This is a genomic window from Pseudomonas sp. Marseille-Q7302, from assembly GCF_965111925.1.
The window spans coordinates 166,619-220,247 of sequence record NZ_CBCOPK010000001.1; the positions used below are offsets into that span (position 1 = coordinate 166,619).

55 protein-coding genes and 2 pseudogenes (1 of these 57 only partly in view) are annotated in these 53,629 nt (G+C 66.9%); 24 read left to right on the plus strand and 33 right to left on the minus strand.

Annotated elements, in window-relative coordinates:
• Positions 1-87 precede the first annotated feature (87 nt).
• The 4 genes and pseudogenes from ACWPW1_RS00815 (at position 88) to ACWPW1_RS00830 (ending at position 6,338) form a co-directional block, all read left to right on the plus strand.
• Positions 88-3,594, plus strand: coding sequence for an acyl-[ACP]--phospholipid O-acyltransferase (locus ACWPW1_RS00815; protein ID WP_434775392.1), 3,507 nt, complete (start codon positions 88-90; stop codon positions 3,592-3,594).
• 123 nt (positions 3,595-3,717) lie between these two features.
• Positions 3,718-4,377: pseudogene (locus ACWPW1_RS00820) on the plus strand (MCP four helix bundle domain-containing protein); the annotation flags it as partial.
• A 312-nt stretch (positions 4,378-4,689) separates the two neighbouring features.
• Positions 4,690-5,283: pseudogene (locus tag ACWPW1_RS00825) on the plus strand (methyl-accepting chemotaxis protein); the annotation flags it as partial.
• Positions 5,284-5,342: 59 nt separating this feature from the next.
• Entirely contained in the window at positions 5,343-6,338 is a 996-nt protein-coding gene (locus ACWPW1_RS00830; protein WP_454252283.1) for a 2-hydroxyacid dehydrogenase, read from the plus strand.
• Here the strand turns inward: ACWPW1_RS00830 and ACWPW1_RS00835 are convergent.
• The 7 genes from ACWPW1_RS00835 to ACWPW1_RS00865 all read right to left on the minus strand — a co-directional run bounded on the left by ACWPW1_RS00835 (position 6,335) and on the right by ACWPW1_RS00865 (position 14,400).
• Positions 6,335-7,759 (minus strand): MFS transporter, encoded by a 1,425-nt coding sequence (locus tag ACWPW1_RS00835; RefSeq protein WP_313649272.1) that lies wholly within the window; start codon positions 7,757-7,759, stop codon positions 6,335-6,337. The genes ACWPW1_RS00830 and ACWPW1_RS00835 overlap by 4 nt on opposite strands.
• A gap of 139 nt (positions 7,760-7,898) precedes the next feature.
• Positions 7,899-8,849 (minus strand): sugar-binding transcriptional regulator, encoded by a 951-nt coding sequence (locus ACWPW1_RS00840; RefSeq protein WP_059313056.1) that lies wholly within the window; start codon positions 8,847-8,849, stop codon positions 7,899-7,901.
• A 325-nt stretch (positions 8,850-9,174) separates the two neighbouring features.
• On the minus strand, positions 9,175-9,975 hold the full coding sequence (locus tag ACWPW1_RS00845; protein WP_271653515.1) for an SDR family oxidoreductase: 801 nt from the start codon (positions 9,973-9,975) through the stop codon (positions 9,175-9,177).
• Positions 9,976-10,029: 54 nt separating this feature from the next.
• Positions 10,030-10,794, minus strand: coding sequence for an SDR family oxidoreductase (locus tag ACWPW1_RS00850; protein ID WP_271653516.1), 765 nt, complete (start codon positions 10,792-10,794; stop codon positions 10,030-10,032).
• 13 nt (positions 10,795-10,807) lie between these two features.
• A complete protein-coding gene (locus ACWPW1_RS00855; protein WP_271653517.1) occupies positions 10,808-12,313 on the minus strand; it encodes a sugar ABC transporter ATP-binding protein in 1,506 nt (501 codons plus the stop codon).
• A gap of 102 nt (positions 12,314-12,415) precedes the next feature.
• On the minus strand, positions 12,416-13,348 hold the full coding sequence (locus ACWPW1_RS00860) for a sugar ABC transporter substrate-binding protein (RefSeq protein WP_323149464.1): 933 nt from the start codon (positions 13,346-13,348) through the stop codon (positions 12,416-12,418).
• Positions 13,349-13,404: 56 nt separating this feature from the next.
• Positions 13,405-14,400: an ABC transporter permease subunit gene (locus ACWPW1_RS00865; protein WP_434775396.1), complete on the minus strand. Its 996-nt coding sequence runs from the start codon at positions 14,398-14,400 to the stop codon at positions 13,405-13,407.
• A 336-nt stretch (positions 14,401-14,736) separates the two neighbouring features.
• Here ACWPW1_RS00865 and ACWPW1_RS00870 point away from each other — a divergent pair, with 336 nt between their 5' ends.
• From ACWPW1_RS00870 to ACWPW1_RS00880, 3 genes are read left to right on the plus strand one after another with little or no spacing between them, the layout of a single operon-like run.
• Complete coding sequence (locus tag ACWPW1_RS00870; RefSeq protein WP_434775397.1) at positions 14,737-15,573, plus strand: thiamine pyrophosphate-dependent enzyme; 837 nt, start codon at positions 14,737-14,739, stop codon at positions 15,571-15,573.
• Positions 15,563-16,519: a transketolase C-terminal domain-containing protein gene (locus ACWPW1_RS00875; protein ID WP_434775398.1), complete on the plus strand. Its 957-nt coding sequence runs from the start codon at positions 15,563-15,565 to the stop codon at positions 16,517-16,519. The genes ACWPW1_RS00870 and ACWPW1_RS00875 overlap by 11 nt, the downstream gene beginning before the upstream one ends.
• Positions 16,520-16,559: 40 nt before the next feature.
• Complete coding sequence (locus ACWPW1_RS00880) at positions 16,560-18,032, plus strand: FGGY family carbohydrate kinase (protein ID WP_434775399.1); 1,473 nt, start codon at positions 16,560-16,562, stop codon at positions 18,030-18,032.
• 515 nt (positions 18,033-18,547) lie between these two features.
• Here ACWPW1_RS00880 and ACWPW1_RS00885 read toward each other — a convergent pair.
• Positions 18,548-20,338, minus strand: coding sequence for an ATP-binding protein (locus ACWPW1_RS00885; protein ID WP_059313065.1), 1,791 nt, complete (start codon positions 20,336-20,338; stop codon positions 18,548-18,550).
• Positions 20,335-21,684 carry a sigma-54-dependent response regulator transcription factor AlgB gene (gene algB, locus ACWPW1_RS00890; protein WP_434775400.1) on the minus strand — a complete coding sequence of 450 codons (1,350 nt, stop codon included), beginning with the start codon at positions 21,682-21,684 and terminating at the stop codon, positions 20,335-20,337. The genes ACWPW1_RS00885 and algB overlap by 4 nt, the downstream gene beginning before the upstream one ends.
• 442 nt (positions 21,685-22,126) lie before the next feature.
• Here algB and ACWPW1_RS00895 point away from each other — a divergent pair, with 442 nt between their 5' ends.
• Genes ACWPW1_RS00895 through ACWPW1_RS00905 form a run of 3 tightly spaced genes read left to right on the plus strand, consistent with a single transcriptional unit; the run spans position 22,127 to position 22,807 of the window.
• Positions 22,127-22,381 carry a hypothetical protein gene (locus ACWPW1_RS00895; RefSeq protein ID WP_007160204.1) on the plus strand — a complete coding sequence of 85 codons (255 nt, stop codon included), beginning with the start codon at positions 22,127-22,129 and terminating at the stop codon, positions 22,379-22,381.
• Positions 22,382-22,391: 10 nt separating this feature from the next.
• Positions 22,392-22,616, plus strand: a complete 225-nt coding sequence (locus ACWPW1_RS00900) for a hypothetical protein (RefSeq protein WP_174523120.1) — start codon at positions 22,392-22,394, stop codon at positions 22,614-22,616.
• A gap of 29 nt (positions 22,617-22,645) precedes the next feature.
• Entirely contained in the window at positions 22,646-22,807 is a 162-nt protein-coding gene (locus ACWPW1_RS00905; RefSeq protein ID WP_007160206.1) for a DUF1328 domain-containing protein, read from the plus strand.
• A 315-nt stretch (positions 22,808-23,122) separates the two neighbouring features.
• Here ACWPW1_RS00905 and ACWPW1_RS00910 read toward each other — a convergent pair whose 3' ends face one another.
• The 4 genes from ACWPW1_RS00910 to ACWPW1_RS00925 are packed head-to-tail and all read right to left on the minus strand — an operon-like array spanning position 23,123 to position 27,878.
• A complete protein-coding gene (locus ACWPW1_RS00910) occupies positions 23,123-24,022 on the minus strand; it encodes an efflux RND transporter periplasmic adaptor subunit (protein WP_059313068.1) in 900 nt (299 codons plus the stop codon).
• A gap of 10 nt (positions 24,023-24,032) precedes the next feature.
• The gene (locus ACWPW1_RS00915) at positions 24,033-24,233 is read right to left on the minus strand and encodes a DUF1656 domain-containing protein (RefSeq protein ID WP_007160208.1); all 201 of its coding nucleotides are present in this window, start codon (positions 24,231-24,233) and stop codon (positions 24,033-24,035) included.
• Complete coding sequence (locus tag ACWPW1_RS00920) at positions 24,223-26,379, minus strand: FUSC family protein (RefSeq protein WP_454252284.1); 2,157 nt, start codon at positions 26,377-26,379, stop codon at positions 24,223-24,225. Before ACWPW1_RS00920 ends, ACWPW1_RS00915 begins: the two co-directional genes overlap by 11 nt.
• The gene (locus tag ACWPW1_RS00925; protein WP_434775403.1) at positions 26,376-27,878 is read right to left on the minus strand and encodes an efflux transporter outer membrane subunit; all 1,503 of its coding nucleotides are present in this window, start codon (positions 27,876-27,878) and stop codon (positions 26,376-26,378) included. Before ACWPW1_RS00925 ends, ACWPW1_RS00920 begins: the two co-directional genes overlap by 4 nt.
• 243 nt (positions 27,879-28,121) lie before the next feature.
• On the opposite strand from ACWPW1_RS00925, the gene ACWPW1_RS00930 reads away from it, so the two are divergent.
• Together ACWPW1_RS00930 and ACWPW1_RS00935 are read left to right on the plus strand one after the other, a co-directional pair.
• A complete protein-coding gene (locus ACWPW1_RS00930) occupies positions 28,122-29,075 on the plus strand; it encodes a LysR family transcriptional regulator (RefSeq protein ID WP_454252285.1) in 954 nt (317 codons plus the stop codon).
• Between the two features lie 242 nt (positions 29,076-29,317).
• Positions 29,318-30,307, plus strand: coding sequence for a DMT family transporter (locus ACWPW1_RS00935; RefSeq protein ID WP_454252286.1), 990 nt, complete (start codon positions 29,318-29,320; stop codon positions 30,305-30,307).
• On the opposite strand, the gene ubiA is transcribed toward ACWPW1_RS00935, so the two are convergent.
• From ubiA to ACWPW1_RS00950, 3 genes are read right to left on the minus strand one after another with little or no spacing between them, the layout of a single operon-like run.
• Positions 30,292-31,239: a 4-hydroxybenzoate octaprenyltransferase gene (ubiA, locus tag ACWPW1_RS00940; protein WP_454252287.1), complete on the minus strand. Its 948-nt coding sequence runs from the start codon at positions 31,237-31,239 to the stop codon at positions 30,292-30,294. The two genes, ACWPW1_RS00935 and ubiA, sit on opposite strands and share 16 nt — an antisense overlap.
• A gap of 30 nt (positions 31,240-31,269) precedes the next feature.
• Complete coding sequence (locus tag ACWPW1_RS00945) at positions 31,270-31,872, minus strand: chorismate lyase (protein ID WP_434775404.1); 603 nt, start codon at positions 31,870-31,872, stop codon at positions 31,270-31,272.
• Positions 31,856-32,425, minus strand: a complete 570-nt coding sequence (locus ACWPW1_RS00950; RefSeq protein ID WP_257704881.1) for a DUF2780 domain-containing protein — start codon at positions 32,423-32,425, stop codon at positions 31,856-31,858. Before ACWPW1_RS00950 ends, ACWPW1_RS00945 begins: the two co-directional genes overlap by 17 nt.
• A 127-nt stretch (positions 32,426-32,552) precedes the next feature.
• On the opposite strand from ACWPW1_RS00950, the gene ACWPW1_RS00955 reads away from it, so the two are divergent.
• Complete coding sequence (locus ACWPW1_RS00955) at positions 32,553-33,782, plus strand: nucleoside recognition domain-containing protein (RefSeq protein WP_434775405.1); 1,230 nt, start codon at positions 32,553-32,555, stop codon at positions 33,780-33,782.
• On the opposite strand, the gene ACWPW1_RS00960 is transcribed toward ACWPW1_RS00955, so the two are convergent.
• On the minus strand, positions 33,764-34,432 hold the full coding sequence (locus ACWPW1_RS00960; protein ID WP_059313075.1) for a hypothetical protein: 669 nt from the start codon (positions 34,430-34,432) through the stop codon (positions 33,764-33,766). The genes ACWPW1_RS00955 and ACWPW1_RS00960 overlap by 19 nt on opposite strands.
• A 147-nt stretch (positions 34,433-34,579) precedes the next feature.
• Here ACWPW1_RS00960 and ACWPW1_RS00965 point away from each other — a divergent pair, with 147 nt between their 5' ends.
• Both ACWPW1_RS00965 and ACWPW1_RS00970 read left to right on the plus strand, forming a co-directional pair.
• The gene (locus ACWPW1_RS00965; protein ID WP_434775406.1) at positions 34,580-34,810 is read left to right on the plus strand and encodes a DUF1161 domain-containing protein; all 231 of its coding nucleotides are present in this window, start codon (positions 34,580-34,582) and stop codon (positions 34,808-34,810) included.
• 103 nt (positions 34,811-34,913) lie between these two features.
• On the plus strand, positions 34,914-35,090 hold the full coding sequence (locus ACWPW1_RS00970; RefSeq protein WP_167348545.1) for a hypothetical protein: 177 nt from the start codon (positions 34,914-34,916) through the stop codon (positions 35,088-35,090).
• A gap of 45 nt (positions 35,091-35,135) precedes the next feature.
• On the opposite strand, the gene ACWPW1_RS00975 is transcribed toward ACWPW1_RS00970, so the two are convergent.
• Both ACWPW1_RS00975 and ACWPW1_RS00980 read right to left on the minus strand, forming a co-directional pair.
• On the minus strand, positions 35,136-35,567 hold the full coding sequence (locus tag ACWPW1_RS00975) for a PA0061/PA0062 family lipoprotein (protein WP_313649504.1): 432 nt from the start codon (positions 35,565-35,567) through the stop codon (positions 35,136-35,138).
• A 34-nt stretch (positions 35,568-35,601) separates the two neighbouring features.
• On the minus strand, positions 35,602-36,024 hold the full coding sequence (locus ACWPW1_RS00980; protein ID WP_271653532.1) for a PA0061/PA0062 family lipoprotein: 423 nt from the start codon (positions 36,022-36,024) through the stop codon (positions 35,602-35,604).
• Between ACWPW1_RS00980 and ACWPW1_RS00985 the strand changes: the two genes are divergently transcribed.
• Positions 36,023-37,147 carry an aminopeptidase gene (locus ACWPW1_RS00985; protein WP_434775407.1) on the plus strand — a complete coding sequence of 375 codons (1,125 nt, stop codon included), beginning with the start codon at positions 36,023-36,025 and terminating at the stop codon, positions 37,145-37,147. The genes ACWPW1_RS00980 and ACWPW1_RS00985 overlap by 2 nt on opposite strands.
• On the opposite strand, the gene ACWPW1_RS00990 is transcribed toward ACWPW1_RS00985, so the two are convergent.
• Both ACWPW1_RS00990 and ACWPW1_RS00995 read right to left on the minus strand, forming a co-directional pair.
• A complete protein-coding gene (locus tag ACWPW1_RS00990; protein WP_313649506.1) occupies positions 37,144-38,490 on the minus strand; it encodes an MFS transporter in 1,347 nt (448 codons plus the stop codon). The two genes, ACWPW1_RS00985 and ACWPW1_RS00990, sit on opposite strands and share 4 nt — an antisense overlap.
• Positions 38,487-39,281 (minus strand): siderophore-interacting protein, encoded by a 795-nt coding sequence (locus ACWPW1_RS00995; protein ID WP_323150101.1) that lies wholly within the window; start codon positions 39,279-39,281, stop codon positions 38,487-38,489. The genes ACWPW1_RS00990 and ACWPW1_RS00995 overlap by 4 nt, the downstream gene beginning before the upstream one ends.
• Before the next feature lie 54 nt (positions 39,282-39,335).
• Here ACWPW1_RS00995 and ACWPW1_RS01000 point away from each other — a divergent pair, with 54 nt between their 5' ends.
• The 3 genes from ACWPW1_RS01000 (at position 39,336) to ACWPW1_RS01010 (ending at position 40,486) form a co-directional block, all read left to right on the plus strand.
• Positions 39,336-39,752: a MarR family winged helix-turn-helix transcriptional regulator gene (locus ACWPW1_RS01000; RefSeq protein WP_059313081.1), complete on the plus strand. Its 417-nt coding sequence runs from the start codon at positions 39,336-39,338 to the stop codon at positions 39,750-39,752.
• 65 nt (positions 39,753-39,817) lie between these two features.
• Complete coding sequence (locus ACWPW1_RS01005) at positions 39,818-40,051, plus strand: hypothetical protein (protein ID WP_434775409.1); 234 nt, start codon at positions 39,818-39,820, stop codon at positions 40,049-40,051.
• Between the two features lie 162 nt (positions 40,052-40,213).
• Positions 40,214-40,486, plus strand: coding sequence for a cupin domain-containing protein (locus ACWPW1_RS01010; protein WP_434775410.1), 273 nt, complete (start codon positions 40,214-40,216; stop codon positions 40,484-40,486).
• A 9-nt stretch (positions 40,487-40,495) separates the two neighbouring features.
• Here ACWPW1_RS01010 and ACWPW1_RS01015 read toward each other — a convergent pair whose 3' ends face one another.
• Positions 40,496-40,624, minus strand: a complete 129-nt coding sequence (locus tag ACWPW1_RS01015) for a hypothetical protein (RefSeq protein WP_257721105.1) — start codon at positions 40,622-40,624, stop codon at positions 40,496-40,498.
• Between the two features lie 115 nt (positions 40,625-40,739).
• On the minus strand, positions 40,740-41,168 hold the full coding sequence (locus tag ACWPW1_RS01020; protein ID WP_007160229.1) for an OsmC family protein: 429 nt from the start codon (positions 41,166-41,168) through the stop codon (positions 40,740-40,742).
• Between the two features lie 118 nt (positions 41,169-41,286).
• On the opposite strand from ACWPW1_RS01020, the gene ACWPW1_RS01025 reads away from it, so the two are divergent.
• Positions 41,287-42,267: an aldo/keto reductase gene (locus ACWPW1_RS01025; RefSeq protein ID WP_184289184.1), complete on the plus strand. Its 981-nt coding sequence runs from the start codon at positions 41,287-41,289 to the stop codon at positions 42,265-42,267.
• 197 nt (positions 42,268-42,464) lie between these two features.
• Here ACWPW1_RS01025 and ACWPW1_RS01030 read toward each other — a convergent pair whose 3' ends face one another.
• Positions 42,465-43,067 (minus strand): NAD(P)H-dependent oxidoreductase, encoded by a 603-nt coding sequence (locus ACWPW1_RS01030; RefSeq protein WP_434775411.1) that lies wholly within the window; start codon positions 43,065-43,067, stop codon positions 42,465-42,467.
• 110 nt (positions 43,068-43,177) lie between these two features.
• Between ACWPW1_RS01030 and ACWPW1_RS01035 the strand changes: the two genes are divergently transcribed.
• Complete coding sequence (locus tag ACWPW1_RS01035) at positions 43,178-44,086, plus strand: LysR substrate-binding domain-containing protein (protein WP_434775412.1); 909 nt, start codon at positions 43,178-43,180, stop codon at positions 44,084-44,086.
• Here ACWPW1_RS01035 and ACWPW1_RS01040 read toward each other — a convergent pair.
• From ACWPW1_RS01040 to ACWPW1_RS01050, 3 genes are all read right to left on the minus strand, one after another.
• On the minus strand, positions 44,083-44,667 hold the full coding sequence (locus ACWPW1_RS01040; RefSeq protein ID WP_434775413.1) for a LysE family transporter: 585 nt from the start codon (positions 44,665-44,667) through the stop codon (positions 44,083-44,085). The two genes, ACWPW1_RS01035 and ACWPW1_RS01040, sit on opposite strands and share 4 nt — an antisense overlap.
• A 45-nt stretch (positions 44,668-44,712) precedes the next feature.
• On the minus strand, positions 44,713-45,552 hold the full coding sequence (locus ACWPW1_RS01045) for an AraC family ligand binding domain-containing protein (protein WP_434775414.1): 840 nt from the start codon (positions 45,550-45,552) through the stop codon (positions 44,713-44,715).
• Positions 45,553-45,626: 74 nt separating this feature from the next.
• Positions 45,627-46,523 carry a LysR substrate-binding domain-containing protein gene (locus tag ACWPW1_RS01050; RefSeq protein WP_434775415.1) on the minus strand — a complete coding sequence of 299 codons (897 nt, stop codon included), beginning with the start codon at positions 46,521-46,523 and terminating at the stop codon, positions 45,627-45,629.
• 105 nt (positions 46,524-46,628) lie between these two features.
• Here ACWPW1_RS01050 and ACWPW1_RS01055 point away from each other — a divergent pair, with 105 nt between their 5' ends.
• The 3 genes from ACWPW1_RS01055 to ACWPW1_RS01065 all read left to right on the plus strand — a co-directional run bounded on the left by ACWPW1_RS01055 (position 46,629) and on the right by ACWPW1_RS01065 (position 49,490).
• Positions 46,629-47,714, plus strand: coding sequence for a tartrate dehydrogenase (locus tag ACWPW1_RS01055; protein ID WP_059313090.1), 1,086 nt, complete (start codon positions 46,629-46,631; stop codon positions 47,712-47,714).
• A 1-nt stretch (position 47,715) separates the two neighbouring features.
• Entirely contained in the window at positions 47,716-48,594 is an 879-nt protein-coding gene (locus ACWPW1_RS01060; protein WP_323150035.1) for an alpha/beta fold hydrolase, read from the plus strand.
• 104 nt (positions 48,595-48,698) lie between these two features.
• Positions 48,699-49,490: a phosphatase PAP2 family protein gene (locus ACWPW1_RS01065; RefSeq protein WP_434775416.1), complete on the plus strand. Its 792-nt coding sequence runs from the start codon at positions 48,699-48,701 to the stop codon at positions 49,488-49,490.
• A 6-nt stretch (positions 49,491-49,496) separates the two neighbouring features.
• Here the strand turns inward: ACWPW1_RS01065 and ACWPW1_RS01070 are convergent, their stop codons facing one another.
• The 6 genes from ACWPW1_RS01070 to choX form a co-directional block, all read right to left on the minus strand.
• On the minus strand, positions 49,497-49,748 hold the full coding sequence (locus ACWPW1_RS01070; RefSeq protein WP_093253588.1) for a hypothetical protein: 252 nt from the start codon (positions 49,746-49,748) through the stop codon (positions 49,497-49,499).
• A gap of 267 nt (positions 49,749-50,015) precedes the next feature.
• Entirely contained in the window at positions 50,016-50,978 is a 963-nt protein-coding gene (locus ACWPW1_RS01075) for an alpha/beta hydrolase (RefSeq protein ID WP_454252288.1), read from the minus strand.
• A 23-nt stretch (positions 50,979-51,001) separates the two neighbouring features.
• A complete protein-coding gene (locus ACWPW1_RS01080) occupies positions 51,002-51,472 on the minus strand; it encodes a thioesterase family protein (protein WP_434775418.1) in 471 nt (156 codons plus the stop codon).
• A gap of 8 nt (positions 51,473-51,480) precedes the next feature.
• Positions 51,481-52,425 carry an L-carnitine dehydrogenase gene (locus tag ACWPW1_RS01085; RefSeq protein ID WP_434775419.1) on the minus strand — a complete coding sequence of 315 codons (945 nt, stop codon included), beginning with the start codon at positions 52,423-52,425 and terminating at the stop codon, positions 51,481-51,483.
• Positions 52,422-53,309, minus strand: a complete 888-nt coding sequence (locus ACWPW1_RS01090) for a 3-keto-5-aminohexanoate cleavage protein (protein ID WP_434775420.1) — start codon at positions 53,307-53,309, stop codon at positions 52,422-52,424. The genes ACWPW1_RS01085 and ACWPW1_RS01090 overlap by 4 nt, the downstream gene beginning before the upstream one ends.
• Before the next feature lie 19 nt (positions 53,310-53,328).
• On the minus strand, positions 53,329-53,629 hold the 3' portion of the coding sequence (gene choX, locus ACWPW1_RS01095) for a choline ABC transporter substrate-binding protein (RefSeq protein WP_434775421.1). The gene runs 632 nt beyond the window's last position; only the last 301 of its 933 coding nucleotides appear in the window; the start codon falls outside the window, past its right edge — the gene reads right to left on this strand; its stop codon occupies positions 53,329-53,331.

Genomic DNA, 53,629 nt, shown 5'->3' on the forward strand with positions numbered 1-53,629 from the left:
TCGCATATTTGTTGACCAATGGCGCTGCTTGCGCTGCCAGGGCGTCTCACTCAGGCTACGGATTCCCCTGCTCGAAAGAGACTCCGCATGGACAAGCTGCACCGGATCAAGGGGGCTTGGCCCTACCTGATCGCCGTCTTTCTCAACGCCTTCGTCGATCTTGGCCACAAGATCGTCATCCAGAACACCGTGTTTAAGGTCTATGACGGTTCCACCCAGGTGGTGCTGACCGCCCTGGTCAACGGCATGATGCTGTTGCCCTTCATCCTGCTGTTCAGTCCCTCCGGCCATGTGGCCGATCGCTTCGCCAAGGTCAGGGTGTTGCGCCTCGGCGGTTGGGCGGCGGTGGCCATTACCCTCGGCATCACCCTGGCCTATTACGCCGGGCTGTTCGAACTGGCCTTCGCCATGACGCTCTTGCTGGCCATCCAGGCGACCTTCTATTCGCCGGCCAAGTACGGCTATATCAAGGCGCTGTTCGGCAAGCAGCGGCTGGCCGAGGGCAACGGCCTGGTGCAGGCCAATTCCATCATCGCCATCCTGGCCGGCACCGTGGTCTTCACCGCTTTCTTCCAGCTGCACCTGGGCGAAGACCACACCACGCCCCACGCCATCCTGCAGGACATCGCCCCGCTAGGCTGGCTGCTGGTGCTTTGCAGCCTGGCCGAGGTGGCGCTGCTCTATCGTCTGCCGCTGCTGGAAGAACCCAAGGCGCGGCAGCCGTTCGACTGGCACGCCTATGTGCGGCTGCGCAGTGCCCGACGCAACCTGGCGGTGATCGGCGAGAATCCGGTGATCCGCCTGTCGATCATCGGCCTGGCGGTGTTCTGGTCGGTGGGCCAGGTGCTGCTGGCGAGCTTTCCGGCCTATGCCAAGGATCACCTGGGCATCGACAACGTGCTGCTGTTGCAGGGCATCCTGGCCTGTGCCGGGATCGGCATCGCCATCGGCTCGTCCCTGGCCAGCCGGGCCTCGCGCGGGCGCATCGAGACCGGGCTGATCCCGGTGGGCGCCCTGGGCATCGCCCTTGGCCTGTGGTGGCTGCCGGCGCCCAGTTCGGCCCTGGTGCATGCGCTCAATTTCGTCTTCATCGGCCTGATGGGCGGCCTGTTCATCGTTCCGCTCAATGCCCTGATCCAGTTCCATGCCCGCGAAGACCAGCTCGGTACCGTGCTGGCCGCCAACAACTGGGTGCAGAACGTGGCCATGCTGAGCTTTCTGGTACTCACCGCGGTGATTGCCCTGCTCGGCCTGGACAGTCGCTGGCTGCTCCTGCTGATCGCGGCCGTGGCCATGATCGGCGGGGCCTACACGGTGTGGAAGCTGCCCCAGAGTCTGGTGCGCTTCCTGCTCGGCCTGATGGTCACCCGTCACTACCGCATCCAGGTCCAGGGGCTGCAGAACCTGCCGGCGCAGGGCGGGGTGCTGCTGTTGGGCAACCACATCAGCTGGGTCGACTGGGCCATGGTGCAGATCGCCAGTCCGCGGCCGGTGCGCTTCGTGATGCTCAGGTCGATCTATGAGCGCTGGTACCTGAAGCCCTTCCTCAAGGCGATGGGGTGCCTGCCCATCGCCCAGGGCAGCGGCGCCGGCGCGGCGCTGGAACAGGTGGCTGGCCTGCTGAGTGCGGGGGAGGTGGTCTGCCTGTTCCCCGAAGGCGCCATCAGCCGTACCGGCCAGCTCGGCGAATTCCGCCGTGGCTACGAAAAGGCTTGCGAGCGGGTCGGCCCGGAGGTGCAGATCGTGCCCTTCTACCTGCGCGGCCTCTGGGGCAGCCAGTTCTCGCGTTCTTCGAGCAAGCTCAAGGAGCTGCGCGACAGCCCGTTGCACCGCGAGGTGGTGGTGGCCTTCGGCAGGGCGCTGCCCAAGGACACCCCGGCCGATGTGCTCAAGCGCCGCATCTTCGAATTGTCGATCCGCTCCTGGGAGCGCTATATGCAGGGCCTGCCGTCGCTGGCCGACGCCTGGGTCGCCAGTGTCAAGCGGCGACCCAACGGCCTGGCCCTGGTGGACGACCTGGGGGCGCCGCTCAAGGCCGCCCAGGCGCTCACCGGCGCCGCCTGCCTGGCGCGGCGGATGCGCAAGCGCCCCGAGGCCAATCTTGGCCTGCTGCTGCCGACCAGCAGCGGCGGCATGCTGGCCAACATGGCGGTGCTGCTGGCTGGCAAGACGCTGGTCAACCTCAATTACACCGCCACGCCCGAGGCGCTGCGCTCCGGGCTGGATCAGGCCGGTATCCGTACCGTCTACACCTCCAAGCGGTTTCTCGAACGCCTGAAGAAACGCGGCCTGCCGGTGGATGAGTTGCTCAGTGGACGTGAGGTGGTGGATCTGGAGGAGCTTCGCGCCGGTATCGGCAAGGCCGAGTTGCTGGCGAACTGGCTGGCGGTGCGGCTGCTGCCCACCGCCATGCTGCAGGTGCTGGTGAGCCGCGCCCATGACCCCGAGGCCACCGCCGCCATCCTCTTCTCCAGTGGCAGCGAGGGCACGCCCAAGGGGGTGATGCTCAGCCATAGAAACATCATGGCCAACCTCAAGCAGACCTCGGACGTGCTCAACACCCAGGACGACGACGTCTTCATGGCGTCGCTGCCGCTGTTCCACGCCTTCGGTCTCACCGTGACCCAGTTCCTGCCGCTGATCGAAGGGCTGCCGGTGGCCTGCCAGGCCGATCCGACCGACGTGGCCGGCATCGCCAAGGCGGTGGCGACCCACCGCGCCACGGTGCTTTGCGGCACCTCCACCTTCCTGCGACTGTTCGTGCGCAACGCCAAGGTGCATCCGCTGATGCTGGAGAGCCTGCGCATCGTGGTGGCCGGGGCCGAGCGGCTGGATCCGGCGGTACGCGAGGCCTTCAAGCTCAAGTTCAATCAGGACATCTACGAGGGGTACGGCGCTACCGAGACCGCCCCGGTGGCCTCGGTCAACCTGCCCGATGCCCTGGACGTTAGCTATCTGCAGGTGCAGCGCGGCGGCAAGCTCGGCACCGTGGGCATGCCCCTGCCAGGAACCGGGCTCAAGATCGTCGATCCCCAGACCTTCGCCGAATTGCCCACTGGCGAGGCCGGCATGGTGCTGATCGGCGGGCCGCAGCTGATGCAGGGCTATCTGAACGATCCCGAACGCACCGCCAGGGCCATCCGTGAAATCGACGGCGAGCGCTGGTACGTGACGGGCGACCAGGGCCGGCTGGATGAAGATGGCTTTCTCACCATCGTCGATCGCTATTCGCGCTTCGCCAAGATCGGCGGCGAGATGGTCAGCCTGGGCGCCGTGGAGCAGGCCCTGGCCAAGGCGGTGGCCGATCCGGAGATCGAGCTGCTGGCGGTCAATCTGCCCGATGCCAGGAAGGGTGAGCGCATCGTGGTGCTGCACACCGGTGAGCTGGACGGCGCCGCGATAGAGAAGGTCCTGCTGGCCCAGGGGGTGGGTGGACTGCTGTTGCCCTCGGTCTGGCTGGCGGTGGACAGCCTGCCGAAACTGGGCACCGGCAAGGCCGATGTGGCCGGCGCGAAACGCCTGGCGCAGACACTGTTGAGCGATGTGGGACAGGAGCAGGAGGTAAATCGTCCGCCAGGCGCCAGCGAACCCTAAAGCCTGGCGCCGTTCGGCCGATCATGAGGGGGCTAATCATCTTTTGAGGTGTCTCCGTTGAAGCTACGCTCCCTCAACATCGCCCCGCGCGCCCTGGTCGCCTTTGGCTTCTTCGCCTTGCTGGTGATCGGCCTCGGCCTGTTTTCCCTCGGTCAGAATCGTGTCATCAAGGAGGGCGAGGAGCAGATCGTCGGCAACGTGATTCCCAGCGTCCAGACCATCGGCGAGATTCGCGCCGATCTACTGAGTCTGCGCATGCACAACCAGGCGTTGATGCTGGCCAGCTCCCAGGCTGAGACCCAGGCCGTGCACCAGAATATCGAGACGGCCAAGGCCGCCCTGGAAAAGCATGTGCGTCAATTCGAAGGCCTGCTGCTCACCGACCGGGGACGTGAGGTCTATAGCCGCATGACCAGCCAGCTGGCCACCTACCTGAACAACCAGGCCCGCTACCTGAAGGCACTGGACGACCAGAATGACACCGAGCTGCTCAAGCTCAGTGGCCAGGACGGCGAGATGGCCCACAGCGGCAACGCCCTGAGCGCCACCGTCAACGAGCTCGCCGGTCTGGTCGATGGCAAGGTCACGCGCCTGGCTGCCGCCTCCATGGCCACCTATCGCACCACCATCGCCATTACTGTGGCCGTGATGCTGGCAGCCCTGGCTGGCACCCTGCTGCTGGCCTGGCGTTTCACCCGCAGCCTCACCGGGCCGCTGGAAAAAGCCCTGGCGGTGGCTGAGCGGATCGCTGCCAACGACCTCAGCCGGTCGGTGGAGCAGGACGGGCGCGACGAACCCGGACGGCTGCTCGCCGCCATGGCGCGGATGCAGGACAACCTGCGCGGGACCCTGGAGCGGCTGACCCTGTCGTCCAACACCCTGGCATCCACTTCCGAGGAGATGTCGGCAGTCACCGAGACCGGCCTGCGCGGCATTCAGCGGCAGAACGATGAACTGGCCCAGGCCGCCACCGCGGTCAACCAGATGACCACCGCCGTAGAGGAGGTGGCGCGCAATGCCTCTGCCGCCAGCGTCGCTGCGCAGGATAGCCGCAGCTCCGCCGATCTGGGGCAGCGCCGGGTCGAGGAGACCCTGACCACCATCCACGCCCTACACACGGCCGTGGCCTCCAGCAGCGGCGAGATCGATGGCCTGGCCGCTCAGGTGCAGCGCATCAGCGGGGTGCTCGACGTCATCCGCGGCATCGCCGAGCAGACCAATCTGCTGGCGCTCAACGCCGCCATCGAAGCCGCCCGCGCGGGCGAGGCAGGCCGTGGCTTTGCCGTGGTGGCCGACGAGGTGCGGGCCCTGGCGGCCCGTACCCAGCAGTCCACCGGCGAGATCGAAGACATGATCGGCGCCATCCAGGGCGGCGCGGGCAAGGCGGTGGACGCCATGGCCACCAGCAATCAGCAGGCCGCTGCCTGCCTGGAGGTGGCTGCCGCCGCTGGCGAGGCCCTGGCCGAGATCGGCCGTCACATCGTGCAGATCACCGAACGCAACCTGAGCATCTCCGCCGCCACCGAAGAGCAGGCCCAGGTGGCCCGCGAGGTGGATCGCAACCTCACCAGCATTCGCGACCTGTCCACCCAGAACGCCGCAGGGGCCAGCCAGACCGCTACTGCCAGCACCGACCTGGCCCGCCTGGCCGGTGAGCTGAATGGCGCGGTGCGGCAATTCCGTCTCTGACCGCCAGGCGTGCGTCGGCCATACTTGAGGGCACTCCTGGCCGAATAGAGGTACCCGCGATGCGCCTGACCGTCTTCAGTGCCCAGCCCTACGACCGCGACTCCCTGGAGGCGGTCGCCCGGGAGCGCCTGGCAGGGCGGGACGTGACCCTGGTCCACCAGCCGGTCGCCCTGTCGCTGTCCACCGCGATCCTGGCCGAAGGCAGCCAGGCGGTGTGCGTCTTCGTCAACGACTGCCTCGACGCCGCCGTGCTGGAAGCCCTCCAGGGCCTGGGCGTACGGGCCGTGCTGCTGCGCTGCGCCGGCTACAACAACCTGGACCTGGCTGCGGCGCGCCGCCTCGGTCTGTTCGTGGCCCGGGTGCCGGCCTATTCGCCCGAAGCCGTGGCCGAACACGCCCTGGCGCTGCTGATGACCCTCAACCGCAAGACCCACCGTGCCTACAACCGGGTACGAGAGGGCAATTTCGCGCTGGACGGCCTGCTCGGCAGCACCCTGAATGGCAAGACCGTAGGGCTGGTCGGCCTCGGCCAGATCGGCCTGGCCACGGCGCGTATCTTCCATGGCCTGGGCTGCCGGGTACTGGGCCATGATCCGCAGCCGCCGGCCGCTTTCGCTGCCTATGGCGATGCCGTAGCGCTGGACGCCCTGCTGAATGAGGCGGATGTCATCAGCCTGCATTGCCCGTTGCTGGAGAGTACCCGCTACCTGATCGACGCCGTGGCCCTGGCGCGGATGAAGCCCGGGGCGGTACTGATCAATACCTCGCGGGGCGCCCTGATCGACACCGAGGCGGTGATCCAGGCGCTCAAGCGCCGGCAGCTGGGCGGGCTGGCCATTGACGTCTACGAGCAGGAGAGCGAGCTGTTCTTCCAGGATCGCTCCCATGACTACATCGACGATGATCTCTTCGTGCGCCTGATGACCTTTCCCAATGTACTGATCACCGGTCACCAGGGCTTCTTCACCGCCGAGGCCCTGCGCGAGATCGCCCTGGTCACTCTCGGCAACCTGGCTGACTTCCTCGACGGGCGCGCCTGCCCCAATGCGCTCTAGCGGGCGATGTCCTCCAGTGCCCGGTTGCGGGTGCGCGGGCCGAACAGGCCAATGGTCAGCACCACGATCAGCATGCTGGCGACGATGAAGGCCAGCACGCCCGGCGTGCCCAGGCGCTCCAGCAGGGCGCCGATCAGCAGGCTGCTGAACACTGTGGACAACCGGCTGAAGGAATAGCAGAAGCCCACCGCCCGGGCGCGGATGGCGGTGGGAAACAGCTCGGCCTGGTAGGAGTGGAAGGCGAAGGTCAGCCAGGCGTTGCAGAAGGTGATGCCCACGCCGCAGAGGATCAGCCCCAGGGCGCCCTGCTGCAGGGCGAACAGGCCACCGAACACCACGGTGCCCAGGGCGGAACCGACGATCTGCCACTTGTTCTCGAAGCGATTGGCGATGCGCACGAACAGCAGCGGCCCCAGCGGATAGGCGAGGGTGATGACGAAGGCGTAGCCCAGGCTGTGGGTCAGGCTCACGCCCTGGCCGGAGAGCAGCGCCGGCAGCCAGTTGCCGAAGCCGAAGAAGCCAATGGCCTGAAACAGGTTGAAGACGATCAGCATCACCACCCGCCGCCGATAGGGTGGCTGCCAGAGGGCGGCGAAGCGGGCGCTTACCGCTCGTTCTTCCACTACCTCTGCAGGCGGCGGCAGTGGCTGGCCGCTATCGGCCTGGCAGGCGGCTTCCAGGCGCTCCACGCCGTGCTCGGCTTCATCCAGCCGCCCCTGTTGCGCCAGCCAGCGTGGCGATTCGGGCAGACGCTGGCGCAGCCACCAGATGAACAGGGCGAAGAGGGCGCTGGACAGCACCACCCAGCGCCAGCCGGAGATGCCCAGTGGCGCCTGGGGCACCAGCCACCAGGACAGCAGCGCCACGGCCGGCACTGACAGGAACTGGATGGCGAAGGCGAACGCGAAGGCCGAGGTACGCATGGCCTTGGGTACCAGCTCCGACAGATAGGCGTCGATGGTGACCAGCTCCAGGCCCAGGCCGATGCCGACCACGAAGCGCAAGGCGATCAGCCCCAGGGCGGTGGTCTGCAGACCCATGGCGAGGGTCGCCAGGGTGTAGCCGACCAGTGCCCAGGTAAAGATCGCCCGGCGCCCATAGCGGTCGGCGATAGGGCTGAGCAGGCTGGCACCGACGAACAGGCCGAGAAAGGTAGCCGCGGCGAAGGCCGCCTGATCGGAGATGCCGAATACCCCGGCGGCCCCGGTGTGAAAGACGCCGTCGCGCAGCAGACCCGGGCTGATGTAGGCGGTCTGGAACAGATCGTAGAGTTCGAAGAAGCCGCCGATGGACAGGAGCGCGACCAGTCGCCAGAGCGTGCGGGTGGCCGGCAGGCGATCGAGGCGCGCCGACAGGGTGGCAGCTCGGGAAGCGCCGGGCAGGGCGGCGGTGCTGGTGAAAACTGGTTGAGCAGAAGGCATGGGACGCTATCCAGAGAACAGTCGTCCTACAGCTTACGGAGCAACCCCCGCTGAATGTTGCCAAATATTTCCTTTTTACAAGGGGTATTTGGCAGGATCTAGCGCCTGAATGCCTGATTCTGGCAGTAACGTGTGCGGATCAAGGTACCAGCGCCAGTGCGGTGCGCAAGTCGACCACCAATACATCCAGATAGCCGCCTTGCAGGGCGCCGCGGATGGCGTTGACCTTGCGCAGGCCGCCGGCGAGGCCGACGACGCGGTCGATCTCCAGCAACTGCGGCAGGCTCACCGAGACCACGGTTTCTTCGCTGTCGTCCAGCACCGGGCGGCCCTGGGCGTCAAAATACCTCAGGCAGATGTCGCCCACGGCGCCCCGCGCGGCGAGCACCTCCAGCATGGCTTCGCCATGGTAGTTGCCGCTGTTGCGTAGCAGCTGCGAGGGCTCCAGCTCGCCGATGCCGACCAGGGCCACGGTAAGTCGGGCGAAGCGCTCGGTGACCTCGCGAACCTCGTCCAGCTGCAGGATGCGCTGACGACTTTCCGGTGAGTGCTCGATGCTCTGCGACGGCAGCAGATAGGCGGGACAGCCCAGCAGATTGGCCAGCTGCTGGGTCAGCAGGGTGGCCTCGAAGGCGCCCTTGTTGCCGACACCGCCCAGCAGCTGCACCACTTCGGTCGCGCCCTGGCGACTGCTGCCACGGTGCATGTGGCCCACCATGGCGCGGATCGTGGAGCTCCAGGAGGAGATACCGATATGGTCGCGCTCGGTGACGCTGGTTTCCAGGTAGTGGGCGGCGGCCGAGCCGATGGCCTGCTTGATGGCTTCTTCGTCGTCGCCAGTGGGCTCAACCACGATAGCCTGGCGAATACCGTAGCGCTGCTGCAGCTGACGTTCCAGTTCGAGATGGAAGTTGCGCGGCCGCTGTACCGAGATACGGACGATGCCCTCCTTGAGCGCTCGACTCAAGGCGCGGCTGACGAAGGATTGCGACAGGTCGAGCTGAGCGGAGATCTGCGACTGCTTGAGCCCTTCTTCATAGTAGAGCGAGGCGATTTTGGTCAGCAGGCGTTGTTCTTCGAGGTTACTCATCCAGATTCCCGGTACCAGCGGATACGCCGCACTCGCGGCTGCCGGCCCGAACCGAGAGGTCCTCGGGTCGCGACGAACCACCGAAAAGCAGGCACGTACCTGTTAGAAAGGCGCATTTTCCCGCTATTTTTGCTCAGCCTGCCCTTCAGCGCCAAGGCTTTTGCAGCCCAGGCGCTGGAGAAACGTCGCAGGCCTGCTCATTAGCTTGCGAGCGAGTGTCGAACAGAATGAAAAGACCCAAGGAGGCAGCGTTTGTGAAGGGTAAGGTGCATCCGAACGGCCTTTAAGAGCTGTTTGACTGGCCGTAGCCCCTATCAACCGGTGCTCAGGACATGATCAAGCCACCATCCACATTGATGGCCTGGCCGGTGATGTAGGCCGCGTCTGCCGACGCCAGAAAGGCCACCAGACCGGCCACGTCGGCCGGGGTACCGGCGCGCTTCATGGGGATGTTGCCGACCCATTCGGTCATCAGTTCGCCCTGACCATAGCGCTTTTCCGGGGTGGAGAGGATCTCGCCCCAGACCCGGTCGTTGTAGTCCCACATCTCGCTTTCGATGATGCCTGGGCAGAAGGCATTGACCGTGATGCCATGGCGCGCCAGTTCGTGGGCCAGGCTCTGGGTGATGCCAATGACGCCCATCTTGCTCGCCGCATAGTGAGGCGTGTAGATGAAGCCCTGGCGACCCTGGCCGGAGCTGGTGTTGATCAGCCGCCCGCCATGGCCAGCGGCGACCATGCGCTTGGCCGCTTCGCGGCAGCACAGCCAGACGCCGGTGGTGTTGACCTGCAGGACGCGGTCGAAGTCCTCGCGCGGCATGCGGTCGAAGGCATCGATGGTAATGATGCCGGCGTTTTGCACCGAGACGTCGATGCGCCCGAAGCGGGCTTCGGCCTGGGCATAGAGGTCGGCCACCGCCGCCTCGTCGGTGATGTCCACCACCAGCGGCAGGACCTCGGCGCCGGTATCGGCCACCAGCCGTGCAGCGGTCTCATGCACCCGCTCGGCATTGGACACCAGCACCAGATTGGCACCCTCACGACCGAAGCGTTCGGCGATACCCTCGCCGATGCCCCGGCAACCGCCGGTTATCACTACGGTTTGACCAGCGAAGCGACGTTCCACGTGAAACCTCCTAGAGCGGCTGGCGATCCGGCGCGCGTGATCGCCAGCAGGTTGTTACCAGCAGACGAAACCGCCATCGACGATCAGGTCGACGCCGGTACAGAAGGACGCGGCAGGGCTGCACAGGAAGATCGCTGGGCCGACCATTTCTTCCACCTCGGCCATGCGGCCCAGCGGGGTGGTCTGCTCGAAGATCTTGACCTGGTCGGCCACCTCCGGACGGGTATTCATGGGGGTGGCGGTGTAGCCGGGGCTGATGCAGTTGACCCGGATGCCGCGCTCGGCCCATTCCATGGCCAGGCTCTTGGTCAGGTGGATGACCCCGGCCTTGGAGGTGTTGTAATGGGCCTGCAAGAGGCCACGGTTGACGATGCTGCCGGACATGGAGGCGATGTTGACGATGGCACCCTTGCCGCGCGGCAACATGACCCGCGCCTGGGCCTGGCAGCTGAGCATCACACCGGTGAGGTTGATGTCGAGCATGCGCTGCCAGCGCTCCAGCTCCAGTTCCTCGGCCGCTTGGGCGTTGGCGATGCCGGCGCTGTTGACGGCCAGGCTCAGGGGGCCGAGTTCGACTTCGGTGCGGGCCACGGCGGCTTCCAGGTCAGCGGCGCTGGTCACCGAGCCTTCCAGGGCCAGGGCGCGGCGGCCATGGGCCTGGATGCGCTCGACGGTGCCAGCAAGGTCGCGGCTGCCGGGCAGGTCGAAGCAGGCCACGTTGGCGCCGGCCTCGGCGAGCCCGACGGCGATGGCCTGGCCGATGCCGCTGCCGGCACCGGTGACGAAGGCGGTCTGGCCGCCGAGATCGAAGAGACGCATGGAGAACTCCTAGTCAGGCGGTAGCCAGTTCCATCACGGCCACGGGTGTGGCCTGTTCACGTTCGAGAATGCCCATCTGCTGGCCACGGCTCATCACCATGACCCGGTGCGACAGGCCGAGTACCTCGTCCAGATCCGAGCTGACCACGATCACCGCCATGCCAGTGGCGGCCAGTTCGGCGATCACCTGGTAGATGGCGGCCCGGGCGCCGACGTCGATGCCGCGGGTGGGTTCGTCGAGGATGAAGACCTTGGGATTGCGCGCCAGCCACTTGGCGATGATCACCTTTTGCTGGTTGCCACCGGAGAGGGCGGCGATGGCCTGCTCCGGCTGACCCTTGACACCGAGGCGCGCCACCGCCTTGCGGGCGAAGGCACGCAGGCCGCTGGGAGAGACCCAGCCACCACCGGAGAGCAGGTCGGTGTTGCCATAGATGAGGTTTTCCTCGATGGCATGGTCGACCACCACACCCTGCTGCTTGCGATCCTCGGGGACCAGTACGATGCCGGCGCGGATGGCGTCGAAGGGCGAGGCGAAGCGGCAGGTCTGGCCTTCCAGCGCCAGCTCGCCGGTGACCTGTTCGGCGGCGCCGGCTATGGCGCGGACCAGCTCGGTACGACCGGCGCCGACTACCCCGGCCACGCCGAACACCTCGCCGGCGCGCACGCTGAAATCGATGTCCTTGAGCGGCATTTCGCGGCAGCTCAGGCCTTTCACCCGGAGCACCTCGCGGGCGGCGGGCGCCGCCATGGCCGGAAAGATGCGCTCCACGCTGCGCCCGACCATCTCTTCCACCAGTTGCCGCACCGGTACCTGGGCGGTGGCGTGCAGGGCGATCTGGCGCCCGTCGCGCAACACCAGCACCCGGTCGGCGATCCGCGCGATTTCTTCCAGGCGATGGCTGATGTAGATGAAGGAGACGCCCTCGGCCTTGAGCCGCTCGACTTGGGCGAACAGCAGTTCGGTCTCTTCGCCGCCGAGCGCTGCGGTGGGTTCGTCGAGGATCAGCAGGCGCGCCTTGAGGGTCAGCGCCTTGGCGATTTCCACCAGCTGCTGGGCGGCCACGCTGAGGCCGGCCACGGTGCGTGTAGCGGGTACCTTCAGCCCCAGGCGATCCAGCTGCCGCTGGGCCTCGGTCTCCATGAAGGTGCGATCGATGCGGCCGCCGCGCATGGGCAGGCGGCCAACGAACATGTTTTCGGCGATGGTCAGCTCCGGCAGCAGGCGGATCTCCTGGTGGATCAGGCCGATGCCAGCAGCCAGGGCGGCGCCGGGGGAATCCGGGGCGTAGTCCCGGCCCAGCCAGGTCATGCGACCACCCGCTTCCGGAGGTACCAGGCCGGCGATGATGGAGGACAGGGTGGACTTGCCGGCGCCGTTCTCGCCGAGCAGGGCCAGGACCTCACCGGGCTGGATGTCGACGTCTACCCCCGCCAGCACCTCGATGCCGGCGTATTTCTTGCCGATGTTTCTCAGGCTGAGGGCGGCGGGCTGTTCCAGGGGCATGACGGCGGACATGGGGCCTCCGAAGGGGGGAGCTGAACCGGTGCCTCCATTGCAAGGCACATAAGGCATGGGCTGGATGCGGCGGGCGCTGCCCGCCACTGGCCAGTCCCACCGTTACGGATGGTTCTCGATGAAGGGGGCGACGTTGTCCTTGGTGGTCAGGATCGCCTCCTGCAATTGCTCCTTGGGCAGCTGCTTGCCTTCCTTGAGCGCTACCGCCGATTCCAGGGCCATGCGACCCATCTTGCGAGTCTGCTGGGTCATGGTGGCGGACAGGGTGCCGGCGGCCACCGCCTTGAGACCGGCCACGTCGCCGTCGAAGCCGACGATGGTCACCGGATGATCAAGGTTGGCCACCTTGACCGCCTGGGCAGCGCCAAGGGCCATGGCGTCAGCGCGACCAAAGAAGACGTTGATGTTGGGATCACGCTGGAGCATGTCCTGGGCCACGGCGAAGCCCTTGTCCTGGGCCCACTCGGCAGGCTGCTGGGCAACCACCTTCAACTCGGGAAACTTGGCCAGGCCTTCGGAAAAGCCCTTGGCGCGATCGTTTTCCGGCGTGGTGCCGATCTGGCCCTGAAGGATGGCTACGCGGCCCTTGCCTTCGGTGACCTTGCCGACGTATTCGGCCAGGGTGCGGGCGGCGGCGACGCTGTCGCTGGCGATGAAGGTGTCACCGGGGGCGTCGGGGGCATTGCGGTCCACTGCCACCACCGGGATGCCGGCGGCCTTGGCCGCCTTGACCGGGACGCCGGCGGCGGTGGCGCCGGCCGGAATGTAGATCAGGGCGTCTACCTGCCGGGTGATCAGGTCCTGGATCTGGTTGACCTGGGTCGCCGAGTTGCCCTGGGCGTCCACGGTGATCACCTTGATGCCCTTGGCCTTGCCCTCGGCTTCGACGGCCTGCTTGATCTGGTTGAAGAAGTCGGCCTGCAGGTTGGCCACGGCCAGGCCCACGGTGAGTTCCTTGGCCTGGGCATTGAGGGCACCGGCACAGGTCATGGCGGCGAACAGGGTACCGAGCAATAGCTTCTTGGGGGTCAGCATGGATTGCACTCCGTTGTTATTGTTGTACTGCGGTGTCTACGCGAAGCAGAGCTAACTCAGCGCTGCCCGTTACGGCGGCGCAAGGTGTCCAGGGTGACGGCCAGGGCGATGACGATGCCGATGATCACCTGCTGCACGAAGGGCGAGACCCCCAGCAGATTCAGGCCATTGCGCAGCACGCCGATGATGAGCACGCCCACCAGGGTGCCGCCGACGCTGCCCACGCCGCCGCTGAGGCTGGCGCCGCCGATCACCACCGCGGCGATGGCATCCAGCTCCATGGACAGGCCGGCGCTGGGCTGGGACGAATCCAGCCGCGCGGCCATGGCCACCGCAGCCAGCCCGGCCAGGGCACCGCTCAGGGCATAGATCCAGATGGTGAGGGTACGTACCTTGATGCCCGACAACCGTGCCACCTCGGCGCTGCCGCCCATGGCATAGAGGTTGCGGCCACCGGCGCGAAAGCGCAGGAAGACCCAGGCCACCAGCAGCATCAGCAGGAACAGCCCGACGGTGACCGAGAGGAAGCCGAAGTGCCGGACCGTGGCCAGGTTGGTGAACCAGTCCGGGAAGCCGACGATCTGGCGGCCGTCGGTAAGGATGTTGGCCAGGCCCCGAGCCACCGACATCATGGTCAGGGTGGCGATGAAGGCGGGCAGCCGTGCCTTGGCGATCAACAATCCTGATACCAGGCCGCATACCAGGCCGCCGAGGATGGCTGCGGGAATCGCCAGGCCAAGCGACCAGCCCATGTCCTGATAGAGCCAACCGAGCAGCATCATGGCGAAGGCCAGGACCGAGCCGACCGAGAGGTCGATGCCGCCGATGACGATGACCAGGGTCATGCCGATGGCCAGGATGCCGAGCACGGTTACCTGGTCGAGGATGTTGAGGGCGTTGCGCAGGGAGAAGAAGTACTCCGAGGCAAAGGAGAACACGGCGATCAGCAGCGCCAGGCCGATCAGCGGACCACCGACGTTGCGCGGCAGGCGCAGTGCCAGGCGGGCCAAGGGCTTGGCGGGTGGCGAGGCGGTCGGGGCTTTGGCGTCCACGAGCTTCTCCTGGGGTTATTGTTCTTGTGTATGGCTCGCTTGAATATTTATGCGTGCCTGATTTTTAATTCAGACTCCCCCTGTTCCGGGTGGAAGTCAAGCGGCTTTTCATTGCCACTTTCTTAACGCGATGGCCTCGGCAATCCCGCATACAGCCGCGCATCCTATCGGCTCCGCCCGGCGATAACGTCGCTCCGCCGCTATTGACGGCCCCCTGGATTGGGGTCTAAATGATAAATATATTTTCAGTTACGAATAAATATTCATAAGACGCCCACTGAAACCTTGGCAGGCGTCTGCTCTATCGCAGCTTCGGATACCCGAGGGGGTCGCCTGATGAATCCGTTCCAGTACGACATCGCGCAGATTCGCGAAAAGGCCCGGCTGATCCGCCGGCGCGTCATCCAGCTCAACGCCGCCTCGCCGGCCGGCGGCCATACCGGGGCCGACCTGTCGGAGACCGACATCCTCGCCACTCTCTATTTCCGATTGCTCGACGTCGCCCCGGAACGCCTCGCCGATCCTCAGCGTGACATCTACATCCAGAGCAAGGGCCACGGCGTCGGCGGCCTCTACTGCTGCCTGGCCGAAGCCGGCTACTTTCCGCCGGAATGGCTCGACACCTATCAGCATTTCGACTCCCACCTGCCGGGTCATCCGGTGCGGCAGAAGACCCCCGGTATCGAACTCAACACCGGCGCCCTGGGCCATGGCCTGCCGGTGGCTACCGGTATCGCCCTGGCTGCCCAGCGCGACGGCAGTCCGCGCCGCGTCTATGTGCTGACCGGCGATGGCGAGCTGGGCGAGGGCTCCAACTGGGAGTCGGCACTGACCGCCGCCAAGTACCGGCTCGACAACCTGACAGTGATCGTCGACCACAACCGTCTGCAACTGGCCGGCCCTACCGCGGAGATCCTGCCGCTGGAACCGCTGCCCGAGAAGTGGCGCGCCTTCGGCTTCCATGTGGTCGAGTGCGACGGCAATGATGTCGCCCAGCTGGTGGAGACCCTGGAGACCCTGCGCGAACACCGCGGCCAGCCCCAGGTGCTGATCGCCAATACCGTCAAAGGCAAGGGGGTTTCCTTCATCGAGGGCAAACCCGAATGGCACCACCGGGTGCCCAAGGGCGACGAGATCGCCGCTGCACTGGAGGAACTCGACCATGGCCACTGATACCCAGACCCCGGGCGAAGCCCATCTCGCCAGCGTCATGGTCGAGGCCTTCATCGCCGCGGTCGACGCTGGCGTCGACCTGGTGCCGGTGGTGAGCGATTCCACCTCCACGGCCAAGATCGGCCCCTTCGTCAAACGTTTCCCCGAGCGCCTGGTCAACGTCGGCATCGCCGAGCAGACCCTGGTCGGGGTGGCGGCTGGCCTGGGCCTGGCCGGCAAGGTGGCGGTGACCTGCAACGCCGCGCCCTTCCTGATCTCCCGCGCCAACGAGCAGGTCAAGGTGGACGTCTGCTACAACAGGTCCAACGTCAAGATGTTCGGCCTCAACGCCGGGGCCAGCTACGGTCCCCTGGCCAGCACCCACCACAGCCTCGACGACATCGCCGTGATGCGCGGCTTCGGCAACGTGGAAATCTATGCCCCGGCCGACGGCGCCGAGTGCCGGCAGATCGTCGAGCACGCCCTGGCCCACGACGGTCCGGTCTATATCCGCCTGGATGGCAAGGCGCTGCCCGACCTGCACGGTCCCGACTATCGCTTCGTCCCCGGTCAGGTGGATGTCTTGCTACCCGGGCATGACGTCAGTCTGGTGGCCCTGGGCTCGGTGGTCCACGAAGCGGTGGAGGCCGCCCAGTTGCTGGCCGAGCAGGGCATCAGCGCCCAGGTGATCAACCTGTCGTCGATCCGTCCGTTGCGGCGCGAGGCGCTGCTCGAAGCCCTCTGCGCCACTCGCACGGGCGTCGTCACGGTGGAAGAACATAATGCCAACGGCGGGGTGGGCAGCCTGGTGGCCGAGGTCATGGCCGAGGCCGCCCTGGGCGTGCCGCTGATCCGCCTGGGCATCGCCGATGGCGAGTATGCTGCCGCCGGGGCTCGCGGGCCGACCCGCGCCAAACATGGCATCGATGCCGCCGGCATCGTTGCGGCGGTGCAGCGCCTGAGCTGAACCTCAGGCGTGCGGAACTAGAAGAACAACAGGAGCTGCCATGGCCGCCGAGCCGCTGATCCTCGCCCTCGACGAGGGCACCACCAATGCCAAGGCGATCCTGGTGGATCGTGCCGGTCGGGTCGTGGCCCGCGGTTCCCGGCCGCTCACGGTCCAGCATCCGCAGGCGGGTTATGCCGAGCAGGATCCCCTGGCCATCTGGCAGGGCCTGCAGGGTGCCATCGGTGACTGCCTGGCCCAGGTGGACGCACCCCTGGCGGCCATCGCCATCAGCAACCAGCGCGAATCCGCCCTGGCCTGGGAGCGCCGTAGCGGCCAGTTGCTCGGTCCGCTGGTGAGCTGGCAGTGCAAGAGATCCCAGCCGCAGTGCGAGGCCCTGCATGCTGCCGGTCACGGCGAGGCGATCTTGCAGCGCAGCGGTCTGGCGCTGGACCCGATGTTTTCCGCCGGCAAGTGGCGCTGGCTACTCGATCAGATCCCCGATGGCACGTCCCGCGCCGCCGCGGGCGAAATCTGCCTGGGCACCGTAGACAGCTGGCTGCTCTGGCAACTCAGCGGTGGCACGAGCTTTCTCATCGACGCGGCCAATGCGGCCCGTACCCAGTTGCTCGACCTGCGGGGCGGCGACTGGGACCCGCAGCTGCTGAGCCTCTTCGACATTCCCCGGGCGGCGCTGCCGGAGATCCGACCCAGTGCCGGCTACTTTGGCGAGACCCGCGCCCAGGGCCCCCTGCCAGCCGGTCTGCCGATCCTGGCGATGATCGGCGATTCCCATGCGGCCCTGTTCGGCCAGGGCGGTTTCGTCCCGGGCAAGGTCAAGGCCACCCTGGGTACCGGTTCTTCGCTAATGACACCCATCGCCGAGCCGGTGGTGTCCGCCCATGGCCTGGCCACCACCCTGGCCTGGCGCCTGGGGGATACTCCGACCTTTGCCCTGGAAGGCAACATCGTCCACACCGGCGCCGCGGTCGGCTGGACGGCTCGCCTGCTGGGCAGTGCAGGGGACCTGGATGTGCTGGCCGCCGAAGCCGCTGCGCTGCCGGACAATGGTGGCGTCTACTTCGTCCCGGCCCTGGGTGGCCTTGGCGCCCCGCACTGGCGGGCCGAAGCGCGTGGACTGTTCTGCGGTCTGGGTGAGAACTGCGGGCGGGCGCACCTGATGCGCGCGGCTCTGGAAGCCATCGCCTACCAGATCCGCGATGTCTTCGACGCCATGCAGCAGGACAGTCCGACGCCCCTGGAAGAACTCTGGGTGGATGGCGGCGCCACGCGCAACGAATGGCTGCTGCAATTCCAGGCCGATCTCCTGCAACGCCCGGTGATCTGCAGCCTGTCGCCGGAGGTCTCGGCGCTGGGCGCCGCTCATCTGGCCGGTCATGCCCTCGGCTGGTGGCAGGACGCCGCGGCACTAGGGGATCTGGAACGCCCGCGGCGGCGCTACGAACCTCGCGCCAATGCCGTGCCCGAGCTATACGCCGGCTGGCGCCAGGCCCTGGCGCGAACGCTGCTGTAAACAAGACCGCAGGTTGGGTTGAGACGGCTCCATCGGCGAAGCCCAACAATGCGGATTCGACCTGGGCACCGTTGGGCTTCGCTGCGCTCAACCCAACCTACGAGCGGGTACGTCGTGCCGAGGGGCGACCTCACCCCAACCCTTTGCCAAAAGGAGAGGGGCTAGACCGTAGGTTGAGGCGGCTCCATCGCCGAAGCCCAACAACGCGGATTCGACCTGGGCACCGTTGGGCTTCGCTGGGCTCAACCCAACCTACGAGCAGGTACGTCGTGCCGAGGGGCGTCCTCACCCCAACCCTTTCCAAAAAGGAGAGGGGGCTAGATCGTAGGTTGGGTTGAGGCGGCTCTATCGTCGAAGCCCAACAACGCGGATTCGATCGGGACACCGTTGGGCTTCGCTGCGCTCAGCCCAACCTACCGGCCACCGTAGCGTGGAAAACGGCGCAGCCTTTTCCACTGGGGCATCGTGACGAGGTGCTGCCTTCACCCCAACCTACGGCCATCCATGGGGGTGGCTCAGGTCGGCAGGGTCATGAAGATCTGGGTGCCCTGACCGGGGCGGGAGACCACGCCGATGCGGCCACCGTGCTGGCGGATGATTTCCTTGCACAGGGCCAGGCCCAAGCCGGCGCCGCCCTTCTGGCTGCCGATCTGTACGAAGGGCTCGAACACCCGGCCCTGCTGGGCATAGGCGATACCTTCACCATTGTCCTGCACCGCCATCAGCAGCTGGTCGTTCTGGCGCAAGGCCTGGATGACGATGCGCCCGCCCGCCGGGGTATGGCGCAGAGCATTGCTCAGCAGGTTGTCGAACACCCGGCCCAGTTGCTTGGGATCCAGGCTGACCCGTGGTAGCGGCGTATGCAGCAACTCGACGGCCAGCTCGACATCGCGCTCGCGGGCCTCGTCGGCATGGCGGCCGCGGGCCTCTTCGAGCAATTCGGCGATTTCGCTCGGCAGCTTTTCCGGGCGCTGCAGGCCGCTCTGGTGACGGGAGTAGTCCAGCAGGTCGTTGATCAGCTGCACCAGCCGATGGGTCTCCTCGTCCACCGTCTGCAGCAGATAGGCCTCGCGTGACTCCGGTGCCACCTTGAGGCGCTCGCGCAGGAGACCGAAGGCCATGTGCATGCCGGTGACCGGGGTGCGCAATTCGTGGGAGGCGCGCAGGACGAACTCGTTGCGTACCCGATCGAAGGCCCGCTGTTCGGTGACATCGCGCAGCACCATGAGCGCACCCACGCTGCGGCCATCGGCGTGGTTCACCGGCGTCAGACTCCAGGCCAGCAGCCGAACCTCGTCGTCGACCCGGATCTCCAGGTCTTCCGGGGCGGCATTCAGCGCGCCACCGGCCAATACCCGCTGCACGCTGGCCTCGATCTCCGGCCGTTCCAGGGCGGCGATCAGGGATTCGCCCAGGTGGTTCTCGTTCCAGCCCAGCTGGCGGCAGGCCACCGGATTGGCGTGCTCGATGTTGCCCTGGGGATCGAGGATCACCAGGCCGTAGTCGATGCTGTCGAGCACCGCCTGCAGGCGCCGCTGCCCGGCCACCAGGGCCTCGACATTGGTCTGGCTGAGGCGGTGCAGGGCCTGGGCCATGTTGCCGAAGCGACGGCTGAGCAGGGTGAATTCGGCGATCTGGGAGGTGGGTAACTGGACGTCGAAATTGCCCTGGCTGATGCGCTCCGCAGCCTTGGCCAGGCCGTCGATGGGACCGGTGAAGCGCTTGGCGATGCCGTTGGCGGTCACCACCCCGGTGACCAGGATGGCCACGCCGATCAGCGCCAGCAGCATGGCGATGATCACCGCCCGATCATGGGCTTCGTCCTGCATGCGCTCCAGGGTCACCACATAGCTTTTCTGCAGGTCGTAGATCCTATTGCGCAAGGCGTCGAGGGTCTGCTGGAACCCCGGATCGGCGCGCAACTGGTTGTAACCGCCCGGCGGCGACCGCAGGTAATCGGCAAAGCGCTCGTAGCGCCGCTTGACGTCTTCCAGCACGGCCAGTTGCTCGGGCTTGTGCATCTCGCCCTGGACCAGCTGCAGGTTCTGCTCGAAGCGTTGCTGGGCGGCGACCAGGGATTGCGGATCCGGAGCGCCATCGAGCATCTGGAACAGGCTGTTGCTCAGCTCCTGACGCATGTTCAGCGTCAGGTTGATGAAGTCCAGGTTGCTGCGGGTCTGGACGCTCTGCTCGCGAGCCAGGTGCAGGACGCTGACCAGTCCCACCAGCAGCCCGATGAGGGCCACGGCGATCAGCGCGGAGATGCTGAGGAAGAGGCGGGTGTGCAGCTTGATCGGCAGTTTCATAGCCCGTACTGCTTACGTTTTCGATAGAGCGTGGAGGCATCGATGCCCAGGGTCCTGGCGGCTTGGTCGAGGGTCTCGCTGGTAGCCATCACGGCGGCGATGTGGGCCCGTTCCAGGGCTTCCAGGCTCAGCGCCTCGCCGACCCGCGGGGCGCTGGCGGCGCCACTGGTGGCCGGGCTGTCACCCATGCCCAGGTGGTTGACGTCCACCAGGTCCTGGCCGCAGATGATGCTGGCGCGTTCGATGACATTGCGCAGCTCACGGACGTTGCCCGGCCAGCCATAGTTGCGCAGGGCTTCCAGGGCCGCCTCGCTGAAGCCGTGGGCAGGACGGTTGTAATCCTTGACGAAGCGGGCGAGGAAGCGCTCGGCGAGATCGACGATGTCTTCCTTGCGTTCGCGTAGTGGCGGCAGGGTGAGCACGATGACATTGAGACGATAGAGCAGGTCTTCGCGGAATTCGTTTTCCGCCACCATCTGTTCCAGGTTGCGGTTGGTAGCGGCAAGGATGCGCACGTCGGCACGGCGCGTCACCGGATCGCCGACGCGTTCGTATTCCTTGTCCTGGATGAAACGCAGCAACTTGGGCTGCAGGGCCAGGGGGAAGTCACCGATCTCGTCGAGGAAGAGGGTGCCGCCATCGGCCTGGCTGACCCGGCCGAGGGTGCTCTCGCTGGCCCCGGTGAAGGCACCGCGGGTGTGGCCGAACATTTCGCTTTCCATCAGATCGGCGGACAGCGACGGGCAGTTGATGGTGACGAAGGTCTTCTTGGCGCGCCGACTCCAGGCATGAATGGCCCGGGACAGTTCGCCCTTGCCGGAGCCGGATTCACCGAGGATCAGCACGTTGGCATCGGTGGTGGCGACCTGCCGGGCGGTCTCCAGGATGCTCATCATCGCCGGACTGCGCGAGTCCAGGCCGGCGCTGGACTTGCGTACCTCGCCTTCGAGGGCTTCCAGGCGCGCCGAGAGCTGACGGAATTCGAGCTGCTTGGCCGCGGCCATGCGCAGCTGATCGGGGCTGCAGGGTTTCACCAGGTAGTCGGCGGCGCCGGCCTGCATGGCATCCACGGCGGTATCGATGGCCGAGTGGGCGGTGACGATCACCACCCGCATCCAGGGCGCCTGGATGCGCATTTGCTGCAGGACGTCCAGACCGTTGTCCGCGCCCAGGCGCAGATCGAGAAAGCAGAGATCATAGACCTGCCGCAAGAGCAGGGCCTCGGCCTGGGCCGCGCTGTTGGCCGTGGCGACGCTATAGCCGGCGTCTTCCAGGCAGAAACGAAAGGTACGCAGGATGGCGGCTTCGTCGTCCACGAGCAGGATGCGACCGCTGGTTTGTTCCATGACGGGAGAACTCCGGGCCAAAGGGCCGAAACGCACTAAAGGACAGGGCTGGCAGTTAGTCCATGATACATCGTGCAAGTTGCAATCCGCAGGGCTACTGGATGATCCATTTGCAGTCTTGTAGCCATCGTGCAGATCGCAACCCGAGGGGGCGAGAACGAGAAAAAGGCTGTTTTTATGACCGCCCAACGTGCTTTTGCGATGACCGTGGCCGTTGCGCCTGGCAGCGAACAGGCCAGGCGCCCTTCCGTTGCCCCCTGGCCATCATGCAAAACGCAATGCGTCAGGCGTTGCACCTTGCAAGGTGCATGTGCGACGGACCTGGGCTGAAAACATAAGTTATTGTTTTTAAAGGTAAAAACGATTTTTAAAAAGCTGGCACGTAGTCTGCAATCTTCTTGGCAAGCCGGCCTTAGGGCCAACGGACTGCAGGAGAGACCCGATGATCAGCCAGACCCTTCGCAAGCACTTGGTAGGTACTGCGCTCTTCGCTTGCTTCGCTAGCGCCGCCGTCGCTGCCCCCCAAGGCCAGGACGTCAGCCGCGAACAGGCACTCATCGCCTCCACCCGCATTGCTGCCCAGGCCATGGTGCCCGCAGCCAAGCCGTTGGCCAGTCAAGGTCGTGGGGAACTCAAGGCCATCCCGGCACAGTCCAATGGTGACCGCCTGGTGAAGCAGACCCGCTGGGTATTCTGAGGTCATGGCCATGATGTGGATGCTGCTGATGATTCTGTTGTTCGCTGCAGCGGCGGTCGTGAGCATCGGTATGTTGCTCAGTGCTTTGATGATGGGTCGTGCGCTCAATCAGACGCACAACCTCAACGGTTTGGATCTCGATCTGACCGATGTGGAACCACGGATGGCGAGTCTGGATACCCAGGATTTCGCTAATAAAACCAATGCTCGCTGGACAGGTGCTGTCGTCCGCTGAGTGCACTTGTAATACATAGGAGAAACACCATGCTGAGCTGGGCTATCACTTTCCTGATCATCGCGATCATCGCAGGCGTCCTGGGTTTCGGTGGCATCGCCGGTACCGCCACTAGTATCGCCAAGATCCTGTTCGTGCTGTTCCTGGTGCTGTTCGTGGTGTCGTTCTTCATGGGCCGTCGTCGTCCCTGACGCCAGACTCATGAGTGAAACAGACTGCCGGTCGTGACGACCGGCAGTTGAGGCTCTGTCATCGGATTGCAGCTTTAAGCCGATTCAATGGACATCCTCGAAGTCGTCTCCCAACCGGAGACGCATGGGCCACATGGTCGGGACGCTCTGCAGTAGGGGAGGGTTCCAAGAGTACAGGGAGTACTTTCGCACTCGTAGCGGACTGGGCTGGTTACGACCATACCCCTGAATTCGACCGGTTTCGTCTGTTATCGAAATCTGCCGACGTCAGGGGTATTGTCGTTCTAGGGCCAGTCATCCGAGTTGCGATGGCGCTCAACCCTGCCAGAAGGCATCCCACCAGGACCGTTCGCCCCGAACGTCTTCCAGGACCACCGTGCAGGTGGTTCCAGCCGCGAGCAGCAGGCCCTCCGGTAACGGGTCCAGAGCGATGCGTACCGGTACCCGTTGGGCCAACCGTACCCAGTTGAAGGTGGGATTCACGTCGGCCGTGAGTTCGCGGCTCTGGGGATTGTCACGGTCGTAGATGCCACGGGCGATGCTTTCCACATGGCCATGCAGCGTCTGGCCGCTCATCAGCCGCATCTCGGCGGCCGCGCCCACCCGTACATGGGGCAGCTTGGTCTCTTCGAAATAGCCATAGACCCAGAACGAGTGGGCGTCGATGACGGCCAGCTTGGGCGCGCCAGCAGCGGCGTAGTCACCCTTGAACACCGACAGGTTGGTCACATAGCCGTCGACCGGCGCCAGGACGCGGGTGCGCTTGAGGTTGAGGCGTGCCGATTCCAGCTGGGCCTGGGCCTGGCGCAGATCCGCTTCGGCGGCCAGGGCAGCGGCACTGGCGTCTTCGCGGTTCTCGCGGGAGACCACCAGGCTGTCGATGTCGGCACGGCGCCGGGCATTCTGCTGGCGCATAGCGAGAGTCGCCTTGCGGGCAGCGACCGAGGCCTCGGCCTGATGCACGGCGATTTCGTAGTGCTCTGGATCGATCTGCAGCAGCAGGTCGCCCTTGTTGACCCACTGGTTGTCGCGCACGGCGATCTCGGTCACCAGACCCGCCACGTCGGGCGCGATGGTGATGACCTCGGCGCGCACCCGGCCGTCACGGGTCCAGGGATCGTTCATGTAGTGCACCCAGAGCAGCCGCCCGAGGATCAGCGCCAGGCAGACCACCAGCAGGGTAAAGAGCACGCCGAAGAGTTTCTTGAGAATCATGGCAGGAGTCCTAGCGATAGACGCACAGCGCCAGGGCGCAGTAGAGGCAGATGAACAGGGCCAGGCGCAGCAGCGCCGGATGCCAGACGACGTGATAGAGGCCGACCGCGGCCAGCACTCGGTCCAGCGCCCAGGCGAGCAGGGCGGCGACCAGGAACAGCACCGTCACGGTGGGCAGATAGAGGCCATGGAAGGCGATTTCACGGGGCATGGAGGATCTCGTGATAGCGGGCCAGCGGACCCTGGGGATCGAGCAGGGCGCTGCGGATGAAGTGCAGATCGCTCTGCACCTGGCGCAGGGGCGACTCGTCATAGGGCAATTCCGGCGGTTCGACCACGGCCGCGACGGCGGCCAGGGCAGCGTCCACGGCAGCCAGGGCCCGACGCAGGTTTTCCGCTCCGGGCTTGAGGAAGAGGCGCACCAGGGCGCGACCGAGGACGCGGATGGCCTGGCGCCAGGCGCTGTGCTCGGCATAGCGGGGTGCCCCAGGCAGGCGTAGCTGCAGCTGGCGCAGCTCGATCACCGCGTGACCGATTTCCAGCACGCAGAAGGCCCAGCCGATCAGGCGCCGCTGAGCCTCGCCCTGGCCGGCGCTGACGCCATAGGCCTGGTTGAGCAGGTCGCGGGTCTGGCCTTCGAAGGCCGGCGCTAGGTGCGGCAGCGGGGCGCTCACTGCGCGCACCAGCTGCCGACGCAGGTCACGCTCCAGGCGCCGCCATAGCCAGGGGCTGTTGGGCGGCAGCAGCACCGCCGAGACCGCTGCGGTGATCACCATCGACAGCACCACGGCGATGCCGTTGTTGATGAAGGCGTAGGCATCGTAGACCGGCGGATTGTCGGGCAGCGAGGTAAAGCAGAAGAACACCAGGCAGCCCAGGCCATAGCCCATCCAGCCCGGCCGCAGGGAGATCCAGGTGCCGAGCATGAACACTGGCGCCAGGGTCAGCAGCAGCAGCGGTAGACCGGCGATCCAGGGAAAGACGAAGAAGGTCAGGAAAAAGCCCAGCAGGACGCCACCGCTGGCGCCAATGGCCATCTGCAGCGCCGTGCGCTTGGGATCGGGCGAGGCCGAGGCCAGCGCCGAGACGGCGGCGGCGTTGAGCGCCAGCATGCCGCCACTGGGATAGGCGCTGGCGATCCAGAAGGCGCCCAGCACCAGCACCAGGAAGGCGCTACGGATGCCAGTGACCGCTGCGCCCAGGGCGTTGGCCTTGGCCACGAAGCGCGGCTTCCACTGCTCGCGACTGTGCCGCGGCGCCGCCAGGGAAGCATGGGTCTGCAGGTAGCCATGCCATTCGCCGGTGAAGCGGAAGAGCAGCTCTACGGCCGTCTCGAAGTCCCGCCGGTCCAGCTCGCTCAGGGGCGGCAGCTCGGCGCGCAGGGCGCGAATGCGCGGTCGCAGGGCCTGGTGCAGGGCGTCCAGCCGGGCGGCGGCGGCGGGCGCGGCGCTGTCGCTGAGGGACTGGCCCCGCCACTCCTCGAAGAGGTCGAGCAGCGGTGCCCAGAGGCGCTCCAGCGCCACCAACGGCGCCGCGGCTTCACGCTCGCGCAGCCGCATCAGCAAGCGGCTCAGGGCATGCAGGCGGGTGGTGAGGCCCATGAATTCGGCATTCAGCCGCGCCAGGCGTCCGCTGCGCATGCGCATGTGCGGATCTTCGAAGGCCGAGGCGCTGCGCAGGCTTTCCAGCCCTACCGCCTCGGCGGCCAGGCGCACGCCGGCGGCTTCCAAAGTGGCGCGGTCGAGGCGGCCACGCAGCACGTCGGCCGCCAGGCCGGCAAAGCCGCCCATGCGCCTATAGAGGGCCGCGCGCATGGCCGTGGCGCTGGTCTGCGGAAAGACCGCGGCGCTCACCGCGCCGCTGCAGAGCACGCCCAGGGTGATGGCCAGTACCCGCATCACCGCCGACATGAAGGCGGTATCGGCGTTCAGGGCGGCGGGAATGCCGATCAGCGCGGCGGTATAGCCGGCCAGCATGCAGGCATAGCTGCGAAAGTCGCGGTAGCGCGCCGATCCGGCCACGCAGAGCCCGATCCACAGGGCCAGGAAGATCAGGAAGGGCACTCGCTCCTGGGCGAACAGGGCGATCAAGACCAGCATCACCGCCAGCCCCAGCAGGGTGCCCATCACCCGGTAGAAGCTCTTGGCCAGGACCTGACCGCTCTGCGGCTGCATGACGATGAAGACGGTGATCACCGCCGAACTCGGATGCGGCAGTTGCAGGCGCATGGCCAGCCACAGGGTCAGGCTGGCGGCGAGCAGCACCTTGGCCTGGTACAGCCAGAGGCTGCCATCGCTGCGCGCCCAGGCGCCCAGGGCCTGGCGCAATGGCGAGTGGGTGGCCGCGTGGGTACTCACCGCGCGGCCCGCTCGACGGCCACGCGGGCCGGCACCAGATCCTGGTCGCCCGGCCCGCGTTCGAGGTCCGCGCCGCCGCCGAGGGCGACCAGGGCGCCGGCCTGGGCGGCCAGGCGCAGGGCGTGTACCTGGGCGGTGACGCGCTGCTGGGCGAACAGCCGGGTCTGGGCGTCGAGCACGTGCAGGTAGTCGGTCAGGCCGCGGCGGAAGGCCTCGCGGGCGATGTCATAGGTGCGCTGGGCCTCCTGGCTGGCCTGGTCGGCGAGGGTGGCCTGCTTGGCGGCGGAGTCGGCCTTGATCAGGGCATCGGAGATGTCCTTGAGCGCATCCACCAGGGTCTGGTTGTAGGCGCTGACCGCCAGGTCGTAGGCCGCCGATTCCGCGCCGAGGCGACTGCGCAGGGCGCCACCGTCGTAGATCGGCAGAGAGAACGCCGGGCCTATGAAGGAGCCGGTCTTGGCGTGGGTCAGCATCTCGCTGAGGCGGCCCAGAGTCAGGAACTGGCCGACGTTCGCTACCAGGTCGATGTTGGGATAGAAGCTGGCCCGGGCCACGTCGACGCCCTTGGCCGCGGCCGCGATCTGCCAGCGACGCGCCACCACGTCGGGCCGCTTGCCGACCAGTTCCAGCGGCAGGCTGCTGGGCAGCCGCGGGGCTGCGCCCAGGGTCAGCCGCGGTCGTTGCAGGCGGGCGCCAGCGCCCGGGCCCTTGCCGGCCAGGGCGGCCAGTTGGTTCCGATCCAGTGCCAGGGTCTCGTCCAGGGCTTCCAGCTGGCGCTCGGTCTCGGGCAGCAGGGCGCGCGCCTGGCTGACCTCGAACTGGGTGCCGAGACCGCCGTCCAGTTGCCGCTGGGCCAGGTCGGCCAGCTGGCGCTGCTGCTCCAGGGTGGCGGCGAGGATGTCGCGCTGGTCATGGTGCAGGGCGAAGCCGATATAGCTGCGGACGATGTTGCCGGTGAGCTCCAGCTCGGCGGCGCGCACCTCGGCGGCGGCCTGATGGGCCTGGTCCAGGGCCTGGGCGCTGGCGTCGCGCTCGCGACCCCAGAAGTCCAGCGCATAGCTCAGGCCCAGCTCGGCATTGTTGTTCCAGGTGGTGCGATCGGACAGCTCGCCCGGGCCATAGAAGCCGTCGGTGGGCCAGCTGTAGCGCTTGAAGGCACCCTTGGCCTCCACCTGCAGGGCTTCGCGGGATTCGGCCAGGCCCGCCAGGGATTCGGCGCGGCGCACCCGGGCGGCGGCCGTGGCCAGGCGCGGGTTGTCCGCCAGGGCGCCGGTGATCCAGGCATTCAGCTGGGGATCGCCATAGGCGCGCCACCACTGGCGCTCGGGCCAGGCGGCCTGCCCGGCGGCGGCGCGGATGGCGGCGTCTGTGGCCAGTGCCTGGTCGTCGAGACGCTGCGCCTGGGGCGCGTTGTGACCGGTACCGATACAGCCGGCCAGCAGGGTCGCGAGGGCGACCACCGTGAGCGCAGGCCAGGCTCTGCAAGAGGAAGGCGACACGTGGGGATCCATTTGCAACAGGGCCATACCCGCGCGGGGCGTCGAGAAGCGCAGCGAGGGTGGCGAGATGAGCTGGAACTGAAGAGGACGCCAGCGAACGGGACGGTCGATGGACGTTACCATTAGGCTGCTAACGATTCTATAAAATTCCAGGGGAGCCGATTAGCGCGCCAACTGGCGAATCTTTGTTTCACATACTGAAATAATATGGAGAATGGCGCTTTTCCAGACTGTCGAGGCGGCATGGACACCCTGCACAACATGCGCGTTTTCGTCGCCGTGGTGGAAAGCGGCAGCTTCACCGGTGCGGCCCAGACGTTGCAGACCACCACCGCCCATGTCTCCCGGGCGGTGGCCCATCTCGAAACCCATCTGCGCACCCGGCTGCTGCACCGCACCACCCGGCGCATCGCCCTGACCGAGGCCGGTCAGCGCTACCTGGCGCGCTGTGAGCAGATCCTCGCCTATGTCGAGGAAACCGAAGCCGAGGCCGGGCATGCCCAGGCACGCCCGGAAGGGCGGTTGCGGGTGCACAGCATGACCGGCATCGGTCAGCACTACGTGATCCGCGCCATCGCCGGCTATCGCGCCCTGCACCCCGAGGTACGCTTCGACCTGACCATGGCCAACCGTATCCCCGATCTGCTGGAGGAGGGCTTCGACCTGGCCATCGTGGTAGCCGTGGAGCTGCCCGACTCCGGCTTCGTCTCCCAGCAGATCGGTCAGACCTACAGCATCCTCTGCGCCTCGCCTGCCTATCTGCAGGAGCACGGCCAGCCGCAGACCCCGGCGGAGCTGGCCGATCACGCCTGCCTGAGATTCATCAGTCCCGTGGTCTCCTTCGACCGCTGGCACTTCGAGGGTCCCAACGGCCCGGAAACCTTTCGCATCGGCGAGACGCCCTTCCAGGTCAATGTCGGCGACGCCATGACCGAGGCCCTGCGCCAGGGCCTGGGCATCGGCGTGCTGCCGCTCTACTCGGCGGTGGACGGCCTGCGCGACGGCAGCCTGGTACGGGTGCTGCCGGCCTATCGCCTGCAGCGGCTCAACGCCTATGCCCTCTATGCCTCGCGGCAGTACCTGGACGCCAAGATCAGGACCTGGGTCGCCTATCTGCGCGAAGAGATCCCCGGAGCGCTGGAGGCGGACGAAGCCTTCGTACGCGCCGCCAGTAAAGTCGTCGGCCCAGCGCATTGAGGTCGGCAGGGCGCTTGGACTAAGCTCGGGGAGACCGCATCCCATGCGCGGTCATAGTTAGTGAGCTATTGAAATATCGCCCGGTATTGCGGTCCTGAGGGCGACAGGACGGCTTCCTCCCGGCACGCTTGCGTGTCGCCGAGGTCCATGTCCCGAGTCGGTGGCCACGCCGACGGACCGCCGTGCAGGACGGCCGGATCATGCAGGCGGTCAGGGACCGCCGTCAGCGCCACGGGAGTCCAATGAGCGCCACAGCAGGACCCACTTTGAGATTCGCCGACCAGCCGCTCAAGGGCATCGCCCTGATCTGCCTTGCCGTCTGGCTGTTCGCCTCCCACGACGCCCTCTCCAAATACCTCTCCGGCTTCTATCCGGTGGTCATGGTGGTCTGGGCCCGCTATCTGTCCCACACCCTGCTGATGATGGGGATCTTCATCCCGCGCTCGGGTCTGGCGGTAATTCGCACCAAACGCCCGGGATTGCAGGTGCTCAGAGCCTTGTGCCTGATCGGCTGCAGCCTGTTCTTCACCACCGGGCTGCGCTACCTGCCGATGGCCGAAGCCACAGCGGTCAACTTTCTCGCCCCGCTGATGGTGACGGCGCTGTCGGTGCCGCTGCTCAAGGAGAGTGTCACCCGCAGCCAGTGGGCGGCGGTGCTGGCAGGCTTCGTCGGGGTGCTGATCATCGTGCGGCCGGGCGGCCAGCTGTTCACCCCGGCGGTGCTGCTGCCGGTCTGCTCGGCGGTGTGCTTCGGCCTCTACCAGCTGCTGACGCGGCTGCTCAGCGGCATCGACAGCCCCACCACCAGCAACTTCCTCACCGGCATCATCAACACCCTGGTGCTGAGCAGCGTGGTGCCCTTCTTCTGGGAGATCCCCACCCTGACCCACGGCTTCATGCTGGCCTTGCTCGGCCTCTTCGGCATGTCGGGCCATCTGCTGCTGACCCAGGCCTTCCGCTATGCACCGCCAGCGCTGCTGGCGCCCTTCAGCTATGGCCAGATCGTCACCGCCGGCATCATCGGCTACCTCGTCTTCGGCCATGTGCCGGACAGCGGCGCGCTGATCGGCATCCTGATCATCTGCGCCAGTGGTCTGGCGGTGGCCTGGCAGCAGAGCCGCAAGGCGTCCAAGGCCAAGAAGGCGCGGGTGGTGCCGGCAGCGCAACCCGAGGCGCTGCCGGAGGTGGTGGCCGATGCCGCCGCGGGCACCCCGGCTCAGCGCAGCCCGTAGTCGGCGATGATCCCGACGAGGATCGCCAGCCCGGCCCAGTGGTTGTGCAGGAAGGCCTTGAAGCATACCAGGGGGTCGCGGTTGCGGGTGACGTGGAATTCCCAGGCGAAGCAGCCGGCCGCCACCAGCAGGCCCAGGTAGAAGGGCAGGCCCAGGCCGAAGCGGCCGCCGGCCAACGCCAGGCAGAGCAGGGTCAGGCCCTGCAGGGTGGCGATGATCACCCGGTCGGCGTCGCCGAACAGGATGGCGGTGGACTTCACCCCGATCTTGAGATCGTCCTCGCGGTCGGCCATGGCGTAGTAGGTGTCGTAGCCCACCGTCCAGATCACATTGGCGACGAACAGCAGCCAGGCCGCGGCCGGCAGTTCGCCGGTCTCGGCGGTGAAGGCCATGGGCATGCCCCAGGAAAAGGCCGCACCCAGCACCGCCTGCGGGTAGTAGGTGTATCTCTTCATGAAGGGGTAGAGCGCGGCCACCCCGAGGGCGCCGAAGGATAGCCAGACGGTGGTGGCGTTGGTGCAGAGCACCAGGCCGAAGCTGATCAGCACCAGCACGGCAAAGAACAGCAGGGCCTCCTTGGGCGAGATGCGTCCGGTGGCCAGGGGGCGATTCTTGGTGCGGGCGACATGGCCGTCGAAGTTGCGGTCGGCGAAGTCGTTGATCACGCAGCCGGCCGATCGCATCAGTACCACGCCGAGCACGAAGATCACTAGGTTCTTCAGACTCGGCACGCCCTCGGCGGCGATCCACAGCGCCCAGAGGGTGGGCCAGAGCAGCAGATAGATGCCGATGGGTCGGTCCAGCCGGGTGAGCTGGACGAAGTCGCGGATGCGCTCGCTGCGAGGGCGCGTGGCGATGACCCGGGCACTCGGCTCGGGGCCGCGGGGCGCGGCAGGACGGCGATCAAGGGGGCGGGAAGCGTTCTTTTTCATCGGGCGGCTGCTTGGCAAAGGGCCCGGCGATTATAAGGGCCCTGTCGTGTCGCCGCTGCCGTCCTGACGGATCAGCGCCTGTTCGTGTTCGGCACGGGGCCAGAAGGCCGGCAGGAAGACTTCGCCCACCAGGATAGTCAGCGGTCCGCGGCTGAACACCGAACGACGCGCCCAGCAGGCCGTGGACGCCGCGCCGTCGGGCAGCCAGGCCAGCGGATAACGGCAGGCTTCCAGGGGGCCGCGGACAAAGGCCGGTGCCTGGAACAGCCAGTGGCCGAGCGGTCGATCGCCGAGCGCCGCCAGGTCGAAATCGGCGGCTTCCAGGGCCTTGCGCGCTGCCACGCTGCGGGCAAAGACCCAGGCTTCGCCATTGCCGCGCAGCCAGACCTCACGCACCCAGCCAGGGCTGCTGGGCGGGACGTCCAGCGCCTGGCACTCGTCCGGACGCAATGGTTGCCAGCCCTGGGTGATCACCTCGACGGCGAAGCGTCCGCCCGCGAGGGCGGTGAGTCGCTCGGTGAGGGAGCCGCGGTCGGCGTAGAGCCAGCCGAGAGGCGCCTCCCGGTAATCCTGCGCCTGGCTGGTCGCCGCCTGGGTCAGCCAGCGCGGTGAGCCGTCACAGCCCCCAGACATTGCCCAGGGTGCTCAGCAGGGAGGGCTGGGTGCCTTGCTTGCCGAGATAACCCAGGATCACCTGGGCGAACTGGCTGGTCATGCCGCTGTTCATGCCCAGGGCATTGAAGGTCTTGTCGACGTCCTGACGGCTGTCGACATTGCCCAGCAGGCTGCCCAGCGGACTCTGCTTGGCGTCCTTGCCACCACCGCCGAGCAGACTGCCCAGGCCACCAAGTTGCGCCAGGCCACCGGTGGCATTGGCGCCGGCCAGCTGGTCCAGCCCTGGCACGGCCTTGGCCAACTGGCGGTAGTCGGTGCCGACCAGCTGATTCTTGGCCAGGCCCAGCAAGGCACCGGTGCCGCCCACCGCCTGCTGCGGGGTGACGTTGAGCTGGCTGGTCAGCGCCTGCAGCAGGCCCTGCGCCTGGGGCGTGGCGGCCGCCGCGGCGGTGGCCTTGGCGTTGCTGTTGCCGTTGGCGCCGTTGTAGGCGTTGACGGCGTCGTTGAGGTTGAAGGCGAACACCGGGCTGGCGGCGAGCACCAGCGGCAGGGCGAGAACGGACAGACGCATGGGCAGACTCCAGCGATTTGCGTGAAAGGTCAGAGGATAACCCGCTGGCGATGACCACAGACTGAACGGCGTTCCTGCGCGGACCCGACGCTGCGGTTATCATCGCCGTTTTGCCGGGAGAACACCGATGCTCAACGGGTTGTGGCTGGGCTTCTTCATCGTCGCCGGGATCAGTGCCTTCGGCCAGTGGCTGGTGGCCGGCAACGCCGGGGTATTCGCCGCCATGGTGGAGAGCCTGTTCGCCATGGCCAAGCTGTCGGTGGAGGTCATGGTGCTGCTGTTCGGCACCTTGACCCTCTGGCTCGGCATCCTGCGCATCGCCGAGAAGGCCGGGCTGGTGGACGCCCTGTCACGGCTGCTCGGTCCGCTGTTCGCCCGGCTGATGCCCGAGGTGCCGCGCGGCCATCCGGCACTGGGGCTGATCACCCTCAACTTCGCCGCCAACGGCCTGGGCCTGGACAACGCCGCCACGCCCATCGGCCTCAAGGCCATGCGCGCCCTGCAGGAGCTCAATCCCAGCAGTACCACGGCGAGCAATGCGCAGATCCTCTTCCTGGTGCTCAACGCCTCCTCGCTGACGCTGCTGCCGGTGACGGTCTTCATGTACCGCGCCCAGCAGGGCGCCACCGATCCGACCCTGGTGTTCCTGCCGATCCTGCTGGCCCACACCTGCGCCAACCTGGTCGGGCTGTTCTCCGTGGCCTTCATGCAGCGGCTGAAACTCTGGGACCCGGTGGTGCTGGCCTGGATCGGCGGGGGCGCCCTGGCCTTTGGCGCCTTCGTTGCCTTTCTCTTCACCCTGACCGCCACGGCGCTGTCCGGGCTGTCGTCGCTGCTCGGCAACCTGACCCTGTTCGGCATCATCCTGGCATTCATGATCCTTGGCGCCCTGCGCAAGGTGCCGGTCTACGAAGCCTTCGTCGAAGGTGCCAAGGAGGGTTTCGAAGTCGCCAAGTCGCTGTTGCCCTACCTGGTGGCCATGCTCTGCGCGGTGGGCGTGCTGCGTGCCTCCGGCGCCCTGGAATTCATCCTCGAAGGCGTTCGCCATGCGGTGACCTTCTTTGGCTGGGATACCCGATTCGTCGAGGCCCTGCCCACCGCCCTGGTCAAGCCCTTCTCCGGCAGCGCCGCCCGCGCCCTGCTGATCGAGACCATGCAGACCCACGGCGTGGACAGCTTTCCGGCCCTGGTGGCGGCCACCATCCAGGGCAGTACCGAGACCACCTTCTATGTGCTGGCGGTGTACTTCGGCGCAGTGGGCATCCAGCGCGCACGCCATGCGGTGGGCTGCGCCTTGCTGGCGGAATTCACCGGGGTCACGGCGTCGATCCTGATCTGCTACTGGTTCTTCGGCTGAACCTTGGGTTCCAGGTCGAGCATCCAGTCGTTCTGCACCATGCGTCTTTGACGACGGGAGGTGAGCTGCTGGGTCTGCCAGTCCTCGGCGATCAGGGCGCAGTAGTTGCCGTCGTGCTGCCCGAGGCGAAAGCGCCGGCGCACCCCGATCGGATCGTGATCCGAGCCATAGAAGGCCACCGCACGGATCTCCAGGCCCTCGAACACCCAGCCCTCGGGTGGTCGGTGGCTGTCCATGGTCAGGCCGTTGTGCTCGGCGGCGCGGCGGATCAGGCCCTGGAAGGTGCCGATGTGGGTAAAGTCACCGGTATTGAGCGGCCCCTGGTGGGTCGCCTCGCCCAGCACCAGTTCGGGATCGAAGTCATCCTGACCACTCTCGCGGATGTCGGTGACATCGGTGTAGAGCGTCTCGCGATTGGTCTTGAGGATCACCGTGAGCTGGTTGATGAACACCGGCTCGGCGCTCATGTTCGACAGCAGGCACAGGGCGCCCACGCCCTTGCCGGCGCCCCGGTTGATGATCAGCCGCGGCTGGCGCTGGCGCTTGTAGTTGTTGAGCAGCAATTGGGCATAGAGCACCCAGACGCCCAGGGTGCAGCACTGGGCGAAGAGCGTGAGGACTTGGGAGTTGTCTTTCAACCACTGGAACATGGGGGCACTTCGCTGGAAAGAATGACTATCGGAAAGACCGTTCGGGTTCCAGGTTCCACCGCTTCGCTGACCAATGGGTCGCGCTGAGAACATCGCCACAGCTCGGGCGTCCAAGCCTGAGAGGTCATCATGCCAAGGAAAATCGCCATGCTGCGTCTATCGCTACTCTGCTGTACCGCCCTGTTGAGCACGGCTGTGCTGGCCGAACCCCTCTCCTGCGACCAGCTCAAGGCCGAGGTCGAGGTCAAGATCCAGTCCGCCGGGGTGACCGCCTATACCCTCGAAGCGGTACCCAATGCCGAGGTGACCGATCCCAACATGGTGGTTGGCAGCTGCGCCAACGGCACCCACAAGATCCTCTACCAGCGCAACGACTGAACCTCGGGCAGGGCGACAGACCGTTCATCCGCTGGATGCTTGTACAGTTCCTTCTGGCTTAGTACTGTTTGCGCATACAGTATTTAGCCAAGAGGGTAATGCCATGTCGCCGTTCGCTCGGATTCGCCAAGCTCTATCCCTTGTCCAGCCTGCACCGCGCTGGATGGAACGCGAGGATTTTCTGCGCCTGAGTCGCCAGCTGCGCGAGCAGAAAGGACGCCCTGCACCGGTCCGTGCCCCGAGCCGGGATCAGGACGACTGGCTCAGCGTGCCTGCCTAGTGACTTGCAGCCTGGTGAGCACGCGTCTTTGCTGGTAGCGGTCGGTCAGAAGGGCGAGCAGATGCCTCGCTCCGAGGTCACCAGCTCACGCTGATCGTCGTAGAGCGTGATCTCGCCCCGGCCGAAGGTGTGCTCGGCCTCCAGTCGATAGCGCCGGCCAGCCTGGAAGTCGCCGTAGTCCAGTTCCAGATAGCACTGGATCTGCAGGGGCTCGTTCCAGCCAAAGCGCGGACCGAAGCCGCCACCGCCATAGAGTTCGTAGCGATAGCTCACCTTGAGGCTGTGGCTGCCGGGGGTGAGCTGGAAGTAGCGGCCGTCGTCGAGACGTCGACCGTCCTGGGATTCGGCCAGCAGCGAGGCGCCTACCGCAGGTTCGCGCAGCACCAGATCGACCCACGCCTGGTTGGGGTCGACAGGAGGCAGCGGTGTAGTGCAGCCACCGAGCAGCAGCAGAAGAGCCAGCAGGCGCAGACGCATGGACGGCGACTCGCGACAGGGAGATCAGCCGAGTCTACACGTCGCCGCAACGACTGGCATTGCTGCGCGCCACTTCCTGGTTGCGCTCGTCATAGAGGCGCGCCCAGGGCCGCCAGCCGGTCTGACCGGCCTCCAGGCGATAGCGCTCGCCCGCGGTGAAGGCCTTGTAGTTGAGGGTCACCAGGCAGGTGCGTGCCAGCGGATCGGCCACCTGCGCGCCGATGTTGGTGGGCTGCACCTCGAACTGGTAGCGTACCTGCAGATCGTGGCTCCCTGGCCAGACCTGGAAGTAGCGTTTGTCTTCGAGTTCCTTGCGATCGGCACGCAGGGCTTCCAGCTTGGCCTTGCCGTCGCTGTCCAGATCGATCCAGGCCTGTGCCGGATCCGGTTTGGGCAGCGGCCATAGGGAACAGCCACTCAGGAACAGCACAGGCAACAGCAGGCACAGTCTACGCATGACGGCTACAACTCCGGGCAGGGAAGGGCGCGCCACCCAGTCAGGCACCCTGCCTGCGCAACGCGCGGGCCGCTGGCTGGCGCTGCTGTCCCTGGCGATCGGACTGGGCGGTTGTACCTCGGTCGGGTACTACGGTCAGATGGTACAGGGCCAGTGGGTGCTGATCCGTGATCGCGAGCCCATTGCGACGGTCGTCGCCGATCCCGCGCGCCCCGCCGCCCTGCGCGAACGCCTTGCCGCCGCCGCGGCCGCGCGGCGCTTCGCCAGTGCCGAACTGGCCTTGCCGGACAACGCCAGCTATCGCAGTTTCGTCGAACTCAAGCGCCCCTTCGTGCTGTGGAACGTCTTCGCCACCGCCGAGTTTTCCACCCGGCCCACCACCCACTGCTTTCCCATCGCCGGTTGCGTGGCCTATCGCGGCTACTACCAGGAGGCTGCAGCCCGGGCAGCGGCGCAGGCGCTGCAACGGCAGGGCCAGGACACCTACGTCGGCGGCGTACCGGCCTATTCGACGCTGGGCTGGTTCAGTGATCCGCTGCTGAGCAGCATGCTGCGCTGGGACGATGACCAGGTGGCCGCGACCATCTTCCACGAGCTGGCCCACCAGCGCTTTTACCTGCCGGGCGATACTGCCTTCAATGAATCCTACGCCACCTTCGTCGAGGGGGAAGGGCTGCGGCAATGGCGCGCCAGTCGTGGCCTGCCGCCGCCGGACGCGGGGCGCGAGGCCCGCTACCAGCAATTTCGCGCCCTGCTGCTGACCACCCGCGAAGACCTGGCGCGGCTCTATGCCCAGCCGCTGACGCCCACGGCCAAGCGCGCGGCCAAGGCCCGGCGTTTCGCCCAGTTGCGCGCTGACTATCAGCGCCTGCGCGCCACTCCGGCCTGGCGTGACGAGCGTCGCTTCGATGGCTGGATGAGCCAGCTACTCAACAATGCGCGGCTGGTGCCCTATGGGCTGTACGAACAATGGGTGCCGGCCTTCGCGGCGCTCTATGCACAGCACCCGGGCAATTGGCCGGCCTTCTTCCACCAGGTACGGCTATTGGGCGAGCGCCCGGCGGCCGAACGCGAGCAGGCGCTCCAGGCGCTGCTCGGCCAGGCGACAACACCGCAGCCCTAGCGCGGCGCTCGCCAGTTGGACCAGGCAGCGACCAGGCCCAGCCCGGCCGCCAGGGCCAGTCCCAGGCGCGGGGCCAGCCCGGCATCCAGATGCAGCAGCAGCGCCAGGGCGGCGGCGCCCAGTGCCATGCCGGTCTGCCGCGCGGTCGCCTGGACGCCGCCGGTGGCGCCGTTGCGACCGAGCGGGGCAGCGGTCAGCATGATCCTGTTGTTGGGCACCTGGAAAAAGCCGAAGCCGATGCCACCGACGATCAGGCAGGGAACCAGCAGCGTGGTGGACTGCTCCAGCGGCATCACCGCGGCAGCCGCCAGGCCCAGGGCGATCCCCAGGCCGCCGAGCATGCACAGTCGCTGGGGGGGATAGCGATCGGCCAGGCGCCCGGCCACCTGTGCCGACACGGCCACGGTGAGCGGCCAGGCCAGCATCAGCAGGGCAATCTGCAGGGGTACCAGGCCCAGCTGGTGCTGCAGGTAGAAGGGCAGGGCGAGAAAGCAGAGCATCTGCGCGGCGAAGGAGCAGACCGAGGCCAGCACCGAGTGACGCATGGCGGGCAGGCCCAGCAGATCGACGGGCAGCAACGGCGCCGCCAGCCCGCGTTCGCGACGCACCAGCAACACCAGACTGGCCGCGGCCAGCAGCAGCAGGACCACTCCCTGCAAGGGCGCGCCGCCAAGACGCTCCAGGCCGCCGATGCCGGCGCAGAACAGCAGGGCGTTGAGCAGCACGCTGACGGGATCGAGACGGCGTTGCGCGCGGGGGCTGTCGGGCAGGTTGCGCACCAGCAGGCCGACCAGGATAGCCAGGGGTACGTTGATCGCGAACAGCCAGGGCCAGCCGCCCAGCGCCAGGATGGCCGCGCCCAGGCTGGGTGCGGCTGCCGAACCCAGGGCCACGCAGAGGGCGTTGATGGCGATGCCGCGACCCAGGCGCGCCCGTGGATAGGACAGCCGCACGATGCCGGCACTGACGCACATGATGGCGGCGGCGCCCACGCCTTGCAGCGCTCGGGCGGCGACCAGGCTGGCAAGATCCGGGGCCAGGGCGCAGCCCAGGGAGGCCAGGCCGAAGATGCCGACGCCGGTGGCGAACACCGGACGCAAGCCCAGCCGCTCGGCCACCGCGGACAACGGAAACAGCAGGGCGACCAGGCTCAGCTGGTAGGCGCTGACGATCCACACCGCCGCAGCGGCGGACACATCCAGGGCCTCGGCGATGCTGGGCAGGGCCAGGTTGGCGATGCCACTGTCCAGCACCGTCATGCTGATGGCCAGGAGCAGGGCGGCAACAGCACGGTAGCGGCGCGGGCGCGGCAGTCCGTCGGCGACGCAGGCAGTGGCGCTCAATCGTCGACCTTCACGTGTTGGTCACTCTCGCCAAGCTTCCAATAGCCGGCCGCCTTCACCCAGTCCCGTGGCAGACCCTTGGCCAGCAGCACCTGGCGTGCGGCGCGTGCCTGCGCAGCCTCACCGGCGATCCAGGCATAGCCTTCGCCCGCGGGCAGCTCCAGGGCTTCCAGCGCCTGCACCAGGGCGTCTGCCCGGGCCTCTCGGTAGACCCAGCGGACCTCGGCAGCGGCGGCGGTGGGCAGGGCGATTTCCAGGCCGGGGCGGGCCACTTCGGCGATGACCTGCACCTTCACCCCTGCGGCCAGTTGTTCGAGGCGCCGGGCGATGGCGGGGAGGGCGGTCTCGTCACCGGCCAGCAGGTACCAGTCGAAATCCTCCGGTGGCACCAGGGCACCCTTGGGCCCGCCGATGATCAGCTCGGCACCGGGCTGCGCCTGGCGCGCCCAAGTGGTCAGTACACCCGCTTCGTGCAGGAAGAAATCGATGGCCAGTTCGCCGCGGGTGGCATCGTAGTAGCGGGGGGTGTAGTGCCGCCCAGCGAGTTGCTCGGGGCTGGCAGCGCGAATGGGGGTGGCGTCGATTGGCACGAAGAGCTTCACGTGTTCGTCGAAGGCGGCGCTCTGGAAGTCGGCCAGGTCGCTGCCACCGAAGGTCAGGCGCAACAGATCGCCGCCGAGCGCTTCGCGACGGACGACGGTCGCCCAGCGGCGTTTGAGCTCGAAACGCACGCGCTGGAAAAGGTGGCGGGCACTGGCATCGCCCTCTTGGCTGTGAAAAGATGTCGCCATTGCGGAGGTACCATTCATTGAGGTTCCTCACTATATTCGAGGTAAGAATCGTTCATGTCAACCGCCGCCGCCATCGCCGAAGCCTTGCTAGATCTGAAACGGCAGATGCGCCAACAACTGGATGAGACGCTCAAGGCGTCCGGTCTTTCCTTCGCCCGCTACAAGGTGCTGATGGTGCTGGAGCGGCTGGGCCCCTGTCGTCCGGGTGAGGTCGCCGAACAGCTGCGCCACGCGCCGCGCACCCTGACCGATGCTTTCGACGCCCTGGAGCGCGATGGCCTGGTGCGTCGCGAACCCCATCCCCAGGACAGGCGCGCCTTGCTGGTCCACCTAACCGAGCAGGGGCGTCAGGCGCTGGCTCATGCCCAGGTGCCTCGTACCCAGGCGCTGGAAGCGGTCTTTGCACCGCTGGACGCAGAGGAGCAGGCGCAACTGCTGGCCTATCTGGAGCGGGTCCGCAGCCGTAGTTGAGCAGCGGGAGAACTCCGTGCGGGTTGGCACGCTCGAAAGAGTGAGCCTACCGAGGAGAGCCTTTCATGAGCGACCAGCGTTCCGATGCCCACTTGGGCAAGACCCCGCCAAACCAACCCGCGCTCGATGAGGCGGGACGTCCGGTGGATGTGGTGAAAAAGGATATGGAGCAGTCGGAAGCGACGCCGACCGATGGCATCGACAAGGTCATCACGCCTACCGATATCAAGACCAAGGAGCAGGAAGCCGAAGAGCTCAAGCGCAAGACCGCTGAGGTCGAACGCAAGCTGGACCGTTAATGCTCCACGTGAAACCTCGGGTTCCCGAGGTTTCACCTTCCTTTCGTTACCTTGGTGGCCATAGCCGGAGTAATGCCGCGCTATAGCAGCGTTGTACTAACTGCTTGGCGGGCGCGTCGCTAGTCTTGGCGCCGTCTATTCCCCTGCCGCAAAGGAGCTTCCATGGGCCAGTCCGCCTTCACCATCCAAATGGCCAAAGAAGGGTTTCAGCCGCCGGTACTGGTCACGCGCGAAGCCCATGGCACTCTGGACGCCCATGCTCATCCTTTCGACGCCAAGGCGCTGGTCATCGAAGGCGAGTTGCGTATTCGGACGGCGGCGGGCGAACGTCATTATGGCGTGGGCGAGATCTTCCAGTTGGCTGCCCATGAGCCGCACTCGGAAGTCTTCGGTGCCCAGGGCGTACGTTATCTGGCGGGGCGACGACCGGCCTAGCGGCCTGGGCTAGCCTTCGCTGTCGTTCTTCTCGATGTCCTTGCGCTGGCGATTCAGGATCACGCAGCCGTAGACCCCACCACCCAGCAGCAACAGGGCGAGGATGGAAAAGATAGCCATGAAAATGGAGTCATTCATCGAAATCTCCGAAAGCAGGGTCGGAGCAGTCTAGCGACTAGCGGAAATTCTTGCGAATCGCCTCTAGGACGCGATGTTGCCGATGCCGGAGCGGCACCGGCAGGCATCTGAACCCTTAGCCTTCGAGCGTGGCGTTCAGGTTGATCTTGGCACCCTTGAGCACCTTGGACACCGGGCAGCCTTCCTTCGCCTGGTTGGCGATGGTGGTGAACTGCTCCTGGGTGGCACCGGGGATCTTGGCCTTCATGGTCAGATCGATGGTGGTGATCTCGAAGCCATCACCGACCTTGTCCAGGGTGACATCGGCCTTGGTCTCGATCCGCTCGGGGGTCAGACCGTTCTGGCCCAGCAGCATGGAGAAGGCCATGGAGAAGCAGCCGGCATGGGCCGCGCCGATCAGTTCTTCGGGGTTGGTGCCCGGAGTGTCTTCGAAACGGGTGTTGAAGCCGTAGGCATTGTCCTTGAGCGCGCCGCTCTCGGTGGAGATATGGCCCTTGCCATCCTTCAAACCGCCTTGCCAGACCGCGGAAGCATATTTCTTCATGGAGCGTCTCCGGTTGTTGGTACGAATCCATCTAGAACAAGCCGGCAGCCGGTAAGTTCGTTGCAGTCGATGCGGGCGTTTCGCGGTCAACCTCTTTCGACCATCCCTGGAGGCCCTCATGAACTATCGCACTCTCGGCCGTACCGGTCTGAAAATCTCGCCCCTTTGCCTGGGCTGCATGACCTATGGCGTGCCCGAGCGGGGCAATCATCCCTGGACCCTGCCGGAAGACCAGAGCCAGCCGCTGCTGAAGAAGGCGCTGGATCTGGGCATCAACTTCTTCGACACCGCCAACAGCTACTCGGACGGCACCAGCGAAGAGATCGTCGGCCGCTTCCTCAAGGCCAACGCCGTGCGCGAGGAGATCGTGCTGGCGACCAAGGTGTACTTCCCGCTGCGGGATAGGCCCAACGTCGGCGGCCTGTCGCGCAAGGCCATCTTCGCCGCCATCGACGCCAGCCTGCAGCGCCTGGGCACCGACTACGTCGATCTCTACCAGATCCATCGCTGGGACTATCACACGCCCATCGAGGAGACCCTGGAAGCCCTGCACGACGTGGTCAAGGCCGGCAAGGCGCTGCACATCGGCGCCAGCAGCATGTACGCCTGGCAATTCGCCAAGGCACTGCACACCGCCGAACGCCATGGCTGGACTCGCTTCGCCACCATGCAGAATCACCTCAACCTGCTCAATCGCGAAGAGGAGCGGGAGATGCTGCCGCTGTGCCGCGATGCCGGTATTGGCGTGATCCCCTGGAGTCCGCTGGCCCGTGGCCGCCTGACCCGCGACTGGGACGCCAGCACGGCGCGCACCGAAAGCGATGCCTTCGGCAAGACGCTCTATACCGCCAGCGAGGAATCCGACCGGCAGATCGTGGCTGCCGTGGCCCGCATCGCCGAAGCCCGCGGCGTACCGCGCGCCCAGGTGGCCCTGGCCTGGCTGCTGCAGAAGCCGGGCATCGACGCGCCCATCGTCGGCGCCTCCAAGCCGCAGCATCTGGAGGATGCGGTGGCGGCGCTGGAATTGCGCCTGAGCGAAGAAGAGATCGCCGCCCTGGAAGCGCCCTATGTCCCGCATCCGGTAGTGGGTTTCAGCTGAGGAGCCGTGTTGCCCTCACCCCGGCCCTCTCGCGAGGGGAGAGGGGGAAGAGCGGGATGGAGTGCTGGCTGAGGTCCAATCCCCCGGACCCTGCGCATCCCCTTTCACCCCTCACTCCTGGGGCTAGGACCAAGTGCGAGGACTGTTCTGCTCCCCTCTCCCTCAGGGAGAGGGGCCGGGGGTGAGGGCGTCCGGACTCAGGCGTACTGATCGGCGATCTGCCGTTCGGCACTGGCCAGGGCCGCGCTCTTGGCTTCGTCGCCATAGGCCAGGCCTTCGGCGCGAACGATCTGGATGTCGGTGATGCCGAGGAAGCCCAGCAGCAATTTCAGATAGTCCTCATGGGCGATGCCAGTGGGCTTGCCGGCATGGATGCCGCCCGCCGTAGCGACGATGATCGCCTTCTTGTCGCCGCACAGGCCTTCCGGACCGGCTTCGCTGTAGCGGAAGGTGGTGCCGGCCACGGTGATGCGGTCGATCCAGGCCTTGAGCTGGGTCGGAATGGTGAAGTTGTACATGGGGGCACCCAACACCAGTACGTCGGCGGCGAGGAATTCCTGCAGGGCGCGGGCATTGCGCTCGGCTTCGTCACGCTGTTCGGCGTTGCGCTGCTCGGCCGGGGTGGCGCCGGCGGCCAGACTGGCACCGGAGAAGTGCCCCAGGGAGTCGTGGGCGAGGTCATGGTAGGTGACCTCCAGACCCGGCGTGGCGGCCTTGAGGGCGGCGACGACCTTGGCGCTCAGGGCGCGGGAAGCAGAGTGATCGCCGAGGATGCTGGAGTCGATGTGCAGGAGTTTCATGGCGGTGGTCCTGTAGGGTCTTGAGAGATGAGCCCAGACTACCGATAAGACGATCAGTTGATTAGTCGCCTAAAATGCGATGCTTCGTCCCATGGATAGGACAATCGCCCATGCAAGACCTCAATGACCTCGCCTACTTCGCCAAGGTGGTGGAGGCCGGTAGCTTCGCCGCGGCCGGCCGCCTGCTGGGCATTCCCAAATCGCGTCTGTCGCGGCGCATCGCTGAACTGGAGACGCGCCTGGGCGCCCGCCTGCTGCAGCGCACCACCCGCACCCTGACGCTCACCACCCTGGGTGAGCGCTATCTGGTGCACTGCCAGGCGCTGCTGCGCGAGGCGGAAAGCGCCGCCGAGACCGCCGCCAGCCTGTCCAGCGAGCCGCGTGGGCCGCTGCGCGTATCCTGTCCGGTGGCCCTGGCCCAGCAATACCTTCCCGAGGTGGTGACGCGGTTTCTTACCCGCTATCCCCAGGTGCAGCTGGACATGCTGCTGGTCAACCGGCGGGTGGACATCATCAATGAAGGGGTGGACGTCGCCATGCGCGTGCGGGACGTCGATGACGAAGAACCAGGCCTGGTGGTGCGGCGGCTGCGCCAGGCTCCCGTGGTGCTGGTGGCGGCACCCGAACTGCTCGCCGGACGACGGCTGGATACACCGGAGGCCTTGCTGGGCCTGCCCTTGCTGGGCGCCCTGGAGGTGGATCGCAAGGTACACCTGCGTCTCGCAGGACCTCAGGGCGAACGTCGCGAACTGATATTGGAAGCGCGCCTGGGCATCGATGACTTCGGCGTGCGCAAGGCCGCCGCCCTGGCGGGTCTCGGCTATACCCTCCTGCCGCTGATCTATTGTCAGGCCGAGCTGGCCGAGGGCCGCCTGCAACGCCTGCTGCCGGACTGGTCGATCCCCGGTGGCCATCTCCAGGCCGCCTATGCGCACCGCCGTGGCCAACTGCCGGCGGTGCGCGCCTGGCTGGAGCACCTGGAAGAGAATTTCCGGGATCAGGGCAGTGCGCCGGTCTAGACCACCGTCGCCCAGGCCGAGACGAGTAATAGCGCCGCCATCCCCAGGTTGAAACCACGCCAGGCGCGCTGCGATCTCAGGCTGCGCGCCGCGACCCGGCCGAGCAGCGCCCAGAGGCCCAGACAGGGTACGGACACCAGCAGGAACACCAGGGCCAGGACCAGCACCTGCCGCCAGAGGTCGGCGCCGGGCTCGGCATAGACCGTGACCACCGCCAGCGCCATGCTCCAGCTCTTGGGGTTGAGCACCTGCAGGCCGGCGGTGCCGCCGAAGCCCAGGCGGGCGCTGTCATCCGTGACCGCGGGCGCGCCGGCACGGGCCAGTTGCCAGGCCAGCCAGCTCAGCCAGAGCACGCCGGCCCAGGCCAGGCTGCGCTGCCAGTCGGGATGTCGGGCCAGGGTCTGGCCGAGACCGAAACCCACCACCAGGACCAGGGCCACCGCGCCCAGGCTGCCGCCCAGCACCAGCGGCAGACTGGCCCGGGCGCCGTGGCGAGCGCTGTGGCCGAGGATGAGCACATTGGTCGGCCCGGGGGTGATGGAGGCGACCAGGGCGAACAGCAGGAAGGGCAGCAGGGACATGGGAGACTCCCGGTTTGGAGGAGCCCCAGGGTCGCAAGCCTGCCGCTAGCGGTCTGGAAGATTCGAGCAGCGCGCGCGATAGGCCGCCGGGGTCAGGCCATAGGCGCGGCGAAACCAGCGGCCCAGATGACTCTGGTCGGCGAAGCCCAGGGCCGCGGCGGTCTCTGCCGGCGACAGGCCGTCGGCCAGCAGGCGGCGTGCCCGCGACAACCGCAGCTGCACCAGATAGGCATGCGGTGCCAGACCAAAGGCCGCCTTGAAGGCACGGGTCAGGCGGAATCTGTCCACGCCACAGGCCTGGGCCAGTTCTTCCAGGCCGAGGTCTTCCTGATGATGGGCATGCAGGAAGTCCCGGGCGCGCAGAGCGACCTGGGGCAGCCGCGGATCGCCCGTCTGGGGCGCCCGCCATTGCAGTTGCGGCAAGAGGCGCAGCAACAGGGCGTCCAGGGCGCTCTGGCGGACGATGCGCAGCTCTGGCCGACTCAAGACGTCATGGGCCCAGGCCACCGCGCGGTGCAGTTCGGCCTGGTCCACCAGGGTACGGGCGAAGCCCGGTTCGCCCAGCGGCCGGGCCTCACCGTGCAGGCCCTGCAGCTCGCGCGCCAGCCACTGGGGATCGAGGTAGAGCATGGAATAGGTGAAGCCCTCGGCTTCCGGCGCCTGGCCGTCGTGCAACTCGCCAGGCTCCAGCAGAAAGACCTGCCCCGGGGTGCTCAGGTGGCGCTGGCCACGGCAGTGGAATTGCTGCAGGCCCTGCTCGGTGTAGCCCACCAGATAGGCGTCGTGCCAGTGCGGGTCATAGGCATGGCCCTCGAAATGGGCGCGCAGGGTCTCGATGCCGGTGTCGGCGTCCTGTTGCAGCTGGATCCAGTGATCGTCGGCCATGGCGAGAAAAGGGGATCTGCGGGCTTTCCAGTCTAGCTACGGACCCGGCGCCGGTCTGGAAGATTCGTGCAACTTCAGCGACCCAGACGCGCGGGCAGCTCCCGTGCCAGATGGCGGATCAGCTCGGAGAGGCGGCGCGGCACATGGCGCTGTTGGCGGTGGACCGCATAGATGGCCGCCGCTAGCGCCTCGTGATCGGTCAGCAGCGGCACCAGGGCGCCACTGGCGAGCAGCTCGGCCACGTCCCATTCCGATCTCAGGATCAGCCCATGGCCCTCCAGCGCCAGGCGCACCACCACCTCGCCATCGTTGCTGCTCAGGCTGCCGCGCACCTTCTGGGCGAAGTGCTGGCCGGCCTTGGTGAAGCGCCAGACGGCATAGTCGCCCGTGTCCTGGCGCAGCACCAGGCAATTGTGCCGCGCCAGGTCCGCCACGCTCTCCGGCACGCCGGCACGTGCCAGGTAGGCGGGGGCGGCGCAGAGCAGGCGGCGGTTATCCAGCAGGCGGTGGGCGATGACCCGGGCGTCCGGTGGCTCGCCGACACGGATATCCAGGTCGAAGGGACCCTCCAGCAGGTTCACCGGATGGCTGGAAAGATGCAGATTGAGCTCCAGCCCGGGATGGCGGCGGGCGAAGTCCGACAGCAGCGGTGCCAGGTGGCGGCGGCCGAAGCCGAAGGTGGCATTGAGATTGAGCACCCCGCTCAGGGGCGCGTCGGGCCGGCCGACGGCGGCCTCCAGGTCTTCCAGCTGGGTCAGCAGCGGACGGGCGCCTTCCAGGTAGCGCAGGCCCTCCGGCGTCAGGTCCAGCCGCCGGGTAGTCCGGCGGATCAGTTGCACGCCCAGGCGGCGCTCCAGGGCAGTGAGTCGTTTGCTGACCGCCGCCAGGGATAGCCCCAGCTCCCGGGCAGCGGCCGTCAGGCTGGGGTGGCCGGCCAGGCGGACAAAGAAGGCGAGGTCATCAGCGGACAAGATTCTTGATCCCAGGTTAAGAATGGCTTTCCCTGAGACGGGATTGTACGCCTCCGGCGCGAGACTACACTGGGTCCATCCCACCCAGACTGCCGGAGAAAAGCCATGCAAGCGTCCAAGCCCTACAAGATCGCGGTCATCGCCGGTGACGGCATCGGCAAGGAAGTCATGCCTGAAGGCATCCGCGTGCTGGACGCCGCTGCCCAGCGCTTTGGCATCGCCTTGCAGTGGGATCACTTCGACTTCGCCAGCGCCGAGTACTACCAGGCCCACGGCAAGATGCTGCCGGACGACTGGTTCGAGACGCTCAAGGACTACGATGCCCTCTATTTCGGCGCCGTCGGCTGGCCGGACGTGGTGCCCGACCACATCTCCCTCTGGGGCTCGCTGCTGCAGTTCCGTCGCCGCTTCGACCAGTACGTCAACCTGCGCCCCTGCCGCCTGATGCCCGGCGTCAAGGCGCCCCTGGCCAATCGCCAGCCGGGCGACATCGACTTCTATGTGGTGCGCGAGAACACCGAGGGCGAGTACTCCAGCGTCGGCGGCATCATGTTCGAAGGCACCGAGCGCGAGGTGGTGATCCAGGAAACGGTCATGACCCGCCACGGCACCGACCGCATCCTCAAGTTCGCCTTCGACCTGGCCCAGCAGCGGCCACGCAAGAAACTGACCTCGGCCACCAAGTCCAATGGCATCGCCATCACCATGCCCTGGTGGGACAAGCGCGTGGAGGAGATGGGCAAGGCCTATCCGGACGTGGCGGTGGACAAGTTCCACATCGACATCCTCACCGCCAACTTCGTCCTGCACCCGGACTGGTTCGACGTGGTGGTCGCCAGCAACCTGTTCGGTGACATCCTCTCCGACCTGGGCCCGGCCTGCACCGGCACCATTGGCATCGCCCCCTCGGCCAACATCAATCCGGAACGCAATTTCCCCAGCCTGTTCGAGCCGGTGCACGGCTCGGCGCCGGACATCGCCGGCCGGGGCATCGCCAATCCCATCGGCCAGATCTGGTGTGGCGCCATGATGCTCGAACACCTGGGCCATGCCGACGCCGGCGCGGCGGTGGTCGCGGCCATCGAAGCGGTACTGCGCCAGGGGCCTGAGCAGGCGCCCCTGACCCGTGACCTCGGCGGCCAGGGCACCACCGAAAGCCTGGGGCAGGCCATCGCCGCGGCCCTGGCCTGAGATGGACGGCCTCTTTCCGGGATTCGAGCAGCGGCGGTTGGACGTCGATGGCGTCGAGCTCAATTGCCGCGTCGGCGGCCAGGGCCCGGCGCTGCTCCTGCTCCACGGCCATCCCCAGACCCATGTCATGTGGCACAGGGTGGCGCCGCGGCTGGCCGAGCGTTTCACGCTGGTGGTCGCCGACCTGCGCGGCTATGGCGACAGCGCCAAGCCTGACGCGGGCACGGAGGCCTACAGCAAGCGCACCCTGGCGCGGGACAACGTCGAGCTGATGCGCCTGCTGGGCCACCAGCGTTTCGCGGTGCTGGCCCACGACCGTGGCGCCCGCGTCGCCCATCGCCTGGCACTGGATCATCCCGCTGTGGTGGAGCGGCTCATGCTGCTGGACATCGCCCCGACCCTGGCCATGTATCGGCAGACCGACGAGGCCTTCGCCCGCGCCTATTGGCACTGGTTCTTCCTGATCCGCCCGGCACCATTGCCGGAGCGGCTGATCGAAGCCGATCCGGAAGGCTATCTCAAGGGCGTGATGGGTACGCGCAGCGCAGGCCTGACGCCCTTTCCACCCGAGGTGCTGGCCGAATACCTGCGCTGCCTGAGCCTGCCTGGCACAGCTCGCGGCATTTGCGAGGATTACCGCGCCAGCGCCGGTATCGACCTGGCTCACGACCAGGCCGATCTGGACACCGGGCGCCGACTGGAGCTGCCGCTGCGGGTGCTCTGGGGCGCTGAAGGCACCGTCGGGCGCTGCTTCGATCCGTTGGCCGAATGGCGTCAGGTGGCCACCCAGGTCAGTGGTCGCGCCCTGCCAGGTGGTCATTACCTGGCGGAAGAAGTGCCGGACCTGGTGCTGGAAGAGGCCATGGCCTTTCTGGGTTGAATCGGCTGCCGCAAAGGAGTGTTGCGTCTTCTGTCGGCAACAAAGTGTGACGTCATCGAGGTGGAATCGGTCTATTCGTGAAATTTTCGTGAAAAGAGACCTCGATGAACGCTCCACTCTTCACCGCCACCTGGCAGTGGCGCCGACTGGCGCTCTGCCAGGGACTCGCCCTGGGCCTGCTGGTGCTCTGGCTCATTCCCGCCGTTCGGACCCAGTTGCTGGCGTTCGATGCCGGGCTGTTCCATGCCCTCAACGCGCCCCTGGCGCACTCTACTGCCTGGCTCTATCTCTGGACCTTCTTCAGCCTGCGACCGGTGGATGCCCTGGTCGGGCTGGTGCTGCTGGCCTTGCTGGTTCGCGGCGGCTGGGCCTATCCGACCCATCAGGTACGGCCGGCGCTGGCGACCTTCATCGGCCTGCTGGTGATCCTGCTGATCGTGCGAACCCTGCTGACCAAGGGCATCGAAGCCTGGGGCCTGCAGCATTCCAGCCCGTCCGACGTGCTCCCGGGCGCCTATCTGCTCAGCGATCGCTTTCCCGGGCTGGAGCATGGTTGGGAATTGAAGGACAGGTCCGGCGCCAGCTTTCCCGGCGACCATGCCTCGGTGCTGCTGCTCTGGGCGCTGTTCATGGCGCACTTCACCCGCGGCGGACGCCGCCTGGTGGTGGCCGCGCTGGCGATGCTGTTCATGCTGCCGCGCCTGGTGGCCGGCGCCCACTGGGGTTCGGATGACTACATCGGCGGCCTGGCGCTGGCCCTGGGCGTCATCAGCCTGGGCCTGCATACCCCGCTTGCAGCGGGGCTCGCCCACAGGGGTGAACGTCTGCTGACGCCACCCCTGCGTGGCCTGGGACGGCTACCGGTGCTGGGCCGCCTGAGTCTGCTGCGACCCTAGCATCCGCTAGGCACGCGTCGGGGCCAGGGCCGGCAGCAATTGCTGGTCGATGGCCTGGCGCACCGCCGGCAGCAGCGCCGCGCTGCCGGACAGCAATTCCTGGATCAGCTGGCGCAGGGCCTGGGCACGCTCCTGGTTGAGCCCGGTCACGGCCTGGCGACAGGCTTCGTCCGCGGTTGCCGCGGGCGTCACGTTGAAACCCAGCGCACGCAGGCGGTCGCGGAAGTCGTCCTGGTCGATCAAGTCGGCGATCATCATGGCACTGCCCTCTCAGGTGGAATGCCTGGATTCTCCCATTGGCGTCGCAGACGGCAAGCCGGGCTGGCGTCGCCGCATAGCCCGATGTCGTTTTTGGAAAGCGCTTCGCCGGCCAGCCAGGCAATGTAGGTTTATTACGACGCCCTGCCTGGACAATCTGCCGCAGGGTCAAAACCGACGTTCGCCGTTAGAATGCGCCCTATCCACGATATTTTGCGGTTGTTCGCCTCTAGAGCCGAGCAATCCACGGTTACACACTGAGGCCCATCAGGGCGTTTGAACCTCTTCCGTCTCCAGCGGTTGAGGTTTTTTTTTGTCTTTTGATAGGTTGGCCCCAGGTGCCAAGTCCAGTTCACCGCCGAGAAAGCGCTCCAGGGCACAGCGCAGGGCTTCGGCGCGCCGGCCCTGGGCGCGCAGTGCACCGTGCAGCAGGCCGGCGCCTTCCCACACCCGACAGGAGTTACCCGCCGCGCGCAGGGCGGCAGCATAGGCGCGGCCGTGATCAGCCAGAGGATCGCGCCGCGCCACGGCGACCAGGGCGGGTGCCAGCCCGCTGAAATCGCCAGCCTGCAGCGGCAAGGCGAGGGGATCCCGGCGATCTTCCGGGCGGGGCAGATAGGCATCCAGACAAGCTCGCCAGTCGGTCGCGCTCAGCAGCGGTGCCTGGGCCTGATGGCGCTCGCTGGGCAGCACCCGATCCGTCAGCGCGGGATAGATCAGTGCCTGGGCCCGCGGCTGGGCGCGACCCTGTTGGCGCAGCGCCAGGCACAGGGCCGCGGCGAGATTGCCGCCGGCACTGTCACCGGCCACCGCCAGCCGGCGCTCGTCCAACCCCAGTGCCTGGGCCTCACGTTGCAGCCAGTCCCAGGCCCGCCGGGCATCGTCCAGGGCTGCAGGGTAGGGATGCTCTGGCGCCAGGCGATAGTCCACCAGCAGCACCGCCAGCCCCAGTCGCCGCGCCAGCCGTGCCGCGAGAAAGCCGTGGGAATCCAGGTCGCCGAGCATCCAGCCGCCGCCGTGCAGATAGAGCAGGGCGGGGCGGTTGGCGCGGGCGTTCAGTGGCGCCACCAGCCGCAGCGGTACCCCAGCGGCACGGTGATCGCTGATCGCCAACCCCTGGTAGTCCGCTGGCGCCAGGGCCGCGCAGAGACGGGCATAGGCCTGGCGCTGGGCAGCGATGGCCGGAGCCTGGGTGGCGAAGGCCTGGCTGGCCGCGACGAAGGCGGCCATGTCCGCGGACAGCGGCGGTGTTCTCATCGCCGGGATGGGGGCAGGCCGATGACCCGCCCGACGTGCTCCGGCCAGGGCTCGTCCCGCTGCGCCGCCAGCCGGGTCGCCAGCCAGTCGTGCACCCGTGGCGCGAAGGGCGCGGAGCGGGGACCGTCCAGGTGGACGTGCAGGAGCAGCTGCTCGGAGGCGGCCAGCAGCTCGGCCTGCCCCTGGTGATGGAGGCCGAAGTGCAGGTGCAGGCGCTTGGCGTCCAGGGCCAGGAACCTCACCCGCACCTCCAATTGGGCGTCCGCCTTCACCTCGTGGAGGAAGTTGAGGTGGCACTCCAGGGTGAACAGCGAGTGCCCGCTGACGGCGCGGCCGGCAGCGTCCAGGCCCATGGCGTCCATCAGGGCGTCGGTGGCATGGCTGAAGATCAGCAGGTAGTAGGCGTCGCGCAGGTGGCCGTTGTAGTCGACCCACTCGGAGGCGACCGAAGTACGGTGGATGATCATGACCGCTCCTAATCCAAGATGCCGTGGCGCGCCTTGCATCCGGCAATGGCCGCCTGCACCGCCAGCAGGCAGTCGTCGCGATAGCGCTCCAGCGCCGCCAGTTCCAGGTCGCCCTGCTGGGCCTGGGTGCCCTCGACCACGGCGTCGATCAGGCCGTCGGTCAGCTCCGGAGCTTCCAGGTAGGTCCAGGGCAGCTTCAGCGCCGGGCCGAATTGCTGCATGAAGTGGCGCATGCCCGCCGGCCCGCCGGCCAGGGTGTAGGTAAGGAAGGTGCCCATGAACGACCAGCGCAGGCCGGCGCCGTAGCGGATGGCGTCGTCGATCTCGCCGGTGGTGGCGACCCCGTCGTTGACCAGGTGCAGGGCCTCGCGCCACAGGGCTTCGAGCAGGCGGTCGGCAATGAAGCCGGGCACCTCCTTGCGCACCCGCAGCGGCCGCATGCCCAGCTCGCGATAGAAGGCCTCGGCGCGCGCCAGGTTGGCCGTCGAGGTCTGGCTGCCGCCCACCACCTCCACCAGCGGCAGCAGATAGACCGGATTGAACGGGTGGCCCACCAGGCAGCGCTCGGGGTGCAGGGCTTCGGCATAGAAATCGCTGGGCAGCAGCCCCGAGGTGCTGGAGCAGATCAGGGCGTCGGGTCGCGCCGCACGACTGACCCGGGCATGCAGTTCGCGCTTGAGCTCCAGGCGTTCGGGGGCGCTTTCCTGGATGACGTCGGCGCTGGCGACCGCGGCGTCCAGATCGGTATGGAACGTCAGGCGGTCCAGGCTGGCACCGGGCGCCAGGCCCTGGGCCTCCAGCGCCGGCCAGGCATTGGCCAGGCGGGTGCGCAGGGCGGCTTCGGCGCCGGGCGCCGGATCCCAGGCGCGCACCTCCAGGCCCCGGGCCAGGGCCCGGGCGATCCAGCCGGCGCCGATCACGCCGGTCCCAAGGGCGGCGAAGACGGCGCTCATCGGGCACCTCCCAGCTGCATCTTCGTCCGGCCCTCGGCGGGGCTCAGGGCGCGCCCGCCCAGGCGTTCGATGATCTGGATGACCCGCTCCACCAGGCTGCCGTTGGTGGCGTGGACGCCCCGGTCCAGCCAGAGATTGTCTTCCAGGCCGACGCGCACGTTGCCGCCCAGCAGCATGGCCTGGGCGGCCATGGGCATCTGCATGCGGCCGATGCCGAAGCCGGCCCAGCAGGCGCCCGGCGGCAGGTTGTCGACCATGGCCTTCATGGTGGTGGTGTCGGCCGGGGCGCCCCAGGGAATGCCCAGGCACAGCTGGAACAGCGGATCCTTCAGCAGGCCTTCCTTGAGCAACTGCTTGGCGAACCAGAGATGGCCGGTGTCGAAGATCTCCAGCTCGGCCTTCACTCCCAGTTCGGTGATGCGCCTGGCCCCCGCGCGCAGTTGCGCGGGCGTGGAGACATAGATGAAGTCGCCGTCGCCGAAGTTGAGGGTGCCGCAATCCAGGGTGCAGATGTCCGGGCGCAACTCTTCGATGTGCAGCAGGCGGGTGAGGGGACCGACCAGGTCCGAGCCGGGGCCGAAGTCGGTGGGTGTCTCGCCTGGCCCTATCTCCAGGTCACCACCCATGCCGGCGGTGAGGTTGACGATGATGTCGACGTCCGCCTCGCGGATGCGCTCGACCACCTCTCGATAGAGGGCCACGTCGCGGCTGGGCTTGCCGGTGGCGGGGTCGCGCACATGGGCGTGCACCACGGTGGCGCCGGCGCGGGCGGCCTCCAGGGCGGCTGCGGCGATCTCTGCCGGGGTGACGGGAACATGGGGATTGCGGCCTACGGTATCACCGGCGCCGGTCAGGGCGCAGGTAACGATGACATCGGTGTTCATGGGGTCTGTCCTTGGGCGATCAGAGCTTGATGGCGGCGGGCTGGCCAGCGCGGGTGGTCACGCCCTGGAGGAAGGCGTCGAGGCGTTGCGGGTTGTTCTTGAGCCAGGCGCGCGCAGCGTCCTTGGGTGCGGTGCGCTCCAGGATGGGGGCCATCACGGCGCTGACCTCGGCGCTGTCCATGTGCAGGTTGGCGAGCAGGCGCTGGACATTGGGGCAGCGCTGCGGATAGTCGGCGGTGGTCACCACCGAGACCGTGGCCTGGCCTTCGTTGGGGCCGAAGACATCCTCGCTGCCGGTCAGGTAGCGCATCTTGATCTGC

What these genes read in the sequence shown, in the direction of transcription:
- ACWPW1_RS01020 (WP_007160229.1), bottom strand. Translation starts at nt 41,168, where the DNA reads ATGAAGAAATATGCTTCCGCGGTCTGGCAAGGCGGTTTGAAGGATGGC.
- ACWPW1_RS01045 (WP_434775414.1), bottom strand. Translation starts at nt 45,552, where the DNA reads ATGGCCGACGATCACTGGATCCAGCTGCAACAGGACGCCGACACCGGC.
- ACWPW1_RS01055 (WP_059313090.1), top strand. Translation starts at nt 46,629, where the DNA reads ATGCAAGCGTCCAAGCCCTACAAGATCGCGGTCATCGCCGGTGACGGC.
- ACWPW1_RS00875 (WP_434775398.1), top strand. Translation starts at nt 15,563, where the DNA reads ATGGCCACTGATACCCAGACCCCGGGCGAAGCCCATCTCGCCAGCGTC.
- ACWPW1_RS00840 (WP_059313056.1), bottom strand. Translation starts at nt 8,849, where the DNA reads ATGAGTAACCTCGAAGAACAACGCCTGCTGACCAAAATCGCCTCGCTC.
- ACWPW1_RS00870 (WP_434775397.1), top strand. Translation starts at nt 14,737, where the DNA reads ATGAATCCGTTCCAGTACGACATCGCGCAGATTCGCGAAAAGGCCCGG.
- ACWPW1_RS00980 (WP_271653532.1), bottom strand. Translation starts at nt 36,024, where the DNA reads ATGCGTAGACTGTGCCTGCTGTTGCCTGTGCTGTTCCTGAGTGGCTGT.
- ACWPW1_RS00850 (WP_271653516.1), bottom strand. Translation starts at nt 10,794, where the DNA reads ATGCGTCTCTTCGATCTCGGCGGCCAGACCGCCTTCGTCACCGGTGCC.
- ACWPW1_RS01015 (WP_257721105.1), bottom strand. Translation starts at nt 40,624, where the DNA reads ATGAATGACTCCATTTTCATGGCTATCTTTTCCATCCTCGCCCTGTTG.
- ACWPW1_RS01070 (WP_093253588.1), bottom strand. Translation starts at nt 49,748, where the DNA reads ATGATGATCGCCGACTTGATCGACCAGGACGACTTCCGCGACCGCCTG.
- ACWPW1_RS00905 (WP_007160206.1), top strand. Translation starts at nt 22,646, where the DNA reads ATGCTGAGCTGGGCTATCACTTTCCTGATCATCGCGATCATCGCAGGC.
- ACWPW1_RS00985 (WP_434775407.1), top strand. Translation starts at nt 36,023, where the DNA reads ATGACGGCTACAACTCCGGGCAGGGAAGGGCGCGCCACCCAGTCAGGC.
- ACWPW1_RS00830 (WP_454252283.1), top strand. Translation starts at nt 5,343, where the DNA reads ATGCGCCTGACCGTCTTCAGTGCCCAGCCCTACGACCGCGACTCCCTG.
- ACWPW1_RS01000 (WP_059313081.1), top strand. Translation starts at nt 39,336, where the DNA reads ATGTCAACCGCCGCCGCCATCGCCGAAGCCTTGCTAGATCTGAAACGG.
- ACWPW1_RS01060 (WP_323150035.1), top strand. Translation starts at nt 47,716, where the DNA reads ATGGACGGCCTCTTTCCGGGATTCGAGCAGCGGCGGTTGGACGTCGAT.
- ACWPW1_RS01075 (WP_454252288.1), bottom strand. Translation starts at nt 50,978, where the DNA reads ATGGCCGCCTTCGTCGCGGCCAGCCAGGCCTTCGCCACCCAGGCTCCG.
- ACWPW1_RS00930 (WP_454252285.1), top strand. Translation starts at nt 28,122, where the DNA reads ATGGACACCCTGCACAACATGCGCGTTTTCGTCGCCGTGGTGGAAAGC.
- ACWPW1_RS00975 (WP_313649504.1), bottom strand. Translation starts at nt 35,567, where the DNA reads ATGCGTCTGCGCCTGCTGGCTCTTCTGCTGCTGCTCGGTGGCTGCACT.
- ACWPW1_RS00860 (WP_323149464.1), bottom strand. Translation starts at nt 13,348, where the DNA reads ATGCTGACCCCCAAGAAGCTATTGCTCGGTACCCTGTTCGCCGCCATG.
- ACWPW1_RS00935 (WP_454252286.1), top strand. Translation starts at nt 29,318, where the DNA reads ATGAGCGCCACAGCAGGACCCACTTTGAGATTCGCCGACCAGCCGCTC.
- ACWPW1_RS01035 (WP_434775412.1), top strand. Translation starts at nt 43,178, where the DNA reads ATGCAAGACCTCAATGACCTCGCCTACTTCGCCAAGGTGGTGGAGGCC.
- ACWPW1_RS01085 (WP_434775419.1), bottom strand. Translation starts at nt 52,425, where the DNA reads ATGAGCGCCGTCTTCGCCGCCCTTGGGACCGGCGTGATCGGCGCCGGC.
- ACWPW1_RS00950 (WP_257704881.1), bottom strand. Translation starts at nt 32,425, where the DNA reads ATGCGTCTGTCCGTTCTCGCCCTGCCGCTGGTGCTCGCCGCCAGCCCG.
- ACWPW1_RS01005 (WP_434775409.1), top strand. Translation starts at nt 39,818, where the DNA reads ATGAGCGACCAGCGTTCCGATGCCCACTTGGGCAAGACCCCGCCAAAC.
- ACWPW1_RS01080 (WP_434775418.1), bottom strand. Translation starts at nt 51,472, where the DNA reads ATGATCATCCACCGTACTTCGGTCGCCTCCGAGTGGGTCGACTACAAC.
- ACWPW1_RS00915 (WP_007160208.1), bottom strand. Translation starts at nt 24,233, where the DNA reads ATGCCCCGTGAAATCGCCTTCCATGGCCTCTATCTGCCCACCGTGACG.
- ACWPW1_RS00815 (WP_434775392.1), top strand. Translation starts at nt 88, where the DNA reads ATGGACAAGCTGCACCGGATCAAGGGGGCTTGGCCCTACCTGATCGCC.
- ACWPW1_RS01025 (WP_184289184.1), top strand. Translation starts at nt 41,287, where the DNA reads ATGAACTATCGCACTCTCGGCCGTACCGGTCTGAAAATCTCGCCCCTT.
- ACWPW1_RS00835 (WP_313649272.1), bottom strand. Translation starts at nt 7,759, where the DNA reads ATGCCTTCTGCTCAACCAGTTTTCACCAGCACCGCCGCCCTGCCCGGC.
- ACWPW1_RS01030 (WP_434775411.1), bottom strand. Translation starts at nt 43,067, where the DNA reads ATGAAACTCCTGCACATCGACTCCAGCATCCTCGGCGATCACTCTGCT.
- ACWPW1_RS00910 (WP_059313068.1), bottom strand. Translation starts at nt 24,022, where the DNA reads ATGATTCTCAAGAAACTCTTCGGCGTGCTCTTTACCCTGCTGGTGGTC.
- ACWPW1_RS00995 (WP_323150101.1), bottom strand. Translation starts at nt 39,281, where the DNA reads ATGGCGACATCTTTTCACAGCCAAGAGGGCGATGCCAGTGCCCGCCAC.
- ACWPW1_RS01065 (WP_434775416.1), top strand. Translation starts at nt 48,699, where the DNA reads ATGAACGCTCCACTCTTCACCGCCACCTGGCAGTGGCGCCGACTGGCG.
- ACWPW1_RS01090 (WP_434775420.1), bottom strand. Translation starts at nt 53,309, where the DNA reads ATGAACACCGATGTCATCGTTACCTGCGCCCTGACCGGCGCCGGTGAT.
- ACWPW1_RS00965 (WP_434775406.1), top strand. Translation starts at nt 34,580, where the DNA reads ATGCTGCGTCTATCGCTACTCTGCTGTACCGCCCTGTTGAGCACGGCT.
- ACWPW1_RS00885 (WP_059313065.1), bottom strand. Translation starts at nt 20,338, where the DNA reads ATGAAACTGCCGATCAAGCTGCACACCCGCCTCTTCCTCAGCATCTCC.
- ACWPW1_RS00970 (WP_167348545.1), top strand. Translation starts at nt 34,914, where the DNA reads ATGTCGCCGTTCGCTCGGATTCGCCAAGCTCTATCCCTTGTCCAGCCT.
- ubiA (WP_454252287.1), bottom strand. Translation starts at nt 31,239, where the DNA reads ATGAAAAAGAACGCTTCCCGCCCCCTTGATCGCCGTCCTGCCGCGCCC.
- ACWPW1_RS00855 (WP_271653517.1), bottom strand. Translation starts at nt 12,313, where the DNA reads ATGTCCGCCGTCATGCCCCTGGAACAGCCCGCCGCCCTCAGCCTGAGA.
- ACWPW1_RS01010 (WP_434775410.1), top strand. Translation starts at nt 40,214, where the DNA reads ATGGGCCAGTCCGCCTTCACCATCCAAATGGCCAAAGAAGGGTTTCAG.
- ACWPW1_RS00945 (WP_434775404.1), bottom strand. Translation starts at nt 31,872, where the DNA reads ATGTCTGGGGGCTGTGACGGCTCACCGCGCTGGCTGACCCAGGCGGCG.
- ACWPW1_RS00955 (WP_434775405.1), top strand. Translation starts at nt 32,553, where the DNA reads ATGCTCAACGGGTTGTGGCTGGGCTTCTTCATCGTCGCCGGGATCAGT.
- ACWPW1_RS00895 (WP_007160204.1), top strand. Translation starts at nt 22,127, where the DNA reads ATGATCAGCCAGACCCTTCGCAAGCACTTGGTAGGTACTGCGCTCTTC.
- ACWPW1_RS00960 (WP_059313075.1), bottom strand. Translation starts at nt 34,432, where the DNA reads ATGTTCCAGTGGTTGAAAGACAACTCCCAAGTCCTCACGCTCTTCGCC.
- ACWPW1_RS00880 (WP_434775399.1), top strand. Translation starts at nt 16,560, where the DNA reads ATGGCCGCCGAGCCGCTGATCCTCGCCCTCGACGAGGGCACCACCAAT.
- ACWPW1_RS01040 (WP_434775413.1), bottom strand. Translation starts at nt 44,667, where the DNA reads ATGTCCCTGCTGCCCTTCCTGCTGTTCGCCCTGGTCGCCTCCATCACC.
- ACWPW1_RS00900 (WP_174523120.1), top strand. Translation starts at nt 22,392, where the DNA reads ATGATGTGGATGCTGCTGATGATTCTGTTGTTCGCTGCAGCGGCGGTC.
- algB (WP_434775400.1), bottom strand. Translation starts at nt 21,684, where the DNA reads ATGGAACAAACCAGCGGTCGCATCCTGCTCGTGGACGACGAAGCCGCC.